Below are 57,671 nucleotides of genomic sequence, written 5' to 3'. Positions count from 1 at the left end.
GCTGTGCTCGACCAGGTCCTTGCCGGTCACCGCGCGCAGCCGCGACACCAGGGCCTGCAGGGCGTTCCCTCCAGGGGGGTCGCACTCCCACAGGTCGTCCAGGAGCCGGGCGGCGGACACCGGACGGCCCGGCTCGAGTGCCAGCCGGATGAGCAGCGCGCGCAGCCGCGGACCGCTGACCTCGACGGGACGGTCGGACTCGTCCCGCGCCTCGAGCGGCCCCAGGATGCCGATGCGCGCGCCTGCCATGCCCGCATTGTCCCCCACCCGGAAGGTCGGGATCGTCCGTGGCCGCAAAGACGTTTGAGGTGGGTGGGGCGGGTAGGGCGGGCACATGGATCTGACTTTCCTCAAGCCGCTGTACGCCGGGTCCGGTCCGTTCTCGTCCCTCTACCTGGACCTGACCCGCACCACCGAGGACGCGGCCAAGGCCGCCGAGCTGCGCTGGCGCGCGCGGCGCGGCGAGCTGGCCGCGCAGGGGGCGCCGGACGGGGACCTGCGCGCCCTGGAGGCCGTCGTCGCGGAGGACCTGCGCGACCGCCGCGCCGTGGCCGGCCTTCCGGCGACCGCCGAGGCCGCGTTCGGCGGACGCGTCGAGTCGCTGCTGCTGGACGAGGACCCGGCCGCGCCCACCCGGCTGTGGGTCGGGCCGCGCCCGCACGAGATCGCGGCGACCCCTGAGCGGCTCCGGGAGCTCGGCGTGGCCGAGCCGGCCGAGGACCGCGCCGACGCCGCCCTGATCCGCGCGGTGGCGGCGACGGACGGCGATCTCACGATCATCCCGGCGATCACGCCGCAGGCCGAGCTGGGCGTCGGGGCCGTGCTCCGCTACTGACCGAGCGTCCCCGGAGATGGACCGGCGGACGAAAACGTGAGAGGGGCCGGTGTCGCCACCGGCCCCTCTCACTTCACTGTGGAGCTATGGGGATTCGAACCCCAGACCTCCTCCATGCCATGGAGGCGCGCTACCAACTGCGCCATAGCCCCGCATCAGACCTTCTCCGGAGGTGTCTCCGCGCCGACCTGCAGGTAAAAGCTTAGTGCATCACGGAACCGGTTCGGACCATCCCGGATCGGGTCCCGTTCCGCGACGGGATCGGGTCAGCGCCAGCCGAGACGTTCGGCGACCTGGTCGGACGCGTAGCCCTCCTGGCCGCGCTCGCCGATCCAGACCAGGCCGTCCGCCTCGGCGACCGCGCCGATGGTGTGCTCCTGGGGCATGCGCGGCTGCGTGGCGAGCCGCACCTCCATGTCGGCCGGGTACCGGCGCAGCGCGTCGATCAGGTCGGCGACGGTGACCTCTCGCCGTGCTCCCCTGCGGTGTCGTCCCATGGTCGGTAAGGAAACCATCACCCTCAGAGTGTTATGTCCATTCAAAGGCAACAGTGTCCGTTTCGAAACTGATCACGAACGGACCGCGTCGGACCAGGCCGGGACGGCGCCGAAAAGGGCTGGGAAAGCGAAAGAGCGGCGGGCCAAAGCCCGCCGCTCTTTCTTGTTGTGGAGCTATGGGGATTCGAACCCCAGACCTCCTCCATGCCATGGAGGCGCGCTACCAACTGCGCCATAGCCCCGTGCGACTGCGATGGACGTTCATCCCCGCAGCGCTCCGCCAGCATATAGGACCGGCGGCGATCAGACGAATCGAATACGCGGTCAGGCGCGGTCGTCGCCCAGGACGGGCTCCGGCAGGGTGCCCGCGTTGTGCTCGGCGAGCCGCCAGCCACCGTCCCGCATCTCGGTGAGGACCGACCAGCAGCAGTTGGACAGACCGCCGAGGCGGTCCCACACGTCCTCGGGGAGGCCGAGCATGTGGGCGAGGCCGAGCCGCAGGGACGCGCCGTGCGAGGCGACGACGAGGACGCCGTCGGGCTCGAGGGCGGTGGCGTGCCGTTCCAGGGCGGCGCCGACGCGCTTGGCGACCTGCGGGCTGGTCTCGCCGCCCGGCGGCTCCCAGCGGACGCGCTCCTCCGGGTACCGCTCGCGGATCTCCCGGTCGCTGAGCCCCTCCCACTCGCCGCCGTCCCGCTCGATCAGCTCCGGGTCGAAGGCGACCGGCAGGCCGGTCAGGTCGGCGAGGCTCTGCGCGGTGTCCCGCGCGCGCACGAGGGTGGACGACACGATCGTCGTCGGCCGGAGCGCGGCGAGCAGCCGGGCCGCCCGCCGCGCCTGCTCGACGCCCGTCTCGTCCAGGGGGACGTCGGTCTTGCCCTGGAAGCGCCGCTCGACGTTCCAGGCCGTCTGCCCGTGCCGCCACAGGACGATCCGGCGGCGTCCGGGCTCGCGGCGCGCGACCGGCGCCTCCCCCTCGTTCCTCGCGGTGGAGGGGTCACTCACCAGGGACCGCCGACCGGGCGCGCTGCGCCATGTGCGCGTTGACGTCCTCGGGCAGTTCGATGGTCGGGCAGTCCTTCCACAGCCGCTCGAGGGCGTAGAAGACGCGCTCCTCCTCGTGCTGGACGTGCACGATCACGTCGGCGTAGTCGAGCAGGACCCAGCGGCCCTCGCGCTCGCCCTCGCGGCGGACGGGCTTGGCCCCGGCCTCCTCGCGCAGGCGCCGCTCCACCTCGTCCACGATCGAGCGGACCTGGCGGTCGTTGGGGGCGGAGCACAGCACGAACGCGTCGGTGATGACGAGCTGCTCGCTCACGTCGTAGGCAATGATTTCGTCGGCCAGCTTGTCGCCCGCCGCCTCGGCGGCGATCCGGACCAGCTCGGCGGCCCTGTCGGATGCGGTCACGGTGCGCTCGTGATCCTCCCTGTGGGGGTGTGTCCGGCAACAGCCTCTCACGGCGTGTGGCCGGCTCCCCCGTGTCGTCGTGTCCCCGCGAACGGGCCGGGACGGCCCGCGACGGTGTCGCCTTCCAGGGTATGGGGCGTCCGCCACCGCTTTTCCGGACGCGGTGTCCGGGACCCTGCGGCGGAGGTGATCAGACGGGGTCGGCGGGAGGAGCTTGATCAGGCGGGGGCGGGGGCGGCGCGAGGGGCTTGATCAGTCGCGGTAGAGGCCGCGCTTGTTGATGTACTGGACGATGCCGTCCGGGACGAGGTACCAGATCGGCTCCCCCGCGCGCACGCGGTCGCGGCACTCGGTGGAGGAGATCGCGAGTGCCGGGACCTCCATCAGGCTGACGCGGCCGTCCGGGAGGCCGGGATCGGTCAGCCGGTGGCCGGGGCGGGTGACGCCGACGAAGTGGGCGAGCTCGAACAGCTCCTCGGTGTCGTGCCAGTCGAGCATCTTGGCCAGCGCGTCCGCGCCGGTGATGAAGAAGAACTCGTTGTCCTCACCGTGGATGGCGTGCATGTCGCGGAGCGTGTCCACCGTGTAGGTGGGGCCGGACCGGTCGATGTCTATGCGGCTGACCGAGAACCGCGGGTTGGACGCGGTGGCGATCACCGCCATCAGGTAGCGGTCCTCGGCCGGGGTGACCTTCTGGTCGGGCTTGTGCGACGAGAGCCCGGTGGGGACGAAGATCACCTCGTCCAGCGCGAAGAAGTGCGCCACCTCGCTCGCCGCCACCAGGTGGCCGTGGTGGATCGGGTCGAACGTGCCACCCATGATCCCCAAACGCCGCTTTTGCGTCATGCCGACGAGAATAGCCAGCGGCGCGAAGCGCTCGGGCGGCGGGTCCTGGGGCGGTCGGGCGGGCGGATCGCGGGGCGGACGAGCGGCGGGTCAGTCCGATCCGGGAAGGCCCTGGTCGAAGGGGCCCGCGAGGCCGGGGAGGGGTGGGTCGCCCTCGGTCCACTGGACGACCCGGACGGCCTTGCCCACCTCGACGCGCGGGACGTCCCCGGCGGGCAGGACGGCGACGTCCGCGTGCAGGCCGAGGGCCTCGCGCAGGAGGCGGACGAGCTCGGCGGCCGGGTCGTCCGGCGACACCGCCTCGCAGGCCACGACGATGCGGACGGCGGCCTCCTCGCGGCGGTCCACGACGATCTGGTAGTGCGGGGCGACCAGGCCGGAGCCGAGCAGGACGCGTTCGATCTCGCTCGGGTACACGTTCACGCCGCGGACGACGAGCATGTCGTCCACGCGGCCCATGACCTTGCTCATGCGCACGAGGGTCCGGCCGCAGTCGCAGTCGCCGCGGGTGAGGGACGCCACGTCGCCCGTCCGGTACCGCACGAGCGGCAGGGCCTGCTTGGTCGGCGTGGTGAAGACCAGCTCGCCGGGGGCGCCGTCCGGGACGGCCTCGCCGGTCACGGGGTCGACGGCCTCGACGATGAAGTGGTCCTCGTTGACGTGCAGGCCGTTCTGCTCCAGGCACTCGGTCGCGACGCCCGGGCCGATGATCTCGGACAGGCCGTAGATGTCGAGCGCCTTCAGCGGCAGGACGGCCTGGATCGCGGTGCGCAGCTCCTCCGACCACGGTTCCGCGCCGAAGATCCCGGCCTTGAGGGACGACACGTCCGCGCCGAGCTCGGCCGCCGCCTCGCCGAGCCGCAGCGCGTACGCGGGCGTGCAGGTCAGGATGTCCGGACGCAGGTCGGCGATCATCCGCACCTGGCGGTCGGTCATGCCACCCGACATGGGGACGACGGTCGCGCCGAACTTCACCGCGCCCTGGTGGACGCCCATGCCGCCGGTGAACAGCCCGTATCCGTAGGCGTTGTGGACGATGCTGCCCGTGTCGGCCCCGGCGCAGGCCAGCGACCGCGCGCACATGGAGGCCCACAGGTCCAGGTCGGCGCGGGTGTAGGCGACGAGCGTCGGACGTCCCTGGGTGCCGGACGACCCGTGCACGGCCGCGACCTGCTCCTGCGGGACGGCGACCATGCCGAACGGGTAGGCGTCCCAGAGCTGCTGCTTCGTGGTGAAGGGCAGGCTGGGCAGGTCGTTCAGGTGGACGTCCGCGCCGCCGTCGATCCCGGCCTCGCGAAGCCGCCGCCCCTGCGGGCCGTCCGCCGCGAGGAGCCGGTCGATCATCCCCCACAGGCGGTGCCGCTGCAGCGCGGCCCGCTCGTCGACGGACATCGCCTCGGCCTTGGGGTCGAACATCCGCGCCTCCTCGTCCATGTCGTCCGTCAGGGCGTGAAGCGCGTCACACGCTCCGGGCGCCCGACTTTATTGACCGGTCGTTCGGTAAGTCCAGACCTCCACCCAGGGTTCGGATCCGTGTCGGAGGAGGGAACGGGGACCCCGGGGGCGGTGTCGGACCAGGAAGGAGGGGCCGGTGTCGGACGCGCCGTCCGGGAACCTGGGCTTCCCCGCGTTCGTCGGAATTACCATGCCGGACATGACGACCAACACACCGGACCGAGCACGCACGCGCTTCCCCGGGATCAGCTCCCGGGCCTACGAACACCCCGCTGACCGCTCGGCGCTGGTGGCGCTGCGCTCGCTCTCGGGGTTCGACGTCGTCCTGCGGAAGATGTCGGGGCTCTTCAACGAGCGGGCCATCCGGCTGACCTTCCTCGGCGGGGCCGTCCGCGCGGGCGAGGACCAGTTCCGCAACCTGCACGACATGGTCCGCGACGCCGCCTACATCCTGGACCTGCCCGAGGTCCCCGAGATCTACGTCACGCAGGACCCGCGCGCCAACGCGATGGCGATCGGCTCCGACCACCCGTTCATCGTCGTGACGACCGGGCTGCTCGACCTGCACGACGACGAGGAGCTGCGCTTCGTCATCGCGCACGAGGTCGGGCACATCCTGTCCGGGCACGCGGTGTACCAGACGATGATGATGATCCTCATGCAGCTCGGGTCGCGGCTGGCGTGGCTGCCGCTCGGCAACATCGGGATCGCGGCGATCATCATGGGGCTGCGCGAGTGGTTCCGGAAGGCCGAGCTGTCGGCCGACCGCGCCGGCCTGCTCTGCGGGCAGGACCTCGAGGCCGCCAAGCGCGTCATGATGAAGCTGGCGGGCGGCACCCGGCTGTCGGAGATGAACGCCGAGGCGTTCCTCGCGCAGGCGCGCGAGTACGACGCGGCCGGGGACGTCCGGGACGGGTTCCTGAAGTTCCTGAACCTGCTCAACCAGTCGCACCCGTACTCGGTGATCCGGTTCGCCGAGGTCGACAAGTGGGCGCGCGAGGGCGAGTACGAGAGCATCCTGGCCGGGAACTACCCGCGCCGCGACGACGACTCCAGCGCCTCGATCAGCGACGAGGTCAAGAACGCGGCCCGGGCGTACCGCGAGTCCTGGGAGGCCAGCGCCGACCCGTTCGTCGGGAAGGTCCGCGACATCGCGGACGCGGCGGCCAACGCGGCGGGCGGCCTGTTCGACCGGATCGGGCGGCGCACGAACGGCGGGGGCTCCTCCTCCGACTGACGCTCTTCCGCAGGACGGCCGTCGCGCGAGAGCGCGGCGGCCGTCTTCGCGTTCCACAGGTGCGACGTCAGGATTCGCGCGGCTTCATGCCGGTTGGGCATGACCGGCGGCATTGGACATCGGGCCGGCCCACCGATCAAGATCATGTCGGCCGTCGGAAAGGGAGCGTGGACGGATGATCGCGTTGGTCACGGGGGCGAACCGGGGCATCGGACGAGAGGTCGCCCGGCAACTCGTCGGGTCGGGGCACACCGTGGTGGTCGCGGCCCGGTCGCTGGACGCGGCGGAGCAAACGGCCACTGAGCTGGGAGAACGCGCTGTGCCCGTCCGGCTGGACGTGACGTCCGCGCAGGACGTCGAGGCCGCCGTGACCGAGGTCGACAAGCGGCTCGGCGGGTTGGACGCGCTGGTCAACAACGCGGCGATCCACTACGACACCTGGCAGCGCGCGGTGAACGCCGACCTGGACGTGGTGCGCGAGGCGGCCGAGACCAACCTGTACGGGCCGTGGCGGATGGTCCAGGCGTTCCTGCCGCTGCTGCGGCGCGGTTCGTCCGGCGGGCGGATCGTGAACGTGTCGAGCGGGATCGCGTCGCTGAACGACATGACGGGCGGCACGCCCGCGTACACCACGACCAAGGTCGGGCTGAACGCGCTGACCCGGATGCTGGCCGCCGAGCTGCGGCCGGACGGGATCCTGGTGAACGCGGTCTGCCCCGGCTGGGTCGCGACGGACATGGGCGGGCCGGGCGGGCGTCCGGTCGCGGAGGGCGCGGCGGGGATCGTCTGGGCCGCCACCCTTCCGGATGACGGCCCGACCGGCGGATTCTTCCGCGACGGCCGTCCGATCGCCTGGTGAACCGGCCTCGCCGGCCGGTCGACGGCTAGCGGACCTTGTCGAAGAAGATCCTCATGTCGGCCGCGAAGGCGTCCGGTTCCTCCATCGCCACGAAGTGGTGCGTGCCCGGGTTGCCCTCGCCCCAGTGGACGATCTCGTTGGTGCGCTCGGCGAGGCGGCGGATGCCGGGGGGACCGCTGTAGGTCCCGGAAGGGACATTCTTCTGTCCCTCCGGCCAGCTCATGTCCTTGCCCTTGCCGTAGTACGGCCAGGCGGCCGTCCCGAACGACCGCGTGAACCAGTACAGGCTGACGTTCGCCAGGAACAGGTCGCGGTCGACGGCGTCGAAGGCGCCGGTGGCGAAGTCGTTGAACTTGTGGGTCATCCAGGCGAGCGCGGTGGTCGGCGAGTCGTTCCAGCCGTAGGCGAAGGTCTGGGGCGCGAGGCGGTTGACGTGGTGGTGGTCGAGGACCTCGGCCCCCATCCACTGCTGCATGAGGTCGTACTGGGCCTTCTCCTCGGGCAGCATGTCCGGGACGTCCTGCTCGGTGGGGAAGCCGAGGCCGCTGACGATGTACACGCCGACGACGGCGTCCGGCGCCGCCTTGGCCATCTCGGGGGCGACGTACGCCCCGAAGTCGCCGCCTTCGACGCCGTACCGGTCGCAGCCGAGGCGGCTCATCAGCTCGGCCCACATCCGCGCGACGCGCGCCGCGCCCCAGCCGGTCGTCTCGCGCGGCGCGGCGGAGAAGCCGAAGCCCGGCAGGCTCGGGACGACGACGTGGAAGTCGCGCTCGGTCAGCGGGCGGATCAGTTCCGCGAACTCGACGAACGAGTTGGGCCAGCCGTGCGCGAGGAGGACGGGCAGCGCGTCCGGGTCGTCCGACCGGACGTGCAGGAAGTGCACGTCGTATCCGTCGATCTCCGTCATGAACTGCGGGAACTCGTTGAACCGCGCCTCCTGCGCGCGCCAGTCGAAGCCGGTGCGCCAGTACTCGGCGAGCTCCTTCATGAATGCGACCGGCACTCCCCTGTCCCAGCCGTCGCCGGGCAGTTGCGCGCCCCACCGCGTGCGCGCGAGGCGGTCGTTCAGGTCGTCGATGTCGGCCTGCGGAATGTCGATGCGGAACGGACGGATCTCGTTGCTCATGGGAACGACGTTACGAACCGAGTAGGTCAGGATCGTTCCTACACGGCCTTCCTTTCGTCGTAGGTCCGGCGCGCGTCCGCGATCTCGGGGCCGACTCTGCGCGCCCAGGCCGAGAGGGCCTCCAGGGACTCACGGATGTCCTCGATGAGCGGGGTCGTCGCGTACTCGACGCGCGGCGGCGCGTCCGGGTGGACGGTCCGGGTGACCAGGCCGTTCCGTTCGAGGTTGCGGAGGCTGAGCGTCAGCATCCGGCGGCTGACGCCTTCGATGGCCCGTTCGAGCTGCGTGAAGCGGCGCGGGCCGTCGCCGAGTTCCACCAGGATCTGCGCGCTCCACTTGTCGCCGATCAGCGCGAGGACCTCGCGCAGCGGGCACGCCTCCCCGGCCGCTCCCGGGGCCTCCGCCACCTGGTCTGTTATCGCGGTGTTCCGTTGGGACAAGAAAGTGCCTCCTTTTGGAACGTCCGATTCTGCTTCAGGATGAAGCCCGTTACAGGTCGTAACGTTGCAGGACAAAGCAGGGGGAGACAGGTATGCCGTTCGCGCGGGGGAAGGTCGCCTACGAGGTCTCGGGGGACGGGTCGCCGGTGCTTCTGCACCCGGGGATGTTCCAGATCGGGGCGCATTGGAAGCTCGCCGGCTACACGGCCGCGCTGGCCGCCCGCCACACCGTGATCACCATGGATCCGCTGGGGCTGGGCGACAGTGAGGCGTTGCTTGAACCGTCCGACTACGGGATGGAGCGGCGGGCTGCATCGGTCGTGGCCGTCCTGGACGACCTGGGCGTGGAGCGGGTCGCGTTCTGGGGGTACTCGATGGGCGCGCTCACCGGATACGCGGTCGCGGCGCACGCGCCGGAGCGGCTTTCGCGGCTGGTCGCGGGGGCGTTCGATCCGATCAGCGGGTTCCGGTCGGCCATCGCGCCGACGCTGACCGCGCTCGGGCTGCCCGCCGACACCGACCCGTACGGGCTGGTCAAGGAGGGTGCGGCGAGGGAGGCGGCGCAGGCTGATGTGATCGCGTCGGCGAACGCGGGCGCGCTGCGGGCGAACTACGAGGCGTTCGCTCGCGAGCCGGGCGCGGGTCCGGCGCTGGCCGCGTCCGGGGTTCGGACACTGATGTACGCGGGCACCGCCGATCCCTGGCACGGACCGATGCGGCGCTACGCCGAGGAGAACGGCGCGGGGTTCTTCTCCGTCGCGGACGCCGACCACCTGGGCGGGTGGCAGCGGACGGCGGAGGTGCTCGCCCAGGTCGAGCCTTTCCTGGACGAGTAGTATCCGCCCGATATGACCGAGACCTCGTCGCGTCTGCTCCGACTGCTGTCGCACCTCCAGACGCCGCGGCGATGGTCGGCGACCGAGCTGGCCGGACGGCTGGACGTCACGACACGGACCGTCCGGCGGGACGTCGAGCGGCTGCGCGACCTCGGCTACCCGGTCGAGACCACGATGGGCCCGGACGGCGGATACCGGCTGGTCGCGGGCGCCGCGATGCCGCCGCTGCTGCTGGACGACGACGAGGCGATCGCCGTCGCGGTGAGCCTGCGGACGGTCGGCGGGCAGCCCGTCGAGGGCATCGGGCCCGCGGCCGTCCGGGCGCTGGCGAAGCTGGAACAGGTGCTGCCGTCCCGGCTGCGGCATCGGGTGTCGGCGCTCGGCGACGTGGTCGACGCGCCGGTCCCCGAGCCGGACGCGCCGAGCGTCGACCCGGGCGTCCTCGCGGTGATCGCGGGGGCGGCGGCGGCCGGGGAACGGCTGCGTTTCCTGTTCCGGGACGAGCGGCGCGTGGTGGAGCCGCACCGGCTCGTCCCGGTGCGGCGGCGCTGGTATCTGGTGGCCTACGACGACGGCCGGGACGACTGGCGGGTGTTCCGCGTCGACCGCATCTCCGAACCCGCCCGGACCGGGCAGCGCTGTGCGGAACGGGACGTCCCGGGCGGGGACGCGGCCTCGTTCGTCCAGGACAAGCTGTACTCGATCGTCCCGACCCACGAAGTGGACGCGACGCTGCACATGCCCGCGGCGGACGCGGTCCGGGCGCTGCGCGTCGACCCGGACGAGGTCACGCCGGTCGACGCGTCCAGCTGCCGGTTGCGCGGCCGGGCCGACACCGTCCCGTGGCTCGCGAACCGGCTGCTGATGCTCGGCTGCCGGTTCGAGGTGCACTCGCCGCCCGAGCTGGTCGACCACCTGCGTGAGCTGGCCGTCCGCGCGGCCGAGGCGGCCGCCGTGACCGAAGCCGGTCCCTGATCGCTACGAGCGCCAGACGGTCACCGCCCAGGGGCTGCTGCGGCAACTCGTCCAGAGGCCGGGCTTCCTGGGGACCTGGGGTTCACCGGCTCCTGAGCGGTTCGCCTCAGCGGGCGAGGCGGAAGCCGACGTCGTCGACGCGATAGGTGGGGTGGCTGCGGCGGCGCGCTGAGGCTCGGCAGCTCCAGTGCTCGTCGAACCATCCACCGCCCCGTAGGACGCGGTAGGTGCCGTACACCTCGGGGTCGTAGAAGTCCCAGCACCAGTTCCAGACGTTGCCGAGCATGTCGTACAGGCCCCAGGGGTTGGGCCGTTTGGCGCCGACCTCGTGGGGGCGTTCGCCGGAGTTCTCGCGATACCAGGCGATCTCGTCCAGCGGGGCGTAGTGGGGACCACTCGTGCCCGCGTGGCAGGCGTACTCCCATTCGGCCTCGGTGGGGAGCCGGTATCCGTCGGCGGACCGGTCCCATTCGGCCTCGTCGCCGTGGACGCGGTAGGCGGGCGCGAGGCCCTCCTGCTCGGACAGGGTGTTGCAGAAGTGGACCGCGTCCCACCAGGAGACGTTCTCGACGGGCAGCAGGTCCCCGGACGCCGCGGACGGACGGCCGCCCGTGACCCGGGCGTACAGCTCCTGGGTCACGGGCAGCGCGGCGATCTGGAAGGCGCCCAGCTCGACCGGCCAGCTGCGTCGCGTCCGCCGGTCGGACAGGGTCACCGTGCCCGCCGGGATGTCGATCATCACGTCGTGATCGTAGGCCCGGCGGGCGTGCGAACCGTCCCCTCCCTTACTTCATCGGGCCGCGCGGCAGGACGGGTGTGACCGTCCTGCACTCGGCGCGGCAGTTCGGTTGCAGGGCCGAGGCGGCCCTGTTGCGGATGCGCGTTCCGCCTCTGGTGCTTCGCTTGACGGTCACGCTGAACGTGATGGTCGCCCGTTGCCCGCTGCGCAGCGGGCCGCTCCAGTGCAGGATGCCGTCGCGGAAGCTCACCGACCCGCTGCTGGCTCTCGCGTCCTGGTCGTACCGCGCGTACTGCAGGAGTCTTCGCAGGTTGTCGGTGAAGTACGCGGAGTGCGGCCCGATGAAGTCGCCGCGTCCGACGTTGCGCGCGGTGATCGTGTAGCGGATGCGCTGCCCGGGCCGGACGCTGAACGGCTCGGCCTCCTTCGACAGGGCCAGCTGCGGGCGGTGCCCCGGCGGAGGCGGCGGGGGCGGAGGCGGCGGCGGAGGTGGCGGCGGAGGCACCGGCGGGCGTTCCGACTCCACGACCAGGTTCCGGATCAGGTGGACGTCGGTCCACAGTCCGGTGGACGCGCCGAACCCGAACCGGTAGCTGTCCGGCACCGGTGTGGGCGCGTCGAAGTCGAGCACCCGTTGGAAGCCGGCGCCGTCGTTGAAGTCGATGTCGACCGACATCTTCGGGTCGGGCGCCGGCGTGATCTCGATCCGGACGGTCCGCTTGCTCGGCTCGAGAAGGGCCTCGGCCTCCTGGGGCGTGACGCCCGGGGGCAGGGACATGATCGGTCCCTGCAACTGCCCGGGCAGGGTGGACGGCCACGGCGGCGTGGTGCTCTTGTTCGACGTCGTGGCGTCCAGCCAGCAGTAGCCCGATGTTCCGTTGCCCGGCCCGCGCACCGTCACCATGTTCTGGCCCGGGGCCGGAACACGGATGGTGGTGCCCGCGGGCGAGCGCGTGGGGCAGCCGTTGCCGCGGTGCTCCCAGTCGCCGAAGTAGTTGCCCAGGACGTCCAGGCCGACGCCCACGTACCCGTGCCCGACACCGGGCAGGAACGGCAGGCTCGGGTTGTCGTCCGGCCACTTCTGCGCGTAGCCGAGGCTGCCGCCGAACGGACCCGGGTTGGCCAGATCGTGCGTCCCGTCGGTGAGGAAGAACGAGATGCCGTCGGCGGGGATCCCCGTGGTCGTGGCGTACTGCCACTGCTCGAAGGTGACCCGCAGGCCGTCCTTGGACGGGATCGGCGTGTCGAACAGCACCGACCCCTCACGGTCGTTCCCGGCGTCGGTCAGCTGCAGGTACCCGTGCGGCGCGGCGCTCCCGGGCGGCACGCCCGGCCCGAGGTAGTCGGAGCAGCCGGCGAGCGGGTGGTGGATCCCCGACGGCGGCGAGGTCCGGGGCGCACCGGTCAGGCAGGAGGCCTCGAACCCGTGGAACCGGGGATCGGCGGTCGCGCCCTTGAAGGTCTCCCGGACGTATTCCTCGAGCGCCCTCGGCGACGCGGCCCTCTTGGTGTGCGGCCTGGGCGGTGGCTTGCCCGGCGCGGCGACGGCGGCCGCGGGAAGCGCTGAGACCACGGTCGCGACGGCCACCCCGACCGCCGCTCCGCGGGCGCCCCGCATATGCCGCATGAATCTCGACAATGTCATGTTCTCTCCATTCCTCTGGAGAGTCACCTCCGACTCAAAGCAAGGCGATCACTTGGCACGCACCATCCGCACCCAGGCCGACATTCCCCTTTCCGAAGTACTCGACTTTCCGCCATGATTCCGACTTCTGCGACGCCTCAGGGGCACGCCCTGCAGCCGGACGCCGCTCCGCGCACGCGGCGAGAATGCCGATTTCGTCCGTCCTTTCGGTGGGACGGAAAGGACGGCCGGAAGTGCGGCGGGTGGGGCCGGCAATCGTGGTGGGAGGCCCACGGGGTCCGGGATGATGACGGGCATGAGCAGCATCAGGCAGGTGAGCAGCCGGGTCGTGTACGAGAACCCCTGGATCCTTCTCCGCGAGGACGAGGTCGAGCGGGCGGACGGGTCGCGGGGGATCTACGGGGTCATCGACCGGCCGGACTTCGCCCTGGTCATCCCCATGCAGGACGACGGGTTCGTGATGGTCGAGGAGTTCCGGTACCCGGTCGGGAAGCGGTGCTGGAACTTCCCGCAGGGGTCGTTCCCGAACCGGGCCGACGGGGATCCGGAGGAGCTGGCGCGGGCCGAGCTCGTCCAGGAGACGGGGCTGCGGGCCGGGAGACTGCGGCACCTCGGGTTCCTGCACGCGTCGTTCGGGTCGTCCACCAACGGGTTCAACGTGTTCGCGGCGACCGAGCTGGAGCAGGGGCCGCACGAGCGCGAGCCCGAGGAGCAGGACATGCGGCAGGGGTTCTTCTCCCGCGCCCAGTTCCAGGACATGGTGCTGCGCGGCGAGATCACCGACGACGCGAGCGTGGCGGCCTACGCGCTGCTGATGATGCGCGGGCTCTGAACACGCCGACGGCCGGACGCGCGTGATGGCGTCCGGCCGTCCGGTTCCCGGGTCAGAACAGGCGGGCGAGGTAGCCGTTGTTGACCAGCCACAGGACGTTCAGCCGGGTCGGGGCGCCGGAGACGAGGGCGCCGTCCAGCATGTACTGGACACCGTGGCCGGGCTGGGCGAACGCCGGGGCGATCGGGCCCGCCTCGACCTTGAAGGCGCGCAGGACGCGGTAGGCGCGCCAGTTGCAGCTCGCCGGGTCCTGCGTGTTGTCCAGGCTCTGCGGCGGGATGGAGCGCAACGCGTAGCGGGTGCCGTAGGGCGCGAGGAAGCCGCCGTACTCACTGCCGAAGCGGTCGACGCGCAGGTTCACGCGGAGGCGGCGGACGTGCTTGACCGGCTTGCCGTTCCGGCCGAGGAGGAAGCCGTCGGCGGGCGGGTAGCGCCAGCCGTTCGCCGACGAGTCCCAGTACTTCTTCATGAAGGCCGACTCGCTCAGCGCTCCGAAGCGCCGGTAGCCGTGCAGTTCGCGTCCGACCACGCCGCGGTCGGGCAGGACGGCCGGGCCGAGACGCGCGTCGTCGCCGTAGTCGGCGGCCGAGCACCCGCGGACGGGCCCGGGAGGCTGGAGTGGGACGGACGACTCCGCGAACGACTCAGCGGGCGCGGACGGCGGGTCGGGCTCGGCGGCGGACGCCGGGGACGCGGCGACCGGTCCGGCGAGCAGGGTGAAGGCCGCGAGCAGCCAGGCAAGTCGATGTCGCAGGTGGCGCAGATGAGGCATGGTCCGCCTTCCGTGACGGGTGGGACTGATGACCACGCCAAGGATGGGAGCGAACACGCTCGGTGACAAGAACCCCGGGCGGCCACATTCGGCTACCCGGGGTTCGCGTTCGTGTGCGTAGCGCCTAGAAGGGCGCCGGGACGAGGAGCTCGACGTTGCGGTCCTCGGTCTTGCCGCGGCGGTGCTGTGGGTCGTCCTGCCAGTCGTTGCCCGAGAGCTCACGCGACAGGGACGCCAGCGAGACCGGATCGCCGAGACTCGTGTGCGACTCCGGGCCCGCCGTGTCGAGGACGGTCGCGAAGACCGAGAGCGTGCCGTCGCGGTTGTCGGCGATCTCGACGACGCGGGACTGCTGCGGGTAGTCGATGTGGGCGGCCGTGTTGACCTCCCAGAACCCGCCGCCGCCCTGCCGCGGGTGCGGGGTGACCTGGTTGACGTGCGTGTGGCCGTTCACCCACAGGACGACGTTCGGGAAGCGCAGCAGCAGCGCCTTGACCTCGTCGCCCAGGACGCGCCCGCCGCCGAGGGAGTTCTTCATCGACGCGATCGTGTGGTGGCTGAACAGGACGAACAGCCGGTCCTTGACGTTGTGCGAGACCTTCTTGCCGGCGGTGTCGTAATACGTCCGGCTGCCGGCCTTGAGCTGCGCCTCGAGCCAGGCGAGCTGGGCCTTGTCGAGCGAGCCCTCCGAGTAGCCGTTCGGGTTGACCGTGTCCAGGACGAGCCCGCGGACGACTCCCTGGTCGAAGCCGTAGTAGGCGGTGCCCTTGAGCACGTTCTCGAGGGTGAAGCCGTGGCCGCGCAGTCCGGACGAGGTGTTGAAGTGCTCGCGGACGACCTCGGCCCGCGACAGGACGCGGCGCTTCGGGTCGGCGGTGACCTGCCGGAACAACCCGCCGTTGGACTGCGCGGCGAGCCGCGCGAAGTCGCCGGCGTTGCCGTTCCGCAGGATGCGCGCCAGCTTGTCGGCCTGGGCGGCGTCGGCGGGCGCGACGATCTTCGTGCCGCCGGTCGCGAGCATCGCGAGCAGCGGGTTCGGCGGGAGGTTGCCCTGCATGAGGCCGTCGTGGTTGCCGAACGCGGCGAGCCACGGGGTGCGCAGGCCGGTCGCCTTGAAGGGGCGGCGGGCCGCGTCGAGCAGGCCCGGGACGCGCGGGAAGCCGTACTTCGCGAGCGCCTGGTCGGCGGCGTGGCCGGGCGGCGGGCCGTCCGGGTGCCAGTAGGCGGCGCTGTAGCCGACGCCGTCCATCACGCCCTCGTAGCGGCGCAGGTCGCCGGAGTCGGGGGTGATGGCGCGGCCGTCGAGCAGGTCGATGATCCAGCGCAGCTCGTTGTACTGCGTGTTGTCGGCGGCGTCGCCGGTGTTGATGGTGAACGCGAGGCCGAGGCCGGTCGCGGGGCCGTGCCCGACCCGGTTCATCGCGCGGACCATCGCCTCGGCGACGTGCGTGGTGAGGATCTCCTGCGGACGGTACGCGCCCTCGGTCGGGATCCCGCTCACCAGGTCCTTGATCCGGTCCAGGAACTCGACCCGGCCCGGGGACTGCGCGTCCACGATGTGCACGTCGGTGAGCTGCCCGAAGGCCAGCAGGCCGCGACGGTTGGCGACGCGCTTGGCGGCGGCCGTCCCGCCGAGGTCGCGGCGCAGGACGTGAGGCTCGCCGGGACCGGCGACGATCTTCCGGTAACCGCCCGTCCCGGGACGACCGAGGACGAGCGTCCGGTCCAGGGTCGTCCCTGCGGCCGAGCCGCGGAGCGGGGACGCGGCGAAGCCGGGACGGGCGGGGAAGGCGGCCAGGCCGGAGACCGCGAGACCCGCGGCCCCCGCTCCCAGCAGGACGCTGCGGCGGGTGACGCCCGCCGAACGGGACGAAGCACGATTCACGAGAGTGAATCAGACCACACCGTGCACAGTTACATCAAGAGTACATCTGTCACATTCCACACACGAAGCGAAGCGCCGCGCCCCCGACCGGGGACGCGGCGCTCGGTTCCGGACTCGCCGAACTCACGCAGTCCGACTCCCGCGCGTCAGCCGCGGGTGTGGCCCTCACCTGTGACGACGTACTTGGTGGACGTCAGCTCCGGCAGGCCCATCGGACCGCGCGCGTGCAGCTTCTGCGTCGAGATCCCGATCTCCGCGCCGAAGCCGAACTCCTCGCCGTCGGTGAACCGGGTCGAGGCGTTCACCATCACCGCGGCCGAGTCGACGAGCGCGACGAACCGCTTCGCGGCGGGCTGCGCGTCGGTGATGATCGCCTCGGTGTGCCCGGACCCGTACTTGCGGATGTGCGCGACGGCCTCGTCCAGGGACGGGACGACCCGGGCGGCGATGTCGAGCGACAGGTACTCGGCGTACCAGTCGTCCTCGGTGGCGGCGACGACGTCCGGCGAGTAGGCGCGGACCAGCGCGTCCCCGTGGACGGTCACGCCCTTCTCCTTGAGCGCCGCCAGCGCGCGCGGCAGGAACTTGTCCGCGACGTTCGCGTGGATCAGGACCGTCTCAGCGGCGTTGCACACCGACGGACGCTGCGTCTTGGCGTTCACCAGGATCGACAGCGCCATGTCCAGGTCGGCGAACTCGTCCACGTACACCGAGCAGTTGCCGACGCCGGTCTCGATCACCGGGACGGTCGACTCCTGCACGACCGAGTTGATCAGGGACGCGCCGCCGCGCGGGATCAGCACGTCCACCAGGCCGCGCGCCCGCATCAGGTGCTTCACCGACTCGCGCGAGGTGCCCGGCACCAGCTGGACGGCGTCCTCCGGCACGTCCGTGCCGCGCAGCGCGTCCTGCATGACCGCGACCAGCGCGGTGTTCGACTCGAACGCCGAGGACGACCCGCGCAGCAGCGCCACGTTGCCGCTCTTCAGGCACAGGGCCGCCGCGTCCACCGTGACGTTCGGACGGCCCTCGTAGATGATCCCGACGACGCCCAGCGGCACCCGGACCTGCTGCACCGACAGGCCGTTCGGCAGCACGTACCCGCGCACGGTCTCGCCGACCGGGTCGGGCAGCGAGGCGACGTTCCGGACGGCCGCGGCGACCGCCTCGACCCGCTCGCGGCTGAGCGCCAGCCGGTCGATCATCGCCTCGGACGTGCCCGCCTCGCGCGCCCGCGCGACGTCGACCGCGTTCGCCTTGACGATCTCGTCGGCGCGGGCGGTCAGCGCGTCCGCGATCGCGTGCAGCGCCGCGTCCTTGGCCGCCCGCGGCAGCGGGGCCAGCTCCGCCGACGCCGCCCGGCCGAACTCGGCCACACGCAGGAACGCGTCCCGCTCTTCGTTGCTCGGCTCGCTCATCGGCGAACCCCTTTCCTGGTTTCCGCGGTTCGGTCGGGCCATCGACCGTGAAAGCGCCGTTCAGGCGAGGACGACCAGGTGGTCGCGGTGGATGACCTCGCGTTCGTACTCCGGGCCCAGCTCGCGCGCCAGCCAGCGGGTCGAGCGGCCCATCAGCTCGGGGATCTCGGCGGCGTCGTAGTTGACCAGGCCGCGCGCGACGACCAGGCCGTCCGGGCCGACCAGGTCGACCGGGTCGCCCGCCGCGAACTCGCCCTGGACGCCGGTGACCCCGGCGGGCAGCAGCGACTTGCGGCGCTGCACGATCGCCTCGATGGCGCCCGCGTCCAGCACGACGCGTCCCTGCCCGGTCGTCGCGTGCGCGAGCCACAGGTTCCGGGACGACATGCGCGGCGCGTCGCCGGGGTGGAAGTAGGTGCCGACCGAATCCCCGGCGAGCGCGGCGGCGGCGCGCGCGGCGTCGGTCAGCACGACCGGGACGCCCGCGATCCGCGCCGCCTCGACCTTGGTGATCATGCCGCCCGTGCCGACGCGTCCGGACCCGCCGAGCTCGATCCCCGCCAGGTCGGCGGGCGACCGCACCTCGTCGATCCGCCGCACGCCCGGACGCGCCGGGTCGCCGGTGTAGAGGGCGTCCACGTCGGAGAGCAGGACGAGCGCGTCCGCCCTGGTCAGGTGGGCGACGAGCGCCGCGAGCCGGTCGTTGTCGCCGAACCGTATCTCGTCGGTCGCGACCGTGTCGTTCTCGTTCACGATCGGGACGATGCCGAGCGCGAGGAGCTGCCCGACCGCGCGCTGCGCGTTGCGGTGGTGCGAGCGGCGCATCATGTCCTCGGGCGTCAGCAGCACCTGCCCGACCGTCAGCCCGTACCGCGCGAACGACGCGGTGTACCGGGCGACCAGCAGGCCCTGCCCGACGGACGCTGCGGCCTGCTGGGTGGCCAGGTCGCGCGGGCGCCGGGCCAGCCCGAGCGGGCCGAGCCCGGCGGCGATCGCGCCGGACGACACGAACACGATCTCGGTCCCGGCGGCGCGGCGCGCGGCCAGCACGTCCACCAGCGCGTCGATCCGGTTGGCGTCGATGGTGCCCTGCGGGGTCGTCAGCGAGGACGAGCCCGCCTTCACCACGATCCGCCGGGCGTCGCCGATCGCCTTTCGGATGGTCACCAGTCCTCCTGGGGGGGTCGCCCGCGCTCGGCGCGGGTCAGTCCTCGTCGTCGGTGTAGCCGGCGCGGCGGGCGGCGCGCTTGGCCTCCAGCTCGGCGCGGCGCTCGACGTTGGTGCGCCGGTGCCCGGCGGCCGCGTCGAACCGCCGGTCGGTGCCGCGCGGGGACTCGGCGACCGCGGCGGCGGAGGTCTCCGGCTCCCAGTCGAAGACGATCGCGTCCTCCATGGTGCCGATGAGGATCGTGGCCCCGGCGGACGCGCCCGCCTTGGCGAGCTCCTCCTCCACCCCGAGGCGGGCGAGCCGGTCCGCGAGGTAGCCGACGGCCTCCTCGTTGGCGAAGTCGGTCTGCTTCAGCCAGCGGACGGGCTTGTCGCCGGTGATCAGGTAGGTGTTGTCGCCGACGTGCCGGACCTCGTACTCGACGTCCCCGCCGACCGGCACCGGGCGGATGACCAGGCGCGTCGGCTCCGCCGGCGGCAGGCTCGCCCGGTACTCCTTGACCATCTCGGCCATGGCGAACGACAGCTCGCGCAGCCCCTCGTGGGTCGCGGCGGACACCTCGAACACCTTCAGCCCGCGCTTCTCGAACTCGGGCCGGACGATGTCGGCGAGGTCGCGTCCGTCCGGGACGTCGACCTTGTTCAGCACGACGACGCGCGGACGGTCCGACAGCGGGCGGTCGCCGAGGACCCGGTCGTAGGCCTGCAGCTCGTTCTCGATGATCTCGAAGTCGGAGATCGGGTCGCGGTTCGGTTCCAGCGTCGCGCAGTCCAGGACGTGCGCGAGCGTGGAGGACCGCTCGATGTGCCGGAGGAACTCGTGGCCGAGGCCCTTGCCCTCGCTGGCGCCCTCGATCAGGCCCGGGACGTCGGCGACGGTGAAGGTGGTGTCGCCCGCGCTGACCACGCCCAGGTTCGGGATCAGGGTGGTGAAGGGGTAGTCGGCGATCTTCGGCTTGGCCGCCGACAGCGCCGCGATCAGCGACGACTTGCCCGCGCTCGGGAAGCCGACGAGCGCCACGTCCGCGACGCTCTTCAGCTCCAGGACGACGTCGCGCTCCTCGCCGGGCTCGCCCAGCAGCGCGAAGCCGGGGGCCTTGCGCTTGGCGGTCGAGAGCGCGGCGTTACCGAGCCCGCCGCGTCCGCCCTGCGCGACGACGAACCGGGTGCCCTCGCCGACCAGGTCGGCCAGCACCTCGCCGCCGGGCGCCTTCACGACCGTGCCGTCCGGCACCGCGAGCACGGTCGGCTCGCCGTTCGCGCCCGTGCGGTGCCCGCCCTGGCCCGGACGGCCGTTGGGGGCCTTGCGGTGCGGGCGCCGGTGGTAGTCGAGGAGGCTGGCGGTGTTGGTGTCCACCTCGAGGATCACGTCACCGCCGTTGCCGCCGTTGGCCCCGTCGGGGCCGCCCAGCGGCTTGAACTTCTCGCGGTGGACCGAGGCACAGCCATGCCCGCCGTTTCCGGCGACCACGTGCAGCACGACCCGGTCCACGAACTGCGCGCCGGTTCCGGTGATGGCGGCCACGAATCCTCCTGGTGGGAATGAAAACAAGCAAAGGGGCGGACCGAGATCGGTCCGCCCCTTCTCTAACGTCGCTGCGTGGCGGACTTACTCCGCCGGCGGGACGATGGCCACGGCGTTGCGGCCACGGTAGCGGCGGAACTGCACGTGGCCCGCGACCAGCGCGAACAGCGTGTCGTCGCCGCCACGGCCGACGCCCGGGCCGGGGTGGAAGTGGGTGCCGCGCTGACGGACGATGATCTCGCCGGCGTTGACCAGCTGGCCGCCGAAGCGCTTGACACCCAGACGCTGTGCGTTGGAGTCGCGGCCGTTACGGCTGGACGACGCGCCCTTCTTGTGTGCCATTCGGGGCCTCCCTTACTTCCCGGCCTTGATACCGGTGATCTTGACCTCGGTGTACGGCTGACGGTGACCCATGCGCCGCTTGTAACCGGTCTTGTTCCGGTAGTGCATGATGTTGATCTTCGGGCCCTTGACCGCGCCGAGGATCTCGGCGGTGACCTCGTAGGAGGCCAGGTCGGCCGTCTTGCTGACGATGTTGGCGCCGTCGACGATCAGCAGCGCCGGGAACGTCACCGTCGCGCCGACCTCGGCGTTGAGCTTGTCGACGGTCAGGACGTCGCCCTCGGCGACCTTCTCCTGCCGCCCGCCTGCGCGGACAATCGCGTACACGCGGAAACCCTTCGTTCAACGCGCGCTTCCGGATCGAACCGGCCCCGCGCGTGGTCTTCACCAGCCCCCGGGATTGAGGGCCTATCCCCGGCCGGGGCCGAGGACGGCACACCACACGGCCTCACGGCCACGGGCGCTCTCTGCTCCTCCCCGCCCAGACGGGCGGAGTGTCTGCACCGCCGCCGCGTCGCCGCGGCACTCGCGAGTGCAAGTCGAGATGGCGCGCTGACAACGCGCCGTCTGTCAAGGTTACCGGACGCCTTGGGGTAAGGCGAACCCGCGCGGACCGTCCGGGGCGCCTGGAACGCGCGCCCTTCGGCCGCTCGGGACCGGAGATCATCCCCAGGATCGTTCAGGGACCTCTACCGGACCGACAGGACGATTTTACCCGCGGTCCGACCGCTCTCCCCCGACGCGTGCGCGTCGGCGGCCTTCTCCAGCGGGAAGACGTCCTGGACCCGCGCCTGGAGGCGGCCGTCCTCGACCAGGGCGGCGATCTCCCTGAGCCCGTGGTGATCGGGCTCGACGAGGACGAAACCGGCCCTGACGCCCTTGGCCTCGGCCTCGGCGGCGGGCCACGACGCGTCCGGCGGGAGGATCGAGACCAGCCGGCCGCCCCGCCTCAGGGTCCCCAGGGACCGGGCCGGGTAGTCGCCTCCCATCATCTCCAGGACGACATCGACGTCCCGGACGACCTCGGCGAAGTCGGACTCGCGATAGTCGACCAGTTCGTCCGCGCCGAGATCGCGCAGGAAGTCGTGCTTCGCCGCACTGGCCGTGCCGATCACGTACGCGCCCCGGGCCTTGGCGATCTGGACGGCCAGGTGCCCGACCCCGCCCGCCGCCGCGTGGATCAGGACGCGCTCGCCGGGCCGGACGCCCGCGGTGTCCACGAGCGCCTGCCAGGCGGTGAGCGCGGCCAGCGGAAGCGCCGCGGCGTGGACGTGATCAAGGTTCGCGGGCTTGGGCGCGAAGTGCCGGGTGGGCGCGGTCACGTACTCGGCGTAGGCCCCGGCGGGGTGCGGGAACCGGGGCATTCCGAACACCTCGTCCCCCGGCGCGAAGAGCGCGACGCCGTATCCGACGGCCTCCACCACCCCGGACACGTCCCACCCGAGGGTGAACGGCGGCCGCGTCCCGTCCGGGAACAGGCCCCGCGCGCGGGTCTTCCAGTCGGCCGGGTTGACCCCGGCCGCGTGCACCCGGACCAGGACCTCCCCCGGCCCCGGCTCCGGCCGCGCCGTCTCGATGATCTTCAGGACCTCCGGGCCGCCCGGCTCGTCCTGGCTGACCGCGCGCATCGTCTTCTCTGCAGTGTTCTCTGCCATGTTCTCTTCCTGACCTGCGGAATTACCGACCAGGTCCAGGTTCCCGGCCTGGCGGGCCGCCCGGGAGTGGCCCGATGGACGCGATACGAAAGAATCGGGCCATGCATCGTGTTGCGGTCCTGGCCCTGGACGGCGTCGTCCCGTTCGAACTCGGCATCCCGGCGCGGATCCTCGGCGCGGCGTCCTCGCCGTCCGGGGAGCCGCTCTACGAGGTCGCCACGTGCAGCCTGGACGGCCGTCCGGTCCGGGCGCACGCCGACTTCTCGATCACCGTGGAGCACGACGCGTCCCTGCTGACCTCGGCGGACACGGTCGTGATCCCGCCCTCGCACGCCCTGGACGCGCTGCGGAACGGGGCGCCGCTGCCGGACGACCTGCACGCCGCCCTCGCGTCCGTCCGGCCGGGGACGCGCCTGGTCGCGATCTGCACCGGCGCGTTCGTGCTGGCCGCCGCCGGACTGCTGGACCGCCGTCCGGCCACCACGCACTGGGGCGAGGCCGACCTGCTGCGGCGGCTGTTCACCGGCGTCCGGGTCGACCCGGACGTCCTCTACGTGGACGACGGGGACGTGCTGACCTCGGCGGGCGTCACCGCCGGGATCGACCTGTGCCTGCACCTCGTCCGGCGCGACCACGGCAGCGAGGTGGCGGGCCGGGTCGCGCGCCTCTGCGTCACTCCCCCGTGGCGGGACGGCGGCCAGGCGCAGTACATCCCGCGTCCCGTCCCGGAGGACCGCCCCGGCGGGCTCGCCGCCACCCGCGCGTGGGCGCTGGAACGCCTCGAGGACCCGCTCACCCTCACCGACCTGGCCGGGCACGCGGGCCTCAGCGTCCGCACCTTCACCCGGAACTTCCGCGCCGAGACGGGTGTCAGCCCAGGTCAGTGGCTCACAGGCCAGCGCCTGGACCTGGCCCGGCGCCTTCTCGAGGCCACCGACCTGCCCGTGGACGTCGTCGCCCGCCGCGCCGGCTTCGGCACCGGGACGGCCCTCCGCCAGCGCTTCCGGGCGTCGCTCGGCGTCCCGCCTCAGGCGTACCGGCGCACGTTCCGCCCCACCGCCGCCTGAGCCCCGTCCACCGCGGGCCGAGCCGCCCGTGCGGAGGCCTCGATCGCCCGCTTCATCTCCACCGCGCCCCGCTCGGTGCGGACGCGGATCTCGGGCGCCAGGGCATGCGGCAGGACGTCCGTGATCCACACCAGGCGTGCGGCGTCCTCACCTTCCGGAACGACCTCGAACGACGCGTGGTGGCGCTCGACCGCGGGCCGCGCGCCCTCCACGACCGCGTAGGCCAGGCGGCGCGCGTCGTCGTCGACGCCGATGATCAGCTCGCGGATCACATGGCCGTCCGGGAAGGTCAGGAAGCGCTGGTCGCCCTCGATCCGGGTGTCGGCGACGCGTCCGGGAAGCAGCCGCTCATGCACCGCGCCCACGTCGCGCAGGACGTCCCACACGTGCTCGGGCGACGCGTCGATCACGATCTCCTGCCGTACCGAGGCCATGGCAGAGGCTCCTCTTCCACTCTTCGAGAGAACAGAAGCGCCCCCGCCACCCTCGATCAGGGCGGCGGGGGCGCTCCGCGCTAGCGGGTCACTCCGCGTTCGCGGGCTCCGGCGGGGCCGAGGCCGGACGGGTCGCACGGCGCGTGCGGCGCCGGGTGCGCCCGTTCGAGGACGCCTCGGGCGCCTCGTCGGTGAGGACGCCCGGGGACGTGCCCTCGGACTCCTCGGCGGCGTCGGCGGCCTCCACCGCGGCCTGGGCCGGCGGCTCCTCGTCGTCGGTGTCGCCCTTCTCGTCCTTCTTGCCGGACTTGGAGAGCTTCTCCTCGACGGCGCGCTCGACGTCGCCCTTGCGCTTGCGGCGGCGGCCGGTCTCCTTGGCCGCCCCCTTCTCCGCGCCCTTCGGCTCCATCGGGGTCAGGTGGACGTGGATGCCCCGCCCGTTGCAGCTCTCGCAGGTCTCGGAGAACGCCTCGAGCAGGCCCTGGCCGACGCGCTTGCGGGTCATCTGGACCAGGCCCAGCGAGGTCACCTCGGCGACCTGGTGCTTGGTGCGGTCCCGGGACAGGCACTCCACCAGGCGGCGCAGCACCAGGTCCCGGTTGGACTCCAGCACCATGTCGATGAAGTCGATCACCACGATGCCGCCGATGTCGCGGAGCCGGAGCTGCCGGACGATCTCCTCGGCGGCCTCCAGGTTGTTGCGGGTGACCGTCTCCTCCAGGTTCCCGCCCTGGCCGGTGAACTTGCCGGTGTTCACGTCGATCACGGTCATCGCCTCGGTGCGGTCGATGACCAGCGAGCCGCCGGACGGCAGCCAGACCTTGCGGTCCAGCGCCTTGGCGATCTGCTCGTCGATCCGGTAGGCGCCCATGACGTCGCCGTCGCCGGTCCACTTCTCGACCCGGTCCTCCAGGTGCGGAGCGACGTAGCCGACGTACTCGGCGACCGTGTCCCAGGCGCCGTCGCCCTGGACGACCAGCTTGGTGAAGTCCTCGTTGAAGATGTCGCGGATCACGCGGATCGTCAGGTCCGGCTCACCGTGCAGCAGGGACGGCGCGGACGCCGACTTGACCTGCTTCTGGATGTGCTCCCACTGGGCGGCCAGGCGGGACACGTCGCGCGCCAGCTCCTCCTCCGTCGCGCCCTCGGCGGCGGTCCGGACGATCACCCCGGCGTTCTCCGGCATGACCTTCTTGAGGATCTGCTTGAGGCGGGTGCGCTCCTTGTCCGGCAGCTTGCGGCTGATGCCGGTCATCGAGCCGTCCGGCACGTACACCAGGTAGCGGCCGGGCAGCGAGACCTGGCTGGTCAGCCGGGCGCCCTTGTGGCCGAGCGGGTCCTTGGTGACCTGCACCAGCACCGACTGGCCGGACTTCAGCGCGGCCTCGATCCGGCGCGGCTGGCCCTCCAGGCCGGCGCTGTCCCAGTTGACCTCGCCCGCGTACAGCACGGCGTTGCGGCCCTTGCCGACGTCGACGAACGCGGCCTCCATCGACGGCAGGACGTTCTGGACCTTGCCCAGGTAGACGTTGCCGACGTAGCTCTGGTGGCTGGCGCGGTTGATGTAGTGCTCGACCAGGACGTCGTCCTCGAGCACGGCGATCTGGGTGCGGTCGCCCTCCTGCCGGACGACCATCTCGCGCTTGACCGACTCGCGGCGGGCCAGGAACTCCGCCTCGGTGATCACCGGCGGGCGGCGGCGGCCCTGCTCGCGGCCCTCCCGGCGGCGCTGCTTCTTGGCCTCCAGGCGGGTGGAGCCGCGCACGGCCTGCACCTCGTCCTCGACGGGACGGGGGGCCTGCTCGCGCACCTCGCGGACGTGCACGACGGTGTTCGGCGGGTCGTCGGTGCCGGTGGCCTCCTCGCCCCCGGACCGGCGGCGACGACGGCGACGGCGGCGGGACGACCCGGGGCCGCCCTGCTCCTCGTCCTCCTCGTCGGCCTCGTCCTCGGCGTGCTCCTCGGCGGCGGCGGGCTTCGCCGCCTCCTTGGCGGGCTTGGCCGTCTCGGCGGCCTCCTCCTCCTCGGCCTCGGCGCCCTCGAGCTCGGCGCCCTCGTCCTCGGCGCCCTCACGGCCTCGTCCACGACCGCGGCCGCCGCGGCGACGGCGGCGGCGCGACGGACGGTCGTCCTCGTCGTGCTCCTCGCCGTGCGCGGCCTCGGCGCGCTCCTCCGCCTCGGGCTCGGCCTCGGGCTCGGGCTCCTCGGCGGGCCGCTCCTCCTGCTTCTTGCGGGCGGGCTTCGCGGCGGTCGGCTGCGGCGGCTGGAACACCACCATCGTCGGCGGCTGGAAGGTCACGCCCGGGACGCCCACGGAGGACGCGGGCTCGTTCTCGTCCACCTCCGGCTCGGTGCCCGGCACGGCCGGGACCTGCGGGACGGCGGAGCTGAAGGCGGCCTCGTCGGGCGCGGCGGGGCGCTTGCGCGACCGCGTGCGGGACGACTTGGGCGCGGGCTCCTCGGCCGGAGCGGCCTGGGCGGCGGGCTCGGCGGGGGCCTCGGCGGCGGTCTCCTCGGCCGGAGCCTCGGCGGCACGGGCCGGGCGGCGGCGCGTCCGGGTGCGCTTGGCCGCGCCCTCCTCCTCGGCGGGGGCCTCAGCGGTGGCGGGGGCCTCAGCCGGGGCCGCGGTCTCCTCGACCTCGGGCGGCGGCGCAGCGGCGCGGGTGGCCGCGCGGCGGCGCGTGGTGCGCGTCACCTTCACGGCGGGCTCGGGCGTCTCGTCCTTCTCCGCGGGGGCGGCGGCCTCGGCGGACGCCTCGGCGGCGGCGGTCGTGCGCGTGCGCCGGGTGCTCTTGGCCTTGGCGGCTCCGCGTCCGGCCCCTGCCTCCACCTCGGGGGCGGGCGCGGCGGGCGCCTCGGCGGCGGTCTCCTCGACCTCGGGCGGCGGCGCGGCCGCACGGGTCGCGGCCCGGCGGCGGGTGGTCTTGACGACCTTCACCTCGGGCGTGGCGGTCTCGGCGGCCGCGGCGCGGGTGGTCTTGCGGGCGCGGGCCGGCTTCTTCGCCGGCGCCTCGGTCGCCGCGGCGTCGTCCGCGTCCGGCGGCGGACCCGCGGGACGGCTGGCCACGCGACGCCGCGTGGTGGTCACGGTGGGACGCGATTCCTCGGGGCCCTCGGCCCCGGTGGCCGGATCGGCTTCGTTCTCAAGCATGCGGGCAATCTCCCGTCAGGCTCCCGGGCGCGTCCGGACGCCCCGCCCGGTGGGGGCGGTTCGCCGCGGTGCGCCGCACGAGAGCACTCCGTCAGTCATCGGCGCCGACGCGCCCGGACCTGATGCCCGGGCACGACGACGAAGTCGTCGGGGGCGCGCCCGCCGCTCCCTGCAGGCCGGTTCCGCGCTGCCACGGGCGTGGCGGCGGCGGCTTCGGCCCTACGAGCGGGCGCTGACGGCATCCACGCTCACGGCGTCGCCGGACCGCGGTGAGGCGGGACCGTCCACCGCGCCGGCCTCGTCGCCGGCGATGGTGGCGGTCTCCCGGTCGGGATCGAGCGGATCCGCGAGCACACCGGTCCGCTCGTCCAGGGGCCCCTGCGCCAGCCTGGTCACCAGCGGTGGTGACGGCGGCGCGAGGTCGGCGACCTGGCGGAGACCGGTGAGGATGTCGTCGGGTCGTACGGCGGGTGTGGTGTGCCGCACAACCATGCGAAGTATCGCACATGGGGCATCCGTCGCCTCGGTGCCGCGCCGGTCGCCGTCCTGGGCACGCTCCATGGCGAGTTCCAGGGCGGACACGGCGGCACGCACGTCGAAACGGCGGCGCCCCTTCTTGGTGAGGCGTTCGACCTCCACCGCCCCGGCGTCCAGGAAGGCGGTCACGGCGGCGGCGGCGTCGCTTTCGGCGACACCGTCGAGCCGTACCCGCCACTCGGACGCCTGGAGCCGATCGGCCAGCGCGGTGCTCTTGCCCGTCCCTGCCGGAAGGGCCACGACGTCCACGACGTCGAGGCCCGGAGGCAGGGCGGCGTCGAGCTCGGCGCGCACCCGCTCAGGGTCGCGGGGCTCGGTCAACCCGATCTCGAGGTATTCGGCCTCACTGGCCACCCCTGTCGCCGCCGCACCCGCGTAGGAGATCTTCGGGTGCGGGGTGAATCCGGCACTGAACGCCACAGGAATCCCGGCACGCCGTACGGCGCGTTCCACGGCCCGGGAAATGTCGCGATGGCTCGTGAACCGGAGCCTGCCCCGCTTGGTGTAGCGGACGCGCAGGCGCTGGGTCACGGGGGCCGGTGCTGGACCCTCCGGCATGGGAGCCAGGGTTCTGGTCCTTCCTACTCGTGTCGAGTCGAAAACGTCTCCCTATAGAGTACGGCCACCGCGACCCACTTGAGCCCCGGGGCGTCCCGGAGGCGCGTCCCCTCGCAGCTCAGCGCCCCGTACGCACCGCGACGCGCCGTGGGAGCGCGCCCTTGAAGATTCGGCCAAGGGCGCCCAAAGGAACGGCACGCCGCCCCGGACGGGACGACGTGCCGTGGAGATCGAGGCCGGTCAGACGACCGAAAGCGGGAGCAGCCTCTTGCCCGTGGGGCCGATCTGGATCTCGGTGCCCATGGTCGGGCAGACGCCGCAGTCGTAGCAGGGGGTCCAGCGGCAGTCCTCGACCTCGGTCTCGTCGACGGCGTCCTGCCAGTCCTGCCAGAGCCACTCGCGGTCGAGGCCGGCGTCGAGGTGGTCCCACGGCAGGACCTCGACCTCGTCGCGGTCGCGCAGGGTGTACCAGTCGACGTCGACCGGCTCCCCGGAAAGGGCCTTGTCGGCGGCGGCCGTCCAGCGCTCGTAGGAGAAGTGCTCGGACCAGCCGTCGAACCGGCCGCCGTCCTCCCAGACCGCGCGGATGACCTTGCCGACGCGACGGTCGCCGCGGGACAGCAGGCCCTCGATCACCGACGGCTGGCCGTCGTGGTAGCGCAGGCCGATGGCGCGGCCGTACTCCTTGTCGGAGCGCAGCTCGTCCTTCAGCAGGCGCAGGCGGCGGTCGACGGTCTCGTGGTCGGTCTGCCCGGCCCACTGGAACGGGGTGTGCGGCTTCGGCACGAACCCGCCGATGGACACCGTGCAGCGGATGTCCTTGCGGCCGGTGGCCTCGCGGCCCGCCTTGATCACGCGCTTGGCCATCCCGGCGATCTCGAGGACGTCCTCGTCGGTCTCGGTGGGCAGGCCGCACATGAAGTACAGCTTGACCTGGCGCCAGCCGTTCTCGTAGGCGGTGGTGACGGTGCGGATGAGGTCGTCCTCCGACACCATCTTGTTGATCACCTTGCGCATCCGCTCGGACCCGCCCTCGGGTGCGAACGTCAGGCCGGAGCGGCGGCCGTTGCGGGAGAACTCGTTGGCGAGGGTGATGTTGAAGGCGTCCACGCGGGTGGACGGCAGCGACAGCGAGGTGTGCGTGCCCTCGTACCGGTCGCCCAGGCCCTTGGCGACCTCGGCGATCTCGCTGTGGTCGGCCGACGACAGCGACAGCAGGCCGACCTCGGTGAAGCCGGTCTGCTTGATGCCCTCGTCCACCATCGCGCCGATCGTGGTGATCGACCGCTCCCGGACCGGACGGGTGATCATGCCCGCCTGGCAGAACCGGCAGCCGCGGGTGCAGCCGCGGAAGATCTCCACGGAGAACCGCTCGTGCACGGTCTCGGCCAGCGGGACCAGCGGCTTCTTCGGGTAGGGCCACTGGTCGAGGTCCATGACGGTGTGCTTCTCGACCCGCCACGGGACGCCCGGACGGTTCGGCGCGACGCGCTTGATCCGGCCGTCCGGCAGGTACTCGACGTCGTAGAACCTCGGCACGTACACGCCGCCGGTCTCGGCGAGGCGCAGCAGCACGCCGTCGCGTCCGCCGGGCTCGCCCTCGTTCTTCCACTCCCGGATCACCTCGGTGATCGCGAGCGCGATCTCCTCGCCGTCGCCGAGGACGGCGGCGTCCAGGAAGTCGGCGATGGGCTCGGGGTTGAACGCGGCGTGCCCGCCCGCCAGGACGATCGGGTGCTCATCGGTGCGGTCGGCGGCCTCGAGCGGGATGCCCGCGAGGTCGAGCGCGGTGAGCAGGTTGGTGTAGCCCAGCTCGGTGGAGAACGAGACGCCGAACACGTCGAACGCGCCGACCGGGCGGTGCGAGTCGACCGTGAACTGCGGGATGCCGTGCTCCCGCATGACCTGCTCCATGTCCGGCCACACCGCGTAGGTGCGCTCGGCGAGCACGCCCTCGCGCTCGTTCAGGATCTCGTAGAGGATCTGGACGCCCTGGTTGGGCAGCCCGACCTCGTAGGCGTCGGGGTACATCAGCGCCCAGCGGACGGTCGCGGCGTCCCAGTCCTTGACCTGCGAGTTCAGTTCGCCACCGACGTACTGAATCGGCTTCTGCACGCTCGGGAGCAGCGGCTCCAGGCGCGGGAAGATCGACTCTACGGACATGACGGTGGCCTCCGGTGGCTGGACGTGGGAGAGACCCTCAAGCCTATCCCCGGTGGACCGGTCGCTCGGCCGCGCCCGCCCGGTGATCGAACTCCGGGGTGATCATCGGGCGGCGGGCGACCGGCTAGTCGAACGGCCGGCGGCGGACGTGGACGGCCTGCAGCAGCCCCAGCGCGATCATGTTCGCGAAGGTCGCGGACCCGCCGTAGGACACGAACGGCAGCGGCAGCCCGGTGATCGGCATGATCCCCAAGGTCATCCCGACGTTCTCGAACGTCTGGAACGCCAGCCAGCACACCACGCCGGTCGCGACCAGCGTGCCGAACAGGTCGGCGGCCTGCGAGGCGATCCGCAGCCCGCGCCACAGCACCAGGCCCAGCAGCAGGACGATCACCGCCGCTCCGAGGAACCCCAGCTCCTCCCCCGCGACCGTGAAGATGAAGTCGGTCTGCTGCTCGGGGACGAAGTGCCCGCCGGTCTGCTCGCCCTGGAACAGGCCCTTGCCGAGGAACCCGCCGGAGCCGATCGCGATCCGCGCCTGCTGGGCGTTGTAGCCCGCGCCGCGCGGGTCGGCCGTCGGGTCGATGAACGCGGTGAACCGGGCGAGCTGGTACGGCTTGAGGATCCCCAGGAACCAGACGGCCAGGGCGGCGGCGCCGGCGCCGCCGACCAACCCGGCGATCCACCGCTTGGCCGCGCCGGACACCGCGAGCATGCCGATCACGACCACGGCGAACACCAGGGTGGTGCCGAGGTCGGGCTGGAGCATGATCAGCGCCGCCGGGACGCCCGCCAGGCCGAGCGCGAGCAGCACGTCGCGGCGGCCGGGGCCGACCTCGCCGTCGCGCGGCTCGCCGAGCACCATCGCCATGACCACGACCAGGCCGACCTTGGCGAACTCCGACGGCTGCACCTGGAAGCCGCCGCCGATCACGATCCAGGAGTGCGAGCCGTTGATCGTCGAGCCCAGCGGGGTGAGCACCGCGAGCAGCCCGACGCAGGCCAGGCCGTACAGGATCGGGACGTACGCGCGCAGCAGCCGGTAGTCCAGGACGGTCACGACCGTGCCCAGCCCGAGCCCGATCGCCAGGTTCAGGACGTGCCGCTTGAGGAACGACTCGGGGTCGCGGCCCTGCTCGGTCAGCAGGTGGAAGGTCGCGGACCGGACCAGCAGCGTCCCGATCACCGACAGGGCCAGCACCGACAGGATGAGCGTCCAGTCCAGGCGGCGGAGCCCTGCGGCGTGCCGCCGCCACGTGTTGCGCTCGCCGTAGCCCTCGACCGGCCCGGCGAACCCGCCCAGCCCGGTCACGGCGTGGTCCCCGCGCGGTGCTTCCGCCCGGCAGCCCCGGTGTGCGGGGACGGCCCGACCGTCGGAATGACCGCGCCGGTCTGGTCGTTCATGCGGCCGGGCCCGGACGGCCCGTCCGACGGGCTGGCGGACGGCCCCGGCGTCGGCTCGAGCGCGTCCTCCGGACGCGGCAGGCCGGACGGAAGCCGCCCGTCCTTGCCGACCATCGGCTTGCCGCCCTTGCCGAGCCCGTACATGGCCTCGTAGATCTGCCGGACGGCAGGCGCGGCCGTGTTCGCGCCCTGCCCGCCCTGGGAGACCATCACGACGACCGCGTAGCGCGGGTTGTCCACCGGGGCGAACGAGGCGAACCAGGACGTGTCGTCCTTGCCGTAGACCTCGGCGGTGCCGGTCTTGCCCGCGACGTCCACCTTCTTGAAGTCGAAGCCGCCGAACGCCCCGGCCGCCGTCCCGGACTTGGTCACGCCGGCCAGGCCGCCCCGGATGTACTTCAGCACCTTCGGGTCGACCGGCAGCCTCCCGGTGGGCGGGTCCGCGACGCGGCGCGCGACGCTGCCGTCCGGGCGGACGACCGCCTGCCCGATGTGCGGGACGACCAGCCGTCCGCCGTTGGCGAGCGCCGCGTACGCGCGCGTGAGCTGGAGCGGTGTGGAGAGCACGTCGCCCTGCCCGACCGAGAAGTTCGCCGCGTCACCCGCGCGCCACACGTAGCCCTCGGCGCAGTTCTCCGCCGCGACCGCCTTCAGGTACGCGGCGCGCGACGGATCGGACTGCTGGAGCTCGGGGTAGCCGTCCTTGGCGGCCTTGCAGTCGGCCTTCTTGGTGGTGTTCCAGTACGCGGTCTTCCAGGCGCGGTCCGGGATCCGGCCGGCCGACTCGCTCGGCAGGTCGATGCCGGTCTTCTTGCCGAATCCCCAATTCCGCGCCATCCCGACCATCGGGTCGGCCGGGTTCTTCTTCGGCTTGGTGCCGCCGTCGCGGAGCCACTCCTCGTAGGCGAACTTGTAGAAGACGGTGTCGCAGGACACGACCAGCGCCTCGTGCAGGCTCATGTCGCCGCGCGACTCGCCCTCGAAGTTGCGGAACGCGCGGCTGCCCACGTCGTAGGAGCCGGGGCAGGAGTAGGTGCCGTGCAGGTCGTAGCCGTCCCCCACGGCCGCCGAGACCGACGAGATCTTGAACGTGGAGCCCGGCGCGAACTGCCCCTGGGTGGCCCGCGAGATCAGCGGCTCGCCCTTCTTCTTGCCGAGCAGCGCGTCGTACTGGTCCTGCGAGATGCCACCGGTCCAGATGGTCGGGTCGTAGGTCGGGTAGCTGGCGAGCGCGACGACGTGCCCGGTCTGCACGTCCATCACCACCGCCGCGCCCGAGTCGGCGTGCTTGCCCTGCGAGCGGGCCGACTTCACCGCGTCCTGGACGGCCCGCTCCGCCGCGCCCTGCACGCCGGCGTCGATGCTGGTCACCAGGTTCCCGCCGGGGACGGCGGCCTTCTCCTGCGCCGTCCCGGTGACGCGGCCCTGGCTGTCGACCAGGAGCTTGCGGAAGCCGGGCTCGCCGCGCAGGTCGGCGTCGTAGACCGCCTCCAGGCCGTCCCGGCCGATCAGGTCGACGCCGCTGTAGCCGGTGACCTTCAGGCCCTTGCGCTTGTCCAGCTCCTCCTGCGTGATCGGCTGCAGGTAGCCGAGCGCCTGCGCGGCGTTCGCGCCGCCCGGCCGCGGGTAGTCCCGGACGGCCTGGACCTGCGCGGTCACGCCGGGGAAGTCCTCCTGCCGCTCCATGATCTGCAGCGCGCGCTTGGCGTCGACCTTGTCGTCCACCGGGATCGGCTGGTACGGCGAGCCGGGCCAGCACGGACGCTTGATGCCGGGCCCGCACAGCCGGGTCTTGTTCACCAGGTCGTCGTAGCTCGTGCCGAGCACGCCCGCGAGCCTGGTCAGAACGGCCTTGCCCCGGTCCTTCTGCCGCATCAGGTCGGTGCGGTCGACCGACACGACGAGCGCGGTGCGGTTGCGGACGAGCGCGCGGCCCCGGTCGTCCAGGATCATGCCGCGGACGGCCGGGACGACGATGTCGCGGGTGCGGTTGTCGGCGGCGACCTGCCGGTAGTGCCGGCCCTCGAGGACCTGCATCGTCCAGAGCCGGCCCATCAGGACCAGCAGCAGCGCGCCGACCGTCACGTACAGGACGATCAGCCTGAGGTGGGTCCGGTTGGTCACAGGCGCGTCCGTCCCGACATCGCCCGGTACCGCGCCGCCGGGACCGAGAACCGGTCGCGGTTGCGTTCCGGCCGGTCGTAGCGGCGGGTCGCGCGTAGCACGCACCACACCACGAACGGACTGGCGACGACGTCGTAGAGCACCTCGAGCGGCACCACCCGGGCCACGATCGTCCAGGACGCGCGCGGGTCGCCGAGCAGCATCCCGATCGCGGCGTAGGCGACCGTGCCGAGCAGCGCGCCCGCCGCGACCGCGAAGAACGGCACCGTCGACTGCCGGTCCATCTCGGCGGCGGCGACCCCGCAGACGTAGCCGATGATGCAGTAGACCAGCGCGTACCGGCCGATCGTGTGGTCGGCGGGCGGCACGATGTCGGCGGCGAGGCCGGCGCAGAAGCCGGCGACGCATCCGGTCAGCGACCCCGACACCAGTGCGAGCGCCACCACCGTGAGCAGCACCAGGTCCGGGGTGACGCCGCCGGGCAGCGGCAGCCGGTTGGCCACCGACACCTGGAGCACCAGGGCCACCACGATCACGAGCGCGGAGATGACGCGCCGTCCGGTGGGCGACGCCTCCGGCGCGTTCAGCATGTCAGGCTCCCTTGGACGGCTTGATGGGACGGCTTGCGGGAACGGCTAGTGGGACGGCTTCGCGAACGGACTCTTGTGCGGCTCGGCCGCCGGGGGCGGAGTCGCGGGCGAGGGCGGCGCGGACGGCGTCGGTGACGGCGGCAGCACCGCGTCCCGCGGGTCGGACTTCGGCGGCGCGACCACCACCGCCACCACGTCCAGGCTGGTGAAGTGGACGAACGGCTGGACGTAGGCGGTGCGGGTCAGGCCGCCGGCGGGCGCGTCGATGCGTTCGACCGTCCCGACCGGGACGCCCGGCACGTACGGGCGCTCGCCCTGCGAGCCGAGCGTGACCAGGCGCTGCCCCACCCGCATCGGCGCGTTCGCGTCGAGCAGCTGGAAGCGCAGCGGCGTCCGGCCCCCGCCGCCGAGGCCGCGGCGGCCCCGGCCCTGCACGATGCCGATCTCCTTGGAGTCCTCGAGCCGCGCGCCGACGGAGGAGGTCACGTCCGTCGCGAGCAGCACGGTCGCGGTCGCCGGGCCGACCCGGGTGACGCGTCCGACGAGGCCGTCCGCGCTCATCACCGTCATGTCGGTGCGGATCCCGCTGCCGGTGCCCGCGTCGATGGTGACCGTGTCCTCCAGGCCCTGTCCGACCGAGATGACGTTCGCCGCGACGATCTTGTAGCCGCCGAGCCCCGCCGAGCCGAGCAGCTTGTCGAGCTGCGTCGACTTGCCCTGGTCGACCTGGGTGCCGCGGAGCTGGTCGCGCAGCCGCTGGTTCTCGCGCTGCAGCCGGTCGGCGCGCTTGCGCTGGCCGGGCGCGTCGCCGATCGCGTCGACCGCGTTCCCCACCGGCCGCACGACGGACGCCGAGGTGCGCTCGACCGGGCCGAACACCGCCTCGCCCACGCCGCGCAGACCACGCAGCGGCGAGTCGTTCCCGCCCCGGTAGTCGATCGTGATCATCGCGAGCGCCACCACCAGCAGCGCCCCGAGCACCATGCGGCTGCGTCGGGTGTCGTTCACCCGCGGACCTCCCGTCCCATCGTCCTAGGAGATCAGTGCCGCGACTCCGGTACCAGCACCTGACGCAGCGAGTCGAAGTCCTCCACGGTCTTGCCGGTGCCGAGAACGACCGAGTCGAGCGGATTGTCCACCAGGTGGATCGGCATTCCGGTCTCCTCGCGCAGCCGCTCGTCCAGGTGCTTGAGCAGCGCGCCGCCGCCGGTGAGGGCGATGCCCCGGTCCATGATGTCGCCGGACAGCTCGGGCGGGCACTTGTCGAGCGTGGTCTTCACCGCGTCCACGATCGCGTTCACCGGCTCCTCGATGGCGCGGCGCACCTCCTCGGCGGAGATCACCACGGTCTTCGGCAGCCCGGACACCAGGTCGCGTCCGCGGATCTCGGCGTGCGGCTCCTCGTCCGGACCCGGGTAGGCCGACCCGATCGCCATCTTGATCTCCTCGGCGGTGCGCTCGCCGAGCATCAGCGAGTACTCCTTCTTGGAGAAGCTGATGATGGCCTGGTCGAGCTCGTCCCCGCCGACCCGGACGGACTGGCTGGTCACGATCCCACCGAGGGAGATTATGGCGACCTCGGTGGTGCCTCCTCCGATGTCGACCACCATGTTGCCGGTCGGCTCGTAGACGGGCAGCCCGGCGCCGATCGCGGCGGCCATGGGCTCCTCGATGATGTACACGCGGCGGGCCCCGGCCTGGTAGCCGGCCTCCTTGACGGCGCGCTGCTCCACCCCGGTGATCCCGGACGGCACCGCCACCACGATCCGCGGCTTGGCGAAGTGCCGGCGCTTGTGCACCTTCTGGATGAAGTAGCGGAGCATCCGCTCGGTGACGTCGAAGTCGGCGATGACGCCGTCCTTGAGAGGACGGACCGCGACGATGTTGCCGGGCGTGCGCCCGATCATCCGCTTGGCCTCGATGCCGACCGCCACGATCTTGCCCGTGTTGGTGTTGATCGCCACCACGGACGGCTCGTTCAGCACGATGCCCCGGCCGCGCACGTACACCAGCGTGTTCGCGGTGCCAAGGTCGACCGCCATGTCACGGCCAAGGAACGACAGCTTGTTACCCATGAAGAAAGGGAGCCCTTCATGCTTGTCGGGCGTGCAGAGCGGCGCTGCCATCGTAACGTGCCCACGCCGCGCCGGGCATTCGCCCCTCCGGCGGCGCGACGTCCGATTCCGCACCGTGACCAGGCACGTTACGTGAAAAACACCTGCGCGCCCGAATGATTCAGACCCGCGTGTCTACCCCCGTCACGCCCGGCCAAACCGAGCCGTCCTGAGATCGCACGGACACCGGCCTTCCCGCACCCGGGACGACGGCGCGAACACCCGCAGCGTGCCGACCAGGTCCTGCCCCGATGATCACGGACAGTAACCAAAAGTGTTCGTGATCGAGACGGCGGGAGGGGCCGGGCGTGACCGTGCCCCGGCGCGCTGGGCGCGCCGGGGCACGGGTGGGCGTGTCGGCGGGTGGTCCCGCGACGGGCCCGGTGCCGGTGTTCCGCTCGGGCGGGTCAGCCCAGCTCGGGGAAGAAGAGCTTGATCTCGCGGTCGGCGGAGTAGGTGGAGTCGGAGCCGTGCACGATGTTCTCGCCGATCTCCAGGGCGAAGTCGCCGCGGATGGTGCCGGGCGTGGCGGAGACCGGGTCGGTGGCGCCGGCCAGGGCGCGGAACGCCTCGATGGAGCGCGGGCCCTCGACGACCAGCGCGACCAGCGGGCCGCCGGTGATGAAGTCGACCAGGTCGCCGAAGAACGGCTTCTCGCGGTGCTCCTCGTAGTGGGACTCGGCGGTCTCGCGCGCGAGGGTCTTGAGCTCCAGCGCCACGAGCTTCAGGCCCTTGCGCTCGATCCGCGAGATGACCTCGCCCACAACGCCGCGGCGAACGCCGTCGGGCTTGACCAGGACAAGAGTGCGCTCGGACACGGAGATTCTCCTCAGGGAAAAACGGGATCGTGGGTGGCGCGGACCGCGCCGGGCGTTTCGCCAGTGCTTACTGTACCGAGGCCCTCGCTCTGCTCCGGTTGCCGCGGGGCCGCGCGCGCCCGCGGGTGGCGGCGCGTCCGGCGGCGGCGAGCAGGACGGTGAGCACGGCGGCCGCGGCGAGCCAGGCGCGGTAGCCGCCGGTCAGCGCGACGAGCTGGGCCGCCGCCGTGGTCGGCGCGGGCTGGAGCCATCCGGCCTGGAGCGACAGGACCACGAGCTGGCCGATGAGGACGGCCGGGAAGCACAGCGACAGCCCGAACAGCGCGCCCACGACGCCCGCCTCGCGCAGGGACGTGGCGAGCGCGAGGCCCGCGCCGGCTCCCAGCGCGGCCATCGAGGCGGTCGCGACGGCCGGGATGTGCGCGGAGTCCGGAATGTGCGCCGCGGACGCGAACAGCGGCGGCAGCGTCGCGAGGACGAGCATCGCGTGCCCGGCGAGCACCGCGACCCGCGCGGTGTGCCTCGGCAGCCACGCGGCGGTCAGGGCCCCGGCCAGCGCGGCCGCGGCCCCGACGGCGAACGGCACGTACGTGGCCTGGGACGTCCCGTGCCCGTTCCGCGCGGCGACCGCGATGATCCCGGCGAGGGGCGCGGCGACCGGGTAGGCGAGCAGCCCGGTCGTGACCATGACGACGGCCGCGCCGAGCGGGCTGCCCGCCGTGGCGTCCCGGCTGCCGACGAGGGCGAGTCCGGCCAGGCCGAGCAGCGCGAGCATGGCGAGGGTGAGCCGTCCGCCCGGGGACCAGCCGTAGGTGGTGACGACCGCGAGGAACGCGAACCCCGCCGCCGGGGCCAGCGGCAGGACGAGCTGCCCGCGCTCGGTGTGCCTGGACGCGGGCAGCCGTCCGCGGCGTCCGCGCACGAGCAGGCAGAGCGGCAGGACGCACGCGACGGCCGCCGCGCACCACGGGAACGGCGCGAGAGAGTCGCGCCAGTCGGTCACATGCTCCGGCACGGGGGTTCCGTCCGGGAGCGGGACTCGAGCGAGCACGAGCGGCATCGCTCCGACCAGGGACGCGACGAGCACGCCCGACCAGAGCGCGGAGGCGAGCCGTCCGCCGCGTTCCCAGGCGAGAACGAGCGTCGCGGGCAGGATCAGCCCGGCGCCCAGCCCCTGCACCGCGCGCACCAACCCGACCATCAGGACCGAGTCGGCGCGTCCCACCGCGAGCAGCCCCGCCAGCAGGAGCGCGACGCCGGCCAGCAGCACCGGCCGAGCCCCGAATCGGCGCGCCGCGACCGCCCCGACCGGCACCGCGCCCAGCAGCACCGGAACGCTCATCCCCGTGGCCCGCAGGAACCCCGCGTACCCGTCCGGCCCGAGCCCGAGCGCGCGTCCGGCCTGCTCGATCACGTTGGCGGACGTGTCCGGCAACACCAGCACCGCCGCCGGGAGGGCCACGACGATCACCGCCAGCACCGCCAGCGTCGCCGCCGCCTCCCGCGCCCCGGCCGGTTTCTCCGCCACGGTCTTCGCCGAGGCGACCAGCAGCCCGAGGTCCTCCTGGGGAGGCTCGGGCACCCCCTTCCCCAGCAGGGACTCCTCCAGCGACGGCGCGGCGGGCTCCGGCACGCCCACCCACACACGCTCGCCGCGCGACATCACTGCGACGTCCGCGTCGTCCTCCAGAAGACCCGCACCGGATTCCGTCCCGTCCACCTGCGGAGACTCATCCCAGGATGCCCCGACGACCCACGCCTCGTCCGGCGACGGCACGGCGGACTCGGGAGCATCCCCGCGCCACACCGCCCCCCGCGAAAGCGCACCGCCCCCCGGCCGCACGCCCGCTTCCGGAACCCCCAACCAAGGAACCTCACCCTGCGAAGACGCGGCCGCCCGCGGCCCATCCGACTCAAACGCCGTCCCCGCCCCGTCCGCCTGCCAGGGCTCCCGCTCGGACGGCCCGCCGGCGTCCACCTCGCCAGCCCGCCCGAACACCCCTGCGGGCGGCGCGCCGCCCTCCGGCATGCGCGACCAGTTCTCACCACTGGACGACGCAGCAGCCTCAGACAAATCCGACAGTGACGACCAGGACTCCCTCTCGACCGCCGCAGCGGCCTCAGGCAGGTGCGCCCAGGGCTCATCCGCAGACAACGCGGCGGCCTCAGGCAGGTGCGGCCAGGACTCGCTCGCGGACGACGCGACGGCATCCGACAGGTTCGACCAGGGCTCACCACCGGACGACGCGGCCGCCTCCGACCCGTGCGCCCAAGACTCACCTTCAGACGACGCAGCAGCACCCGACAGGCGTGACCAGGACTCCCCCTCGACCGCCGCAGCGGCCTCGGGCAGGTGCGCCCAAGGCCCACCCGCAGAGGGCGCGGCGGCATCCGGAAGGTGCGACCAGGACTCACCTGCGACGGCCTCCGACGGATGCGGCCAGAACTCGCCCGCAGACGGCGCGGCGGCATCCGACACGTACGTCCGAGACTCACCACCAGACGGCGCGCCGGCCTCCGCCACGTGCGGCCAAGGCTCGCCCGCAGAGGGCGCGGCCGCATCCGACACGTGCGGCCAAGACCCACCCGCAGACAGCGCGGCGGCATCCGACACTTCCGCCCGAGGCTCACCACCAGACGGCGCGCCGGCCTCCGACAGCTGCGTCCAAGGCTCGCCCGCAGACGGCGCGGCCGCGTCCGACACGGGCATCCGAGGCTGACCACCAGACGGCGCAGCGGCGTCCGGAAGGGGGTGCCAAGGCTCACTTGCGGAGGGCGCGGCCGTGTCCGACACGTGCGCCTGAGACCCACCACCAGACGACGCGGCGGCGTCCGGCAGGTGTGTCCAGGGCTCGCCCGCGGAGGGTGCGGCGGCGTCCGGCAGGTGCGTTCGAGGCTCGCCATCGGGCGGCACGGCGGCGTTTTGAAGGGGCTTCCAGGGCTCAGTTGTGGACGGTGCGGTGGCACTCGGCGGGTGTGGGGGGCGGTTCTCGTGCTGGGGCGGTGTGGGCTCCGGGGCGGCCGCCTGCCACGGCTCGTGGTCCGGCGGCGTTCTGGGGTCCGGCCTGCGTGCCTGCGGAAACTCCGGCTCGTGTCGTGCGGTGGTCTCCCTGGCGGAGGCCTGCGGGACATCGTGCGGAGGGGCGGTGAGAGGCGGCTCGAAGGGCGCGTCCTGCGGCGGGCGGACAGGCACCGGTGCGGTCGTCAGCCACGGGTCGCGGGCATGCGGCGCGTCGGCCCCCGAACGGTCGGTGTGCGTGTCCTCGTCCTGCGGAGGCACGCTGGTGAGCCGGGGCCCGCCAAGGGGCGGGACGACGCCCAGCGGCCCGCTGGGCTGCGGAAACTCGTCGAGAGGCGGCGCGGAGGTCAGGGGGGACCGTGGCGGGACCTCGCTGCGGGCGGAGGCGGGCGGGAGAGCCTCGCCTCGCGGTGCCCGCTCCGGCCTGCCCAGGGGCCCCGTCGGCTCGCTGGCCTGGCGGAACTCTTCCGGCAGGGGCGCGGGGTTCGGCGGGACGGGCAACGGGAAGCCGCTGTGCGAGGGCGCGGCGGGCGGCGGCTGGAGAGCTTCACCCTGCGGCGGGACGGCGGGTTCCGGCACGTCCGCATGCCGGTGGTCGGCGCGGGGCGAGATGTTGACCGGCACGTCCCGCTCGGCGGTCGGCGGCGCGGGCCGGAGGAGGTCCGGGGTCAGGGTCACCGTGGGGCCGTCCGGGCGGACGGGGGCGTCGGCTTCGACGTGCTCGGCCCGCGGCGGGCTCGGAGGTGCCGAGCCGTCCGGGTGCGGAGGGCGGTTTCGCGGGGCGTCCGGCGGGACGAGGCCGGACGGGAGGATCACCGTGGGGCCGTCGGGACCGACGGTGGTGTCGGCCGTGTCCGGGGCTCCGTCCGGGCCGGGGTCTGCGGGCCGCGGGGACGGGCGGCTTGGCTGTTCGCTCGAGGAGGACACGGCCTTGCTCCTACGGAAAGGCCGCCCGCCAGATCATGATGTCCAGAATGTTCGCTATTTCGGAATGGCGAATTATGGCGGGCGGAATTCGGCTGCCTTCCCCGGGAATTTAGCGTGCCTGAGCTTTTTCCGCCTGGCGTCCCAGCCAAAAAGCCGTTCCCCAGAGCGCGCCGAACAGCACGCCGAGGATGAACATCATCGGGACCATGAAGCCGGTCAGGAGCACCAGCGCCTGCAGGACGGTGCCGACCGCGAAGCCCCACGGACGGCCCATCACGCCGCAGGCCAGCAGGCACAGCACCGCCAGGGAGCCGCCCACCCAGCCCGCGACCGAGCCGTCCACCTTCTGCACCGAGATGGCGACCGGGATCGCCAGCCCGATGACGATGGCCTCGCAGGCGAGGACCGTCGAGTACAGCCTCCGCTCGGGGTTCATCGGCCCTTCCCCACCCGCAGCAGGGTGCGGGCCTCGCCGGCGGTGGTGACCGACCCGGTGATCAGCACGCCCGCGCCCCGGTACTCGCCGGTCTCCTCGGCGAGGCCGATGGCGCGGTCGATCGCGTCGTCGAGCCGCTCGGCCATGTGGACCCGCTCGGGGCCGAACGTGCCCTCGGCGATCTCGGCGAGCTCCTCGGCGGGCAGCGAGCGCGGCGAGGAGTTCTGGGTCACGACGAGCTCGGCGAGGACGGGCTCGAGCTGGTCGAGCACGCCCGCGATGTCCTTGTCGGAGGCGATCGCGAGGACGCCTACGAGTCGGGTGAAGTCGAACGACTCGGTGATCGTGCGGACCGTCGCCTCCATGCCGACCGGGTTGTGCGAGGAGTCGATCAGCACGGTCGGGCCGGTGCGGGCCACCTCCAGGCGGCCCGGCGAGCCGGACTTGGCGAACCCGCTGCGCACCAGCGCCGGGTCGAGCTGGCCCTCGCCGCCGCCGAGGTAGTCCTCGCCGGCGGCGATCCGGGTGGTGGCCTCGAGGTTGTGCTCGCCGCGGGTCGGCGCGCCGGACGCGAACGCCTCGACCGCCACGAGCGCGGTCGCCGCGTTGCTGGCCTGGTGCTCGCCGAACAGCGGCAGGAAGATCTCGTCGTACTCGCCGTGCAGCCCGCGGATGTTGATCACCTGGCCGCCGACCGCCACGTCCCGGTGGACGACGCCGTACTCGATGCCCTCGCGCGCCGCGACGGAGCCGACCTCGCCGACCCGGCGCAGCAGCACCTCGGCGGCCGGGAGCGGCTGCTGCTCCATGACCACGATCTGGCCGGGCTTGATGATCCCGGCCTTCTCGGCCGCGATCTCCTCGACGGTCTCGCCCAGGTAGGCGGTGTGGTCGAGGCCGACCGGGGTGACCACGGCGACGACGCCGTCGGCGACGTTGGTGGCGTCCCAGGAGCCGCCCATGCCGACCTCGACGACGGCGACGTCGACCGGCGCGTCGGCGAAGGCCGCGAACGCCATCCCTGTCAGGACCTCGAAGAACGACAGTTTCGACTCGTTCTTGGCGTCGATGAGGTCGATGTAGGGCCTGACGTCCTCGTAGACCTCGACGAACCGCTCCTCGGAGATCGGCTCGCCGTCGATCGCGATGCGCTCGCGGAGGGTGGTCAGCTCAGGGCTGGTGTACAGGCCCGTGCGCAGGCCGCGCTCGCGCAGCAGCGCCTCGATCAGCCGCGCGGTGCTCGACTTGCCGTTGGTGCCCGCCACGTGGATCACGGGGTACGCGCGCTGCGGCTGGCCCAGCACGTCGACCAGGTCGCGGACCCGGTCGAGGGTCGGGTCGATGTCCCACTCGACCCCGCGGCTCATGATCGCGCCGATCGCGTCGCGGTAGCCCGACGACTCCGTCACCTGACTCACGTCTTGGATCCCTGCCTGTTCAGCGCTGCGTTTCTGTCGACACAGGAAGCCTACTCGCGCCCCGCCACAGGGCCGTCCACACCCGGCGTCCTGTGGATATCCTCCGACGAATGGCCGTTGATCAGGTGTTCTTCCGCGAGTGGACGGCTCGGCGCCCGGGTTCGAGGCGTTCCGTCGCGCGGGCGCGCGAGCTGGCGGGGGCGCTGGGGCTACTGCCGGTCGGCGTCCCTGTGCTGTCCGTGGTCGGGTCCAAGGGCAAGGGGACGGCCGCGACGTACGCGTCCGCGACCCTTGCGGCGGCGGGCCTGCGGGTGGTCTCGGTGATGAGCCCCGGGCACCGCTCGAACCGCGACCGGATCCGGGTGAACGGACGTGCCGTCTCGCCCGAGGAGTTCGCCACGCTGGCCTCGCGGCTGTCCGAGGCACTGGAAGGGCTTTCCGAGGCGTCCGAGGGCTACCTCTCCCCCGCTGGGCTGTTCACACTGGCCGGGCTCGTGCACGCGCGCGAGGTGGGGGCGGACGCGGTGGTCCTGGAAGCCGGAATGGGCGGCGGCTCGGACGAGATCAGCCTTTTCCCGGCCTCGGTCGTCGCGGTCACACCGATCTTCGCGGAGCACGTGGGCGTGCTGGGCGACACCGTCGCGGAGATCGCCGCCGAGAAGGCCGCGGTGATCGTCCCGGAGACGCGGGCGGTGGTCTCGGCGCCGCAGTCGGCCGAGGTCAGGCGCGTGCTGGACGCCACAGGTGAGATTCAGGTGGCTGTGGACGGCTCCTGGGACACCGTGCTCCCGCCAGGGCTCAGCCGCGCGAACGCCCGAACCGGCGTGCTGGCGGCTCTGCGCCTGGCGGAGTCCCTGGGACGGCCTCCTGCGGACGCGCGCGTGCGTGAGGTGCTCAGCACGGTCGTCCTCCCCGGACGGCTCTCGGCACACATGCGGGACGGCGTCGAGGTGCTCACCGACTCGGCGATCAACCGGACCGGGGTCGCCGCGGCGCTGGAGGCCGCGCGCGCACGCTGGGAAGGCGAAGTCGATCACGTCCTGCTGTGCCTGCCCGACCACAAGGACCTGGACGGCGCGATCGCCGAGCTGGACGGACTGCCGGTGACGTTCGTCCGGCTCCCCCACGCCCATCTGCGGTTCTCGCGCCCGCTACCGTCCTCCTGGGACGTGCTCGACGCCGCTGAGCTGTCCATGGACGCCCTGACGGCGCTGGGGCCACACCTGCTGGCCCTGGGCACCGTCTACTTCGTCGGGCTCGTCCTGGGCGTCCTGGACGCCGATGTCGAACGGCTCTTCGGCTAGGACGAGCTCAGAGTCGGCGCCCGTGGCGAGCGGCGACCAGGTGACTTTGCGACACGCCCTAGCGTTCCACGTCGGCGCGCAGGCGGGTGGTGAGCTTCGCGAGGTCGGCCGTGTCCTGCGCGGGGGCGTTCGACGCGACAAACCCATACGAATCGGACGTCGCCCAGGCGCAGTACGGATGCACCGCCGACAGCACCGCGTACGTCCCGCACACACCCCGCCCGACGTGCTGAAAGGACAGGACGGTATTCGGCTTCGCCCGTTCGAGGAACGCGATCGGGTCGTCGATCGAGGCCGTCCCGCCGATGAACAGGACGTTGCCCGCGGACCCCGAGTACACGGCCGAGGTCTGCCGCGGCCGTGGCAGGTTCCCGCGCCGCACGGCCTCGTTGATGAACGGGTAGGCGACGCTCGCCTCCGGGTCGGACGCGTCGCGGCGCAGGCCGCCCGCCTCGGGCTTCAGCGTGATCCGCTTCGCCGGGCCGCCGTCGCCGCCCATCAGGAGCGCCCCGCCCGCCACGGCGGCGGCGATCACGCAGAGCCCGGCCACCGCGCCGAACACCACGGTCCTCCGGCTTCGACGGCCGGCGGTCGCCGCACCGTCCGGTGCGGGCGCGCGAGGCGCGGGCTCGTGCTCGACGAGGACGGGCGTCGGCGCGGTGGATGTGGCGCGGGCGGCCTCGGGCGGCGCCGCATCCCGGGACGGACCGGATGGCGGCGGCTCGGCGTCCAGCGTGTCGGCGGTCAGCCACCAGGGCGGCGAATCGCCCCATCTGGACGGAGGGACCGGCGAATCGGGCATCGCTCTCCTGCGCTCGGACGGACGGCAGGATCGTATCGACACCAGACCCGCGGCACGCCGGAAAACGGACCGGTTCAGCGCAAGTAGAGCCCGTATTCCACCAGTTCGGGCACCAGCCGGGGCGGCAGGTCGCAGACGACCGCGAGGTCCTCGCCGGAGCTGAACCCGCCGGTCCCGTCGCGCAGTTCCACGGCCTTCTCGGCCTGCTCCGGCGTCATCCCGAACCGGGTGAGCTCCCGCGCGGGGACGGCGTTCACGTCGATCAGCCCGCCGTCGTCGTAGGGGCGCTGCGCGGGCGGCAGGTCGGTGCGCCCGATCCGCAGCTCGCGGGCCATCAGCGGGTTGTCGGCGGCGAGCGCGCGGGCCTCCCTGCGGCGCTGCGCCCTGGCGTTCATGTGCTGGACGGCCGCGCGGTTGGCCTGGTCGGCGCTGATCGGCTGCTGCCAGGGCTGCGGCGGCGCGGGCGGCAGCGGCGGCTGCCGGTTGCCCGCGACGACCGCGTGGACGACCCACACCGGGATCCAGAGCCCGCACGTCACCGCGGTCAGGATGAGGTGCACCGCGTGCGCGGAGTTGTCCAGCCCCGCGGGCGGACGCGGCGGGGGTGGGGGCGGCGCCGCGGGCGGACTCGGCGGAGCCGGTGGCACGGGATACGCGGGCGGCGCCGGGGGCATCGGCGGCGTCGCCGGGACGTGCACGTTGACGTTCACGATCGGCGGCAGCTGCTGCGAGGACGGCGAGTCCTTCGGCGACACGTCCCGCGACGGCGTGTCCGTCGACGGCGCGTCCCCCTGCGGGGTGTCCTTCGGCCGCGTGTCCCTCAGCGCCGCGGCGGGCCCCCTCGGTTCGACCGGCGCGGGCGACGGCACCGCGACCTCGGCCGAGACCGTCGGGACCGCGAACTCGGGCGCGGTCGCAGGCGGCTTGGGACGCAGCGGCGAAGGATCGGGAGACTGCGACGGCTCGGACATCACTCCCCCTGCGTTTAACCGGACCAGACCCGGACGACACCGACAGTTTACGAAAGCCCTCACCCTTCGAGTGATCCGAGGGTGATTCCGTTCCCGCAACGACGTCGCCCCCGTCCCGGAACCCGGGACGGGGGCGACGGCCGAAACGGTGTGTCAGCCTGCCGGCAGGGCCGCGATCTGGGCCTCGAGCCGCGTGATGTCGGCCTCGGCCTGCGCGAGGCGGCCGCGGTTCTTGGCGACGACGGCCTCGGGGGCCTTGGCCATGAACGCCTCGTTCGCCAGCTTCTTCGAGGTCTGCTCGACCTCCTTGCGGGCGGCGGCGAGGTCCTTCTCCAGCCGCTTGCGCTCGGCGGCGACGTCGATCGCGCCCGCCGTGTCGAGCCGGACGACCACGCCCTCGACCGGCAGCGACGCCGTGGCGGAGAAGCCGTCCCCGGGCGGGGTGAGGCGGAGCAGCGTCCGGACGCCCTCCTCGTGGTCGCGCAGCGGCGAGTCGGCCCACTCGATCGCGGCGGCGACCTTCTGGCCGGGCTTCAGGCCCTGGTCGGTCTGGAACCGGCGGACCTCGGTGACCAGCCGCTGCAGCGACTCGACGACGAGCTCGGCGGACTTGGCCTCGCGCGCCGGGTCGGCGGCGGGCCAGGCGGCGCGGACGATCGTCTCCTCGCCGGTCAGGGACGTCCACAGCTCCTCGGTGATGAACGGGATCACCGGGTGCAGCAGCCGCAGCAGCTTGTCGAACACCTCGCCGAGGACGCGCCGGGTCGCCTCGGCCCGCTCGTCGGCGAACTGGACCTTGGCGAGCTCCACGTACCAGTCGCAGACCTCGCCCCACGTGAAGTGGTACAGCGTCTCGCACGCCTTGGCGAAGTCGAAGGACTCCAGGTGGCCGTCCACGTCGGCGGCGACCTGCTGGAGCCGGGACAGGATCCAGGCGTCCACGGTCGAGACCTCGGCGGGCAGCTCGCCGCGCGTGTGCGCGCCGTTGATCATCGCGAACCGGGTGGCGTTCCACAGCTTGTTGCAGAAGTTGCGCGAGCCCTGCGCCCAGTCCTCGGCGACCGGGACGTCGCCGCCGGGGTTCGCGCCGCGCAGCAGCGTGAAGCGGGTGGCGTCGGCGCCGTACCGCTCGATCCAGTCGAGCGGGTCGACGACGTTGCCGAACGACTTCGACATCTTCTTGCCGTGCTGGTCGCGGACCATGCCGTGCAGCGCGATCGTGTGGAACGGCTGGACGCCGTCCATGGCGTAGAGGCCGAACATCATCATCCGGGCGACCCAGAAGAACAGGATGTCGTACCCCGTGACCAGCACGGACGTCGGGTAGAACCGCTTGAGGTCGGCGGCGCCGGCGTCCGGCCAGCCGAGCGTCGAGAACGGCCACAGCGCGGAGGAGAACCAGGTGTCGAGGACGTCGGAGTCCTGCGTCCAGCCGGCGGGCGGCTCCTCGTCGGGGCCGGGGCAGACGGTCTCGCCGTCCGGGCCGTACCAGACCGGGATGCGGTGCCCCCACCACAGCTGGCGGCTGATGCACCAGTCGTGCATGTTGTCGACCCACTCGAAGTAGCGGGGCGCCATCTCCGGCGGGTGGATCGCGACGCGGCCGTCGCGGACGGCGTCGCCCGCGGCCTTCGCCAGCGGCTCGACCTTGACGAACCACTGCAGCGACACGCGCGGCTCGACGACCGTGGAGCAGCGCTGGCAGTGGCCGACCGCGTGCTCGTAGGGACGGACCTCCTTGACGATCCGGCCGTCCTCGCGCAGCGCGGCGACGACGGCGGGACGGGCCTCGAACCGGTCCATGCCCTCGAACGGGCCGTGCGCGGTGATCACGCCGCGCTCGTCCATGACCGACAGGGCCCGCAGGTCGTGGCGCCGGCCGATCTCGAAGTCGTTCGGGTCGTGCGCCGGGGTGACCTTGACGCAGCCGGTGCCGAACTCGGGGTCGACGTGCTCGTCGGCGACGATCGGGATGCGGCGGCCGGTGAGCGGCAGCTCCACGGTCGTCCCGACCAGGTGCCGGTACCGCTCGTCGTCCGGGTGGACGGCCACGGCGGTGTCGCCGAGCATCGTCTCGGCCCGGGTGGTGGCGACGACGATCTCGTCCGAGTAGCGGATCGAGACCAGCTCGCCCTCGCGGTCGTAGTGCTCGACCTCGATGTCGGAGAGGGCGGTGAGGCAGCGCGGGCACCAGTTGATGATGCGCTCGGCGCGGTAGATCAGGCCGTCGTCGAACAGCCGCTTGAAGATCGTCCGGACGGCGCGGGCGCGCGGCTCGTCCATGGTGAACGCCTCGCGCGTCCAGTCGACCGAGTCGCCGAGGCGGCGCATCTGGCCGAGGATCCGGCCGCCCGACTCCGCCTTCCACTGCCACACGCGCTCGACGAACGCCTCGCGGCCGAGGTCGTGCCGGGACAGGCCCTCCTTGGCGAGCCCGCGCTCCACCACGTTCTGGGTCGCGATGCCCGCGTGGTCCATGCCGGGGATCCAGGCGACCTCGTGGCCCTGCATGCGGCGGCGCCGGACCAGCGTGTCCTGGATGGAGTGGTCCAGGGCGTGGCCCATGTGCAGGGAGCCGGTGACGTTCGGCGGCGGGATGACGATCGAGTAGGCCGGAGCGGTGGGGTTGCGGGCCGGGTCCGCCGTGAAGTAGCCCGCGGATACCCAGCGCTCGTAGAGCCTGCCCTCGACGTTCGCCGGTTGGTACTGGGTGGGCAGATCGACGTCTGCGGCCGGGTTCTGGCCGCGCGCGTTGCCGGGATCGTTGCTGGGCTGAGTCACGGCCCCTGATTCTACGGGTCCCGGACGCGTATAACGTGCGGGGGCAAGAGAGATCAAGGATCTAGGAGAGAACGTGAGCGGCTGGAACCCTCCGCCCCAGTCGCCGGGAGGCAATCCCGGCGGCGCCCCCAACCCCTACGGACAGCCCGGTTACGGTCAGCAGCCCGGTTACGGACAGCCCGCTCCCCAGGCCCCGCCGGCCCCGCCGGCCGCCCAGCCCGGGTGGTCCCAGCAGGACCAGCAGCCCGGCTGGGGCCAGCCGCCCGGCGGTTTCGCCCAGCCGCAGCCCGGTTTCGGCCCGCCGCCCGGCGTCCCCCCGCGCAGGTCCAACGCCGGGCTCGTCATCGGCCTGGTCGGCGGTGGACTCGTCCTGGTGATCATCGCCGTGGTCGCGGTCGTCGCGCTCTCCGGCGCCGGCGGCGACAAGTACTCCATCACCACGCCCGACAGCGTCGGCGGCCGCAGCCGTGACTCCGCGATGGAGTCGCAGATGGCGAGCAGGATGGACAACCTCAAGACGCAGATGCGGACGATGACGCACGGCAAGGTCACCGACGTCAGCTCGGCGTTCTACAAGGACTCCGACAGCAGCGGCGGCGGGCTCACCGGCAGCACCGGCGTGATCTTCTTCGGCGGCACCGGCCCGATCGGCGACCCGAGCACCTTCATGAGCGGCATCCGGTCGTCCGCCAGCACCAGCGGCACCACCGTCCTGACCGTCGACGCCGGGTCGCACGGCGGCAAGGCGGGCTGCTTCCAGATCAGCTCGGGCAGCGTCACCATCACCGAGTGCGCCTGGGCGACCAGCAGCAGCTTCGGCGCGATCGTCCCGACCAAGCCGGGATCCACGATCACCGACACCGCCGTCCTGATGCGGACCTTCCGGGACGCCGTGGAGCAGAAGAAGTAACCGCCCGCCACGGGTACCATCCCCCTACCCGCGCGGCGCCGGCCGCCGCCGCACGGGTGGGGGACGCGGCCGCCGGAGGACGAGCCCATGGACACCGCAACCGGCACCGAGACCGCATCCGGCCCGATCCGGGTCCTGATCACCGACGACCATCCGGTGTTCCGGCAGGGCCTGCGCGGACTCCTCCAGGCGCTCGGCGTGGAGGTCGTCGGCGAGGCCGAGAGCGGCCCCGACGCGGTCCGGCTGGCGGCCGAGCTGCGGCCGGACGTGGTCGTCATGGACCTGCACATGCCCGGCGGGAACGGCCTGGAGGCCACCCGCACGATCACCCGCACCAGCCCGCGCACCGGGGTCCTGGTCCTCACCATGTTCCAGGACGACGACTCGGTGTTCGCGGCCATGCGCGCGGGCGCCCGCGGCTACCTGCTCAAGGAGTCCGGCGCCGAGGAGATCGCGCGCGCCGTCCGCGCCGTCGCCGCGGGCGAGGCCATCTACGGCCCGGAGATCGCCCGCCGCGTCCTCACCTACTTCTCGGGCATGCCCCACCCCCGGCAGAACGCCTTCCCCCAGCTCACCGAGCGGGAACGCGAGGTCCTGGAACTCATCGCGCAGGGCCGCGGCAACGCCGACATCGCGTCCGCGCTGTTCCTGTCCGCCAAGACCGTCCGCAACCACGTCTCCAACATCTTCATGAAGCTGCAGGTGGCGGACCGCGCCCAGGCCATCGTCATGGCCCGGGAGGCCGGCCTGGGCGAATCCGGCAAGAACTGACCCCCGGCTCTCCTGGCACGGAACGCCCCCGCACCGGGCAGGCGATCCGGCCGCTCACAGGGGTTGACGACATCCCGCGGGTCCGGGGCTCACGCGTCCTTTGAGAACACGAAAAAGCCCGCCACGATGGTGACGGGCCTTTCGTACAACCGTTCCGCCGGGTTACGCGCTCTTCTCGCGGGGTTCGCGCTTGCTGCGCTCACGCGGGACGAGCGTCGGGTTGACGTGCTCGAGGACGGCCTCGCGGGTGATGACGACGCGGGCCACGTCCTGCCGGGACGGGACCTCGTACATCACCGAGAGGAGGACCTCCTCCATGATCGCGCGAAGGCCGCGGGCGCCGGTGCCGCGCAGGATGGCCTGGTCGGCGATGGCCTCGAGGGCGTCGTCGGTGAACTCCAGGTCGACCCCGTCCAGCTCGAAGAGCCGGTGGTACTGGCGGACCAGCGCGTTCTTCGGCACCGTGAGGATGTTGATCAGGGCCTCGCGGTCCAGGTTGTGGACGCTGGTGATCACCGGTAGACGGCCGATGAACTCGGGGATCATCCCGAACTTCAGCAGGTCCTCCGGCATGACGTCGCCGAGCGCGGCGGCGGACTCGTCGAGGTCGGCCTTGGAGCGGATCACCGCGCCGAAGCCCATGCCCTGCTTGCCGACCCGGGACTCGACGATCTTCTCGAGCCCGGCGAACGCGCCACCGCAGATGAACAGCACGTTCGTGGTGTCGATCTGGATGAACTCCTGGTGCGGGTGCTTGCGGCCGCCCTGCGGCGGGACGCTCGCGGTGGTCCCCTCCAGGATCTTCAGCAGCGCCTGCTGGACGCCCTCGCCCGAGACGTCGCGGGTGATCGACGGGTTCTCGCTCTTGCGGGCGATCTTGTCGACCTCGTCGATGTAGATGATCCCGGTCTCGGCCTTCTTGACGTCGTAGTCGGCCGCCTGGATCAGTTTCAGCAGGATGTTCTCGACATCCTCGCCGACGTAACCGGCCTCCGTCAGCGCCGTGGCGTCCGCGATCGCGAACGGGACGTTGAGGAGTTTGGCGAGCGTCTGCGCGAGCAGCGTCTTGCCCGATCCGGTGGGGCCGAGGAGAAGGATGTTCGACTTCCCCAGCTCGACCCCGTCGCCCGAGCCCGTGTCACCGGACTGGATCCGCTTGTAGTGGTTGTAGACGGCGACCGAGAGGGCCTTCTTGGCCGTCTCCTGCCCGATCACGTAGGAGTCGAGGAACTCGTAGATCTCCCGCGGCTTGGGCAGGCTGTCCCACTTGAGATCGGAGGTCTCGGAGAGCTCCTCCTCGATGATCTCGTTGCAGAGATCGATGCACTCGTCGCAGATGTACACGCCCGGACCCGCGATGAGCTTCTTGACCTGCTTCTGGCTCTTCCCGCAGAACGAGCACTTGAGCAGGTCACCACCGTCGCCGATGCGTGCCACCCAACTGTCTCCTTTTCGTGGGGCCGCGGCCTGTTCGGCCATCCGCTGCGGCTGAGTCTGGTCCCGGAGGCTCCAGGCGCCGAATTCGACGGTACCGCCTCGCGGTGGGTCGTTAAGCCCCCCGCCCGCGACCGTCGCCGGGGCGGGGACCCAACGCGCCCTCCCGAGGGGACGCCGTCAGCGCCGTCTCATCAGGACGACACTACCTCGGCTTTGCGCTTCCTGCTGACGAAGACATCGTCGATCAGGCCGTAGTCCTTGGCCTCCAGGGCCGTGAGGATCTTGTCCCGCTCGATGTCCCGGCGGACCTCCTCCAGGTCCCGCCCGGAGTGCTTGGCCAGGATGTCCTCGAGCAGCTCGCGGATCCGCATGATCTCGCGGGCCTGGATCTCGATGTCGGACGACTGGCCGTAGGTGCCCTCGGTCGCCGGCTGGTGGATCAGGATCCGCGAGTTCGGCAGCGCGGCCCGCTTGCCGGGGGTTCCCGCGGCGAGCAGCACGGCCGCGGCCGAGGCCGCCTGGCCGATGCAGACCGTCTGGATGTCCGGCTTGACGAACTGCATCGTGTCGTAGATCGCCGTCATGGCGGTGAAGGAGCCGCCCGGCGAGTTGATGTAGATGCTGATGTCACGGTCGGGGTCGATCGACTCCAGCGTGATGAGCTGGGCCATCACGTCGTTCGCCGAGGCGTCGTCGATCTGCACGCCGAGGAAGATGATCCGCTCTTCGAAGAGCTTGTTGTACGGGTTCATCTCCTTGACCCCGTACGTGGTGCGCTCGACGAAGGACGGGATGATGTAGCGGTTGTCCACCGGCATCACCGCGCCGGGTCCGCCCGCCTGGATCTGGGGCCGGTACAGTTCGCTCACTTGCTATGCCTCCGCTTCGGGATGATTCGTCAGCTGACCGTGCCCTCGGAGGGCACCTGGTTGGCGCTGAGCACCACGTGGTCGACGAAGCCGTAGTCCTTGGCGGCCTCGGCGGTGAACCAGCGGTCCCGGTCGGAGTCGCGCTCGATCTGCTCGAGCGACTGGCCGGTGTGGGCGGCGATCTTCTCGGCGAGCGTCTTCTTGACGTACAGCATCTGCTCGGCCTGGATCTTGATGTCGGACGCCGTGCCACCGATCCCGCCGGACGGCTGGTGCATCATGATCCGGGCGTGGGGCAGGGCGTACCGCTTGCCGGGAGTGCCCGCGCAGAGCAGGAACTGCCCCATCGACGCCGCCAGTCCCATCCCGACCGTCACGATGTCGTTCGGGACGTACTGCATGATGTCGTAGATCGCCATGCCGGCCGTCACCGAGCCGCCGGGCGAGTTGATGTACAGCGTGATGTCGCGGCGGCCGTCCTCGGCCGACAGCAGGAGCAGCTCGGCGCAGATGCGGTTGGCGATGTCGTCGTCGACCTGCTGGCCAAGGAAGACGATCCGCTCGCGCAGCAGCCGCTGGAAGAGCTGGTCGCCCAGGGGCAGCAGCGGCGCCTCGGCCACCCGTGCCTGGATCCGGGACGACTCGTCGAAAGTCGGAGGCATGCTCACCGGGTGTTCCTCCGGTCCTTTAATCGGTTCGGATGATTGGACATTAACGCGCTGGCGCCCCCGCTTAAGCCCGAGGGCCCTGCTTTTCGCCAGGGGCGTACCGATGGCGAGAACCGGCCTCCGTCGCGTAGGAGCCGGGCTCCCGCGCGGCAGGAGGCCGTGTGGGAGCGGCGGGCGGCCCCGCGGCCCGCGCCGTCCCCGGCGCGCCGCACGGTCGCCCTGGGGGAAACGCCGAGCGCCCCGCAACCCGGTAGGGGGTTGCGGGGCGCTCGGTGCGTCAGAACCTCTTCAGAACCTCGTCAGAGGCGCTTCAGAGACACTTTCGGGTGCCGCGAAGGGCGGTCAGGCGTCCTTCTTGCCTTCCTCGGCGTCGGCGGCGGCCTCGGCCTCGGCGTTGGCCTCCTGGGCCTCCTCGCGGTCGGCCTCGGCGGCGGCGTCCGCGTCGGCGGCGACGTCGGCGATCTCCTGGGCCTGCTCGGTCACGTCCTCGCCGGCCTCGACCGTGTCGCCGTTCAGCTCGCGCTGGATGGCCTCGACGTCCAGGGTCTCACCGGACTCGGTCTTCAGCACGATGTGCTCGACGATCAGGTTGAGGGCCTTGCTGCGCAGGACCTCGGAGACGATCGCCGGGAGCTGGTTGTTCTCGGTGAGGTACTGGGCGAGCTGCTGGGGCGCGACGCCCATCTGCATCGCCTGGGTGACGACGTACTCGCTGAGCTCCTCGTTCTCGACGCCCAGCTCCTCCTGGACGGCGAGCTGGTCGAGGACGAAGCCGCCCTTGACCGCGAGCGCCGAGGCGTCCTTGACCTCCTGGTCGAAGTCCTCCTCGGACTTCTCCTCGTCCTTGAGGTAGTCGGCCTTGGTCAGGCCCGCCATCTGCAGCTGCTGGTCGAGCTGCTGGTAGCGGCGGTCGATCTCCTGCTGGACGACGGCGTCGGGCAGCGGGATCTCGACCTTCTCCAGCAGGGCCTCGAGCGCCTTGTCACGGGCGTCGGACAGCTGCTGCATGCGGACCTGGCGGCCGAGCCGGGTGCGGACGTCCTCGCGGAGCTCGTCGATGGTGTCGAACTCGGAGGCGAGCTGCGCGAACTCGTCATCGGCCTCGGGCAGGTCCTTGACCTTGACCGACTGGACGGTGACGGTGATCTCCGCGTCCTCGCCGGCCTTCTCGCCGCCGACCAGCTTGGAGGAGAAGGTCTTGGACTCGCCGGCGGACATGCCGGTGACGGCCTCGTCCAGGCCCTCGATGGCGCCCTCGCTGCCGACCTCGTAGGAGAAGCCGGTGGTGGCCGCGTCCTCGACCGACTCGCCCTCGGTCTCGGCGGCGATGTCGATGGTGGCGAAGTCGCCCTTCTCGGCGGCGCGCTCGACCGTGGTCAGGGAGGCGAAGCGCTCGCGGAGGGTGTCGAGGGTCTCGGCGACCTTCTCGTCGGTGACCTCGGCGTCCTCGACGACGACCTCGAGGCCGTCGTACTCCGGCACGTCGAACTTCGGCCGGATGTCGACCTCGGCGGTGAAGGCGAACTTCTCGTTGTCGTCGAGCTCGGTGACCTCGACGTCCGGCTGGCCGAGGACGAAGATCTCCTTCTCCTCGACGGCGCGGCCGTAGAGCTCGGGCAGGGCGTCGTTGACGGCCTCCTGGAGGACCGCGCCACGCCCCACGTACTGGTCGATCAGGCGGGCGGGGACCTTGCCGGGCCGGAAGCCCTTGATCCGCACCTGACGCGAGATCTCCTGGTACGCCTTGTCGAGGTTCGGCTTGAGCTCGTCGAACGGAACCTCGACGGTGAGCTTGACCCGGGTGGGGGTCAGCTCCTCGACATCGGTCTTCACTGGGGTAGGTCTCCTTGATCGGGCACTGTCTCGGCCGCGGCGTTCGACGCGCTTGCTCAGCCTCTGTCAGTCTCTCTGGCTCGCGAACAGGGCGGGCACGCCGAAAAATTCGGCTCCGCGCCCATGCGCGCCAAGTCTATGGGGTAACCGGGGGAACTGCGGACATCGGCGGGTCGTTCCGGGACCCCGCGGCCCCCGGCTTCCGGTCAACCCCCCGGACGTTACCAGGTGCGACGCGGCGGAATCGGCCCCTCTCCCGGCCACCTCACGGTCACCGTCCTACCAGTTCCGCCTGGTGGCGCGGGAATGGCGGACGACGGGCAGGGCGTCCTCCGGCCGCTCGTAGACCGACTGGACGGCGACCCGGCCGGGGCCGACCAGGCGGGCCATGATGCTGCGGTTGCTGTACCGGTTGCCGAACAGCGACCCGAGGGCGCTCCTGCCCACGCTGCGCGGGTACTCCAGGTGCAGGTGCGCCTCGACGGTCACGTCACGGTAAAGCAGCGCGCTCGGCTGGATGAGCAGCGGCTCCCCTGGGGCGAGGTCGCGGACGAAGGTGTTACCGGGCGCGTGCAGGAGGAGCAGGCCTGGGCCGTTCTCGGCGGTGAAGACGTCCCCGAACTGGCCCATGGGCCAGTGCCGTTCGCGGTCGTCGCCCTTGCGGGTGTCGTACCAGATGCCCGTGCTCGTCCAGTCGTAAGCGACGTTGCCGGTGGCGACGAGAAAGCGATGTTCGCGTACCCACATGGACTGGCCGTGCTGGAGGGGCAGGACGACGATGTCGCCCGCGTGGTTGTCGGAAAGGGCGATCCGGCCCGGTCCCTGGCCCACGAGCATGACGAGCGGAAGCCCTGCCATCATGCGCTTCCAGCCGCCTTTGAGGCCCATGTTGGACAGCTGGGCGGCGGGGTCGGCCCACAGCAGGTTCTTGTGCGAGAAGTAGATCCACTCGCCGGAGGCCAAGGCGAAGTCGGCCACCGGGACCATCGTCCCCTCGATCTGGCAGCGGGACTGGCCGAACTGGATGTGCGCCATGTCGCGGACGGCGGGCTGCTTCGTCCAGCCGGACATGCTCACCGACGCGCGCACGTCCACGGGGGCGCCGCAGAGCGGGCAGGTGCGGGAGTTCGGGTCGCTGGGCTGGCGGCAGTAGCGGCAGACGTAGCGGTCGTCGGTCCGTTGTTCGGTCATGGACGCCTCAACCCGAGTGGTGGTGGACGTACATGGACTGGATGCCGACGCGGCCGGGTCCGGTCATCTCGGCGAGGTACATGCCGCGCCGGAGGAGGCCGGTCTTGAGGTTCATCTGCACCGCCTGCATCTGGACGGTGGAGTCCTTGTAGAGGAAACCTCCGGGCTCGACGAGGATCTTCTCCCCCGGCCTCAGCACCCGCTCGAAGACGTTTCCGTAGCCGTGCAGCATGAGCAGGCCGGGATACCCCTGGGTGACGAACCGGTCCATGTACATGCCGTTGCCGCCATGCAGGATATTGGCCAGGCCCTTGATGCGGACGAACGAGTAGCCGATCGACCCGGATGCCACGAGAAAGGCGTGTTCCCGCACGTCCAGCTCCATTTGCGGGTGCAGGGGAAGGACGACCAGTTCGCCCGGGGAGTCGCGGGAGAACGCGACGCGCCCGGGGCCGGACGCGACGGTGACGATGTGCGGCATCCCGGCGAGCGACCGCTTGAGGCCGCCGCCGGTGTTGTAGGCGGACAGCGGGGTGTGCTCGTCCTTCCAGAGCATCACGTGGTGCTCGAAGTACACCGCGTCGCCCTGCCCGAGGGCGACCTCGGCGACCGGGACGAGCTCGCCCTCGACCTGGCAGGTGCTGTTGCCGAAGCGGAACTCGGTCATGTCCCGGAGCCGGGGCGCCTCGCGCCAGCCCGAGTCGCTGACCCGGTCGGCCTCGTTCTGCGGCGCGCCGCAGGTCAGGCAGCTGACCGTGCCGGGCGGGTTCTGCCCGCGGCACCATCGGCACTGGATTCTGTCCACGGCTTTCCCGCCCCCGCTCTTACCTTTTTAGCGCTACATTAACTCCGCGCTTACTTTCTGCGCGTCCGCTTT

Annotated in this window: 50 protein-coding genes and 2 tRNA genes (1 of these 52 only partly in view); 10 read left to right on the top strand and 42 right to left on the bottom strand. The window is 72.1% G+C overall.

The window, feature by feature from the left end; all coding sequences use genetic code 11:
- On the bottom strand, positions 1-249 hold the 5' portion of the coding sequence (locus tag AB0L06_RS29400) for an ATP-binding protein (RefSeq protein ID WP_500234351.1). The gene continues 2,970 nt to the left of window position 1, outside the view; 249 of the gene's 3,219 nt are visible here — the first part of the coding sequence; it begins with the start codon at positions 247-249; its stop codon lies beyond the left edge, outside the window.
- An 85-nt stretch (positions 250-334) separates the two neighbouring features.
- Between AB0L06_RS29400 and AB0L06_RS29395 the strand changes: the two genes are divergently transcribed.
- On the top strand, positions 335-835 hold the full coding sequence (locus AB0L06_RS29395; protein WP_500234350.1) for a hypothetical protein: 501 nt from the start codon (positions 335-337) through the stop codon (positions 833-835).
- A gap of 79 nt (positions 836-914) precedes the next feature.
- On the opposite strand, the gene AB0L06_RS29390 is transcribed toward AB0L06_RS29395, so the two are convergent.
- The 7 genes from AB0L06_RS29390 to AB0L06_RS29360 form a co-directional block, all read right to left on the bottom strand.
- Positions 915-987 (bottom strand) — tRNA-Ala (locus AB0L06_RS29390).
- 114 nt (positions 988-1,101) lie between these two features.
- Positions 1,102-1,332 carry a hypothetical protein gene (locus AB0L06_RS29385; RefSeq protein ID WP_500234349.1) on the bottom strand — a complete coding sequence of 77 codons (231 nt, stop codon included), beginning with the start codon at positions 1,330-1,332 and terminating at the stop codon, positions 1,102-1,104.
- A 169-nt stretch (positions 1,333-1,501) separates the two neighbouring features.
- Positions 1,502-1,574 (bottom strand) — tRNA-Ala (locus tag AB0L06_RS29380).
- Positions 1,575-1,656: 82 nt separating this feature from the next.
- Positions 1,657-2,337, bottom strand: a complete 681-nt coding sequence (locus AB0L06_RS29375) for a histidine phosphatase family protein (RefSeq protein ID WP_500234348.1) — start codon at positions 2,335-2,337, stop codon at positions 1,657-1,659.
- The gene (rsfS, locus tag AB0L06_RS29370) at positions 2,330-2,740 is read right to left on the bottom strand and encodes a ribosome silencing factor (RefSeq protein ID WP_500234347.1); all 411 of its coding nucleotides are present in this window, start codon (positions 2,738-2,740) and stop codon (positions 2,330-2,332) included. Before rsfS ends, AB0L06_RS29375 begins: the two co-directional genes overlap by 8 nt.
- A 252-nt stretch (positions 2,741-2,992) precedes the next feature.
- Positions 2,993-3,586 carry a nicotinate-nucleotide adenylyltransferase gene (gene nadD, locus AB0L06_RS29365; RefSeq protein ID WP_500234346.1) on the bottom strand — a complete coding sequence of 198 codons (594 nt, stop codon included), beginning with the start codon at positions 3,584-3,586 and terminating at the stop codon, positions 2,993-2,995.
- Between the two features lie 90 nt (positions 3,587-3,676).
- Positions 3,677-5,002: a phenylacetate--CoA ligase family protein gene (locus tag AB0L06_RS29360; RefSeq protein ID WP_500234345.1), complete on the bottom strand. Its 1,326-nt coding sequence runs from the start codon at positions 5,000-5,002 to the stop codon at positions 3,677-3,679.
- Between the two features lie 238 nt (positions 5,003-5,240).
- Here AB0L06_RS29360 and AB0L06_RS29355 point away from each other — a divergent pair, with 238 nt between their 5' ends.
- Both AB0L06_RS29355 and AB0L06_RS29350 read left to right on the top strand, forming a co-directional pair.
- Positions 5,241-6,278: a M48 family metallopeptidase gene (locus AB0L06_RS29355; RefSeq protein WP_500234344.1), complete on the top strand. Its 1,038-nt coding sequence runs from the start codon at positions 5,241-5,243 to the stop codon at positions 6,276-6,278.
- A gap of 175 nt (positions 6,279-6,453) precedes the next feature.
- Complete coding sequence (locus tag AB0L06_RS29350) at positions 6,454-7,137, top strand: SDR family oxidoreductase (protein ID WP_500234343.1); 684 nt, start codon at positions 6,454-6,456, stop codon at positions 7,135-7,137.
- A gap of 25 nt (positions 7,138-7,162) precedes the next feature.
- Here the strand turns inward: AB0L06_RS29350 and AB0L06_RS29345 are convergent, their stop codons facing one another.
- Both AB0L06_RS29345 and AB0L06_RS29340 read right to left on the bottom strand, forming a co-directional pair.
- Positions 7,163-8,266 (bottom strand): epoxide hydrolase family protein, encoded by a 1,104-nt coding sequence (locus AB0L06_RS29345; protein WP_500234342.1) that lies wholly within the window; start codon positions 8,264-8,266, stop codon positions 7,163-7,165.
- 38 nt (positions 8,267-8,304) lie between these two features.
- On the bottom strand, positions 8,305-8,706 hold the full coding sequence (locus AB0L06_RS29340; protein ID WP_500234341.1) for a winged helix-turn-helix transcriptional regulator: 402 nt from the start codon (positions 8,704-8,706) through the stop codon (positions 8,305-8,307).
- Between the two features lie 92 nt (positions 8,707-8,798).
- Here AB0L06_RS29340 and AB0L06_RS29335 point away from each other — a divergent pair, with 92 nt between their 5' ends.
- Positions 8,799-9,542, top strand: a complete 744-nt coding sequence (locus AB0L06_RS29335; RefSeq protein WP_500234340.1) for an alpha/beta fold hydrolase — start codon at positions 8,799-8,801, stop codon at positions 9,540-9,542.
- A 12-nt stretch (positions 9,543-9,554) separates the two neighbouring features.
- Entirely contained in the window at positions 9,555-10,517 is a 963-nt protein-coding gene (locus AB0L06_RS29330; protein WP_500234339.1) for a helix-turn-helix transcriptional regulator, read from the top strand.
- Between the two features lie 106 nt (positions 10,518-10,623).
- Here the strand turns inward: AB0L06_RS29330 and AB0L06_RS29325 are convergent, their stop codons facing one another.
- On the bottom strand, positions 10,624-11,256 hold the full coding sequence (locus AB0L06_RS29325; RefSeq protein WP_500234363.1) for a formylglycine-generating enzyme family protein: 633 nt from the start codon (positions 11,254-11,256) through the stop codon (positions 10,624-10,626).
- Between the two features lie 46 nt (positions 11,257-11,302).
- Positions 11,303-12,901 (bottom strand): DUF7927 domain-containing protein, encoded by a 1,599-nt coding sequence (locus tag AB0L06_RS29320; protein WP_500234338.1) that lies wholly within the window; start codon positions 12,899-12,901, stop codon positions 11,303-11,305.
- 295 nt (positions 12,902-13,196) lie between these two features.
- Between AB0L06_RS29320 and AB0L06_RS29315 the strand changes: the two genes are divergently transcribed.
- Positions 13,197-13,733: an NUDIX domain-containing protein gene (locus tag AB0L06_RS29315; RefSeq protein WP_500234337.1), complete on the top strand. Its 537-nt coding sequence runs from the start codon at positions 13,197-13,199 to the stop codon at positions 13,731-13,733.
- A gap of 52 nt (positions 13,734-13,785) precedes the next feature.
- On the opposite strand, the gene AB0L06_RS29310 is transcribed toward AB0L06_RS29315, so the two are convergent.
- From AB0L06_RS29310 to AB0L06_RS29275, 8 genes are all read right to left on the bottom strand, one after another.
- Positions 13,786-14,505, bottom strand: coding sequence for a TNT domain-containing protein (locus AB0L06_RS29310; protein WP_500234336.1), 720 nt, complete (start codon positions 14,503-14,505; stop codon positions 13,786-13,788).
- Positions 14,506-14,629: 124 nt separating this feature from the next.
- A complete protein-coding gene (locus tag AB0L06_RS29305) occupies positions 14,630-16,390 on the bottom strand; it encodes a TIGR03767 family metallophosphoesterase (RefSeq protein ID WP_500234335.1) in 1,761 nt (586 codons plus the stop codon).
- Between the two features lie 146 nt (positions 16,391-16,536).
- Entirely contained in the window at positions 16,537-17,808 is a 1,272-nt protein-coding gene (locus AB0L06_RS29300; protein WP_500234334.1) for a glutamate-5-semialdehyde dehydrogenase, read from the bottom strand.
- 60 nt (positions 17,809-17,868) lie between these two features.
- Positions 17,869-18,975, bottom strand: coding sequence for a glutamate 5-kinase (gene proB, locus AB0L06_RS29295; protein ID WP_500234333.1), 1,107 nt, complete (start codon positions 18,973-18,975; stop codon positions 17,869-17,871).
- A 37-nt stretch (positions 18,976-19,012) separates the two neighbouring features.
- Complete coding sequence (gene obgE / locus AB0L06_RS29290) at positions 19,013-20,491, bottom strand: GTPase ObgE (protein WP_500234362.1); 1,479 nt, start codon at positions 20,489-20,491, stop codon at positions 19,013-19,015.
- A 93-nt stretch (positions 20,492-20,584) separates the two neighbouring features.
- On the bottom strand, positions 20,585-20,842 hold the full coding sequence (gene rpmA, locus AB0L06_RS29285) for a 50S ribosomal protein L27 (RefSeq protein WP_026416249.1): 258 nt from the start codon (positions 20,840-20,842) through the stop codon (positions 20,585-20,587).
- 12 nt (positions 20,843-20,854) lie between these two features.
- On the bottom strand, positions 20,855-21,169 hold the full coding sequence (gene rplU / locus AB0L06_RS29280) for a 50S ribosomal protein L21 (protein ID WP_500234332.1): 315 nt from the start codon (positions 21,167-21,169) through the stop codon (positions 20,855-20,857).
- 362 nt (positions 21,170-21,531) lie between these two features.
- Positions 21,532-22,497 (bottom strand): NADP-dependent oxidoreductase, encoded by a 966-nt coding sequence (locus AB0L06_RS29275; protein WP_500234331.1) that lies wholly within the window; start codon positions 22,495-22,497, stop codon positions 21,532-21,534.
- A gap of 101 nt (positions 22,498-22,598) precedes the next feature.
- On the opposite strand from AB0L06_RS29275, the gene AB0L06_RS29270 reads away from it, so the two are divergent.
- Positions 22,599-23,564, top strand: a complete 966-nt coding sequence (locus tag AB0L06_RS29270) for a GlxA family transcriptional regulator (RefSeq protein ID WP_500234330.1) — start codon at positions 22,599-22,601, stop codon at positions 23,562-23,564.
- Here the strand turns inward: AB0L06_RS29270 and AB0L06_RS29265 are convergent.
- The 13 genes from AB0L06_RS29265 to AB0L06_RS29205 form a co-directional block, all read right to left on the bottom strand.
- Complete coding sequence (locus AB0L06_RS29265) at positions 23,525-23,998, bottom strand: SRPBCC family protein (RefSeq protein WP_500234329.1); 474 nt, start codon at positions 23,996-23,998, stop codon at positions 23,525-23,527. The genes AB0L06_RS29270 and AB0L06_RS29265 overlap by 40 nt on opposite strands.
- A gap of 88 nt (positions 23,999-24,086) precedes the next feature.
- Entirely contained in the window at positions 24,087-27,149 is a 3,063-nt protein-coding gene (locus AB0L06_RS29260) for an Rne/Rng family ribonuclease (protein WP_500234328.1), read from the bottom strand.
- A gap of 219 nt (positions 27,150-27,368) precedes the next feature.
- Positions 27,369-28,244, bottom strand: coding sequence for a TIGR03936 family radical SAM-associated protein (locus AB0L06_RS29255; RefSeq protein ID WP_500234327.1), 876 nt, complete (start codon positions 28,242-28,244; stop codon positions 27,369-27,371).
- Between the two features lie 240 nt (positions 28,245-28,484).
- A complete protein-coding gene (locus AB0L06_RS29250; protein WP_500234326.1) occupies positions 28,485-30,407 on the bottom strand; it encodes a TIGR03960 family B12-binding radical SAM protein in 1,923 nt (640 codons plus the stop codon).
- 124 nt (positions 30,408-30,531) lie between these two features.
- Positions 30,532-31,710: a rod shape-determining protein RodA gene (gene rodA / locus AB0L06_RS29245; RefSeq protein ID WP_500234361.1), complete on the bottom strand. Its 1,179-nt coding sequence runs from the start codon at positions 31,708-31,710 to the stop codon at positions 30,532-30,534.
- A gap of 5 nt (positions 31,711-31,715) precedes the next feature.
- Positions 31,716-33,935 carry a penicillin-binding protein 2 gene (mrdA, locus tag AB0L06_RS29240; RefSeq protein ID WP_500234325.1) on the bottom strand — a complete coding sequence of 740 codons (2,220 nt, stop codon included), beginning with the start codon at positions 33,933-33,935 and terminating at the stop codon, positions 31,716-31,718.
- Positions 33,932-34,525 carry a rod shape-determining protein MreD gene (gene mreD / locus AB0L06_RS29235; protein WP_500234324.1) on the bottom strand — a complete coding sequence of 198 codons (594 nt, stop codon included), beginning with the start codon at positions 34,523-34,525 and terminating at the stop codon, positions 33,932-33,934. The genes mrdA and mreD overlap by 4 nt, the downstream gene beginning before the upstream one ends.
- A gap of 45 nt (positions 34,526-34,570) precedes the next feature.
- Positions 34,571-35,533 (bottom strand): rod shape-determining protein MreC, encoded by a 963-nt coding sequence (gene mreC / locus AB0L06_RS29230; protein WP_500234323.1) that lies wholly within the window; start codon positions 35,531-35,533, stop codon positions 34,571-34,573.
- 32 nt (positions 35,534-35,565) lie between these two features.
- Positions 35,566-36,600, bottom strand: a complete 1,035-nt coding sequence (locus tag AB0L06_RS29225) for a rod shape-determining protein (RefSeq protein ID WP_500234322.1) — start codon at positions 36,598-36,600, stop codon at positions 35,566-35,568.
- A gap of 446 nt (positions 36,601-37,046) precedes the next feature.
- The gene (gene ndk / locus AB0L06_RS29220) at positions 37,047-37,457 is read right to left on the bottom strand and encodes a nucleoside-diphosphate kinase (RefSeq protein WP_026416239.1); all 411 of its coding nucleotides are present in this window, start codon (positions 37,455-37,457) and stop codon (positions 37,047-37,049) included.
- A gap of 67 nt (positions 37,458-37,524) precedes the next feature.
- Positions 37,525-39,177, bottom strand: coding sequence for a hypothetical protein (locus AB0L06_RS29215; protein WP_500234321.1), 1,653 nt, complete (start codon positions 39,175-39,177; stop codon positions 37,525-37,527).
- A gap of 2,335 nt (positions 39,178-41,512) precedes the next feature.
- Positions 41,513-41,839 (bottom strand): DUF4233 domain-containing protein, encoded by a 327-nt coding sequence (locus tag AB0L06_RS29210; RefSeq protein ID WP_500234320.1) that lies wholly within the window; start codon positions 41,837-41,839, stop codon positions 41,513-41,515.
- A complete protein-coding gene (locus AB0L06_RS29205) occupies positions 41,836-43,206 on the bottom strand; it encodes a bifunctional folylpolyglutamate synthase/dihydrofolate synthase (protein WP_500234360.1) in 1,371 nt (456 codons plus the stop codon). Before AB0L06_RS29205 ends, AB0L06_RS29210 begins: the two co-directional genes overlap by 4 nt.
- A 161-nt stretch (positions 43,207-43,367) precedes the next feature.
- Between AB0L06_RS29205 and AB0L06_RS29200 the strand changes: the two genes are divergently transcribed.
- Positions 43,368-44,561: a hypothetical protein gene (locus AB0L06_RS29200; protein WP_500234319.1), complete on the top strand. Its 1,194-nt coding sequence runs from the start codon at positions 43,368-43,370 to the stop codon at positions 44,559-44,561.
- Positions 44,562-44,619: 58 nt separating this feature from the next.
- Here AB0L06_RS29200 and AB0L06_RS29195 read toward each other — a convergent pair whose 3' ends face one another.
- The 3 genes from AB0L06_RS29195 to AB0L06_RS29185 form a co-directional block, all read right to left on the bottom strand.
- Complete coding sequence (locus AB0L06_RS29195; RefSeq protein WP_500234318.1) at positions 44,620-45,363, bottom strand: hypothetical protein; 744 nt, start codon at positions 45,361-45,363, stop codon at positions 44,620-44,622.
- A 74-nt stretch (positions 45,364-45,437) separates the two neighbouring features.
- A complete protein-coding gene (locus AB0L06_RS29190; RefSeq protein WP_500234317.1) occupies positions 45,438-46,334 on the bottom strand; it encodes a ComEA family DNA-binding protein in 897 nt (298 codons plus the stop codon).
- Between the two features lie 153 nt (positions 46,335-46,487).
- On the bottom strand, positions 46,488-49,115 hold the full coding sequence (locus AB0L06_RS29185) for a valine--tRNA ligase (protein WP_500234316.1): 2,628 nt from the start codon (positions 49,113-49,115) through the stop codon (positions 46,488-46,490).
- Positions 49,116-49,188: 73 nt separating this feature from the next.
- Between AB0L06_RS29185 and AB0L06_RS29180 the strand changes: the two genes are divergently transcribed.
- Both AB0L06_RS29180 and AB0L06_RS29175 read left to right on the top strand, forming a co-directional pair.
- Positions 49,189-50,025: a hypothetical protein gene (locus tag AB0L06_RS29180; protein WP_500234315.1), complete on the top strand. Its 837-nt coding sequence runs from the start codon at positions 49,189-49,191 to the stop codon at positions 50,023-50,025.
- 87 nt (positions 50,026-50,112) lie between these two features.
- Positions 50,113-50,796, top strand: a complete 684-nt coding sequence (locus AB0L06_RS29175; protein WP_500234314.1) for a response regulator transcription factor — start codon at positions 50,113-50,115, stop codon at positions 50,794-50,796.
- Positions 50,797-50,958: 162 nt separating this feature from the next.
- On the opposite strand, the gene clpX is transcribed toward AB0L06_RS29175, so the two are convergent.
- From clpX to AB0L06_RS29145, 6 genes are all read right to left on the bottom strand, one after another.
- The gene (clpX, locus tag AB0L06_RS29170; protein ID WP_500234313.1) at positions 50,959-52,233 is read right to left on the bottom strand and encodes an ATP-dependent Clp protease ATP-binding subunit ClpX; all 1,275 of its coding nucleotides are present in this window, start codon (positions 52,231-52,233) and stop codon (positions 50,959-50,961) included.
- Between the two features lie 191 nt (positions 52,234-52,424).
- Positions 52,425-53,102 carry an ATP-dependent Clp protease proteolytic subunit gene (locus AB0L06_RS29165; protein ID WP_500234312.1) on the bottom strand — a complete coding sequence of 226 codons (678 nt, stop codon included), beginning with the start codon at positions 53,100-53,102 and terminating at the stop codon, positions 52,425-52,427.
- Between the two features lie 29 nt (positions 53,103-53,131).
- A complete protein-coding gene (locus tag AB0L06_RS29160; protein ID WP_500234359.1) occupies positions 53,132-53,764 on the bottom strand; it encodes a ClpP family protease in 633 nt (210 codons plus the stop codon).
- Between the two features lie 348 nt (positions 53,765-54,112).
- Positions 54,113-55,603 carry a trigger factor gene (tig, locus tag AB0L06_RS29155; protein ID WP_500234311.1) on the bottom strand — a complete coding sequence of 497 codons (1,491 nt, stop codon included), beginning with the start codon at positions 55,601-55,603 and terminating at the stop codon, positions 54,113-54,115.
- A gap of 279 nt (positions 55,604-55,882) precedes the next feature.
- Entirely contained in the window at positions 55,883-56,794 is a 912-nt protein-coding gene (locus AB0L06_RS29150) for an AIM24 family protein (RefSeq protein WP_500234310.1), read from the bottom strand.
- 7 nt (positions 56,795-56,801) lie between these two features.
- A complete protein-coding gene (locus tag AB0L06_RS29145; RefSeq protein WP_500234309.1) occupies positions 56,802-57,599 on the bottom strand; it encodes an AIM24 family protein in 798 nt (265 codons plus the stop codon).
- Positions 57,600-57,671: the final 72 nt, after the last annotated feature.

Origin of the sequence: Spirillospora sp. NPDC052269, assembly GCF_040679435.1 — a bacterium.
Taxonomy (GTDB): Bacteria; Actinomycetota; Actinomycetes; order Streptosporangiales; family Streptosporangiaceae; genus Spirillospora.
The sequence above is the reverse complement of the archived record's forward strand: the minus strand, read 5'-3'. Positions and strand labels throughout refer to the sequence as shown.

Coding starts and splice junctions, on each gene's coding strand:
- AB0L06_RS29255 (WP_500234327.1), bottom strand. CDS start 28,244: ATGCCGGAGGGTCCAGCACCGGCCCCCGTGACCCAGCGCCTGCGCGTC.
- AB0L06_RS29300 (WP_500234334.1), bottom strand. CDS start 17,808: ATGAGCGAGCCGAGCAACGAAGAGCGGGACGCGTTCCTGCGTGTGGCC.
- AB0L06_RS29320 (WP_500234338.1), bottom strand. CDS start 12,901: ATGACATTGTCGAGATTCATGCGGCATATGCGGGGCGCCCGCGGAGCG.
- AB0L06_RS29250 (WP_500234326.1), bottom strand. CDS start 30,407: ATGTCCGTAGAGTCGATCTTCCCGCGCCTGGAGCCGCTGCTCCCGAGC.
- mreD (WP_500234324.1), bottom strand. CDS start 34,525: ATGCTGAACGCGCCGGAGGCGTCGCCCACCGGACGGCGCGTCATCTCC.
- AB0L06_RS29350 (WP_500234343.1), top strand. CDS start 6,454: ATGATCGCGTTGGTCACGGGGGCGAACCGGGGCATCGGACGAGAGGTC.
- AB0L06_RS29330 (WP_500234339.1), top strand. CDS start 9,555: ATGACCGAGACCTCGTCGCGTCTGCTCCGACTGCTGTCGCACCTCCAG.
- AB0L06_RS29225 (WP_500234322.1), bottom strand. CDS start 36,600: ATGGGTAACAAGCTGTCGTTCCTTGGCCGTGACATGGCGGTCGACCTT.
- AB0L06_RS29210 (WP_500234320.1), bottom strand. CDS start 41,839: ATGAACCCCGAGCGGAGGCTGTACTCGACGGTCCTCGCCTGCGAGGCC.
- AB0L06_RS29315 (WP_500234337.1), top strand. CDS start 13,197: ATGAGCAGCATCAGGCAGGTGAGCAGCCGGGTCGTGTACGAGAACCCC.
- AB0L06_RS29335 (WP_500234340.1), top strand. CDS start 8,799: ATGCCGTTCGCGCGGGGGAAGGTCGCCTACGAGGTCTCGGGGGACGGG.
- AB0L06_RS29360 (WP_500234345.1), bottom strand. CDS start 5,002: ATGTTCGACCCCAAGGCCGAGGCGATGTCCGTCGACGAGCGGGCCGCG.
- AB0L06_RS29275 (WP_500234331.1), bottom strand. CDS start 22,497: ATGGCAGAGAACACTGCAGAGAAGACGATGCGCGCGGTCAGCCAGGAC.
- rpmA (WP_026416249.1), bottom strand. CDS start 20,842: ATGGCACACAAGAAGGGCGCGTCGTCCAGCCGTAACGGCCGCGACTCC.
- AB0L06_RS29395 (WP_500234350.1), top strand. CDS start 335: ATGGATCTGACTTTCCTCAAGCCGCTGTACGCCGGGTCCGGTCCGTTC.
- AB0L06_RS29200 (WP_500234319.1), top strand. CDS start 43,368: ATGGCCGTTGATCAGGTGTTCTTCCGCGAGTGGACGGCTCGGCGCCCG.
- AB0L06_RS29265 (WP_500234329.1), bottom strand. CDS start 23,998: ATGGCCTCGGTACGGCAGGAGATCGTGATCGACGCGTCGCCCGAGCAC.
- AB0L06_RS29310 (WP_500234336.1), bottom strand. CDS start 14,505: ATGCCTCATCTGCGCCACCTGCGACATCGACTTGCCTGGCTGCTCGCG.
- AB0L06_RS29160 (WP_500234359.1), bottom strand. CDS start 53,764: ATGCCTCCGACTTTCGACGAGTCGTCCCGGATCCAGGCACGGGTGGCC.
- AB0L06_RS29325 (WP_500234363.1), bottom strand. CDS start 11,256: ATGATCGACATCCCGGCGGGCACGGTGACCCTGTCCGACCGGCGGACG.
- nadD (WP_500234346.1), bottom strand. CDS start 3,586: ATGACGCAAAAGCGGCGTTTGGGGATCATGGGTGGCACGTTCGACCCG.
- AB0L06_RS29150 (WP_500234310.1), bottom strand. CDS start 56,794: ATGACCGAACAACGGACCGACGACCGCTACGTCTGCCGCTACTGCCGC.
- AB0L06_RS29190 (WP_500234317.1), bottom strand. CDS start 46,334: ATGTCCGAGCCGTCGCAGTCTCCCGATCCTTCGCCGCTGCGTCCCAAG.
- AB0L06_RS29195 (WP_500234318.1), bottom strand. CDS start 45,363: ATGCCCGATTCGCCGGTCCCTCCGTCCAGATGGGGCGATTCGCCGCCC.
- AB0L06_RS29345 (WP_500234342.1), bottom strand. CDS start 8,266: ATGAGCAACGAGATCCGTCCGTTCCGCATCGACATTCCGCAGGCCGAC.
- AB0L06_RS29175 (WP_500234314.1), top strand. CDS start 50,113: ATGGACACCGCAACCGGCACCGAGACCGCATCCGGCCCGATCCGGGTC.
- AB0L06_RS29385 (WP_500234349.1), bottom strand. CDS start 1,332: ATGGGACGACACCGCAGGGGAGCACGGCGAGAGGTCACCGTCGCCGAC.
- AB0L06_RS29355 (WP_500234344.1), top strand. CDS start 5,241: ATGACGACCAACACACCGGACCGAGCACGCACGCGCTTCCCCGGGATC.
- AB0L06_RS29205 (WP_500234360.1), bottom strand. CDS start 43,206: ATGAGCCGCGGGGTCGAGTGGGACATCGACCCGACCCTCGACCGGGTC.
- AB0L06_RS29270 (WP_500234330.1), top strand. CDS start 22,599: ATGCATCGTGTTGCGGTCCTGGCCCTGGACGGCGTCGTCCCGTTCGAA.
- AB0L06_RS29260 (WP_500234328.1), bottom strand. CDS start 27,149: ATGCTTGAGAACGAAGCCGATCCGGCCACCGGGGCCGAGGGCCCCGAG.